The organism is Alteromonas marina (assembly GCF_000808575.1).
GTDB classification, from domain to species: Bacteria; Pseudomonadota; Gammaproteobacteria; order Enterobacterales; family Alteromonadaceae; genus Alteromonas; species Alteromonas marina_A.
Map to the genome: position 1 here is coordinate 1 of NZ_JWLW01000005.1, position 57671 is coordinate 57671.

51 protein-coding genes and 8 tRNA genes (1 of these 59 running past the window's edge) are annotated in these 57671 nt (G+C 44.6%); 41 read left to right on the forward strand and 18 right to left on the reverse strand.

The features are described from left to right. Positions 1 to 188 precede the first annotated feature (188 nt). Complete coding sequence (locus RJ41_RS03260) at positions 189 to 1811, forward strand: methyl-accepting chemotaxis protein (protein ID WP_039216886.1); 1623 nt, start codon at positions 189 to 191, stop codon at positions 1809 to 1811. 175 nt (positions 1812 to 1986) lie between these two features. Further along, a complete protein-coding gene (locus RJ41_RS03265; protein ID WP_039216888.1) occupies positions 1987 to 2889 on the forward strand; it encodes a histone deacetylase family protein in 903 nt (300 codons plus the stop codon). An 85-nt stretch (positions 2890 to 2974) separates the two neighbouring features. Here RJ41_RS03265 and RJ41_RS03270 read toward each other — a convergent pair whose 3' ends face one another. The 6 genes from RJ41_RS03270 to folD all read right to left on the reverse strand — a co-directional run bounded on the left by RJ41_RS03270 (position 2975) and on the right by folD (position 9305). Further along, positions 2975 to 3991, reverse strand: a complete 1017-nt coding sequence (locus RJ41_RS03270) for a phospholipase A (protein ID WP_039216891.1) — start codon at positions 3989 to 3991, stop codon at positions 2975 to 2977. Between the two features lie 29 nt (positions 3992 to 4020). Then, positions 4021 to 4869 (reverse strand): MBL fold metallo-hydrolase, encoded by an 849-nt coding sequence (locus tag RJ41_RS03275; RefSeq protein WP_039216894.1) that lies wholly within the window; start codon positions 4867 to 4869, stop codon positions 4021 to 4023. Positions 4870 to 4907: 38 nt separating this feature from the next. Continuing rightward, positions 4908 to 6626: a proline--tRNA ligase gene (locus RJ41_RS03280; protein ID WP_039216896.1), complete on the reverse strand. Its 1719-nt coding sequence runs from the start codon at positions 6624 to 6626 to the stop codon at positions 4908 to 4910. Between the two features lie 182 nt (positions 6627 to 6808). Continuing rightward, the gene (tsaA, locus tag RJ41_RS03285) at positions 6809 to 7528 is read right to left on the reverse strand and encodes a tRNA (N6-threonylcarbamoyladenosine(37)-N6)-methyltransferase TrmO (RefSeq protein WP_039216899.1); all 720 of its coding nucleotides are present in this window, start codon (positions 7526 to 7528) and stop codon (positions 6809 to 6811) included. A gap of 238 nt (positions 7529 to 7766) precedes the next feature. Next, positions 7767 to 8345: a DUF1415 domain-containing protein gene (locus tag RJ41_RS03290; RefSeq protein WP_039216901.1), complete on the reverse strand. Its 579-nt coding sequence runs from the start codon at positions 8343 to 8345 to the stop codon at positions 7767 to 7769. 105 nt (positions 8346 to 8450) lie between these two features. Next, positions 8451 to 9305: a bifunctional methylenetetrahydrofolate dehydrogenase/methenyltetrahydrofolate cyclohydrolase FolD gene (gene folD, locus RJ41_RS03295; RefSeq protein ID WP_014950149.1), complete on the reverse strand. Its 855-nt coding sequence runs from the start codon at positions 9303 to 9305 to the stop codon at positions 8451 to 8453. A 345-nt stretch (positions 9306 to 9650) separates the two neighbouring features. Here folD and RJ41_RS03300 point away from each other — a divergent pair. The 15 genes from RJ41_RS03300 to dapE all read left to right on the forward strand — a co-directional run bounded on the left by RJ41_RS03300 (position 9651) and on the right by dapE (position 21581). After that, positions 9651 to 9727 (forward strand) — tRNA-Pro (locus RJ41_RS03300). Between the two features lie 24 nt (positions 9728 to 9751). Then, a tRNA-Arg gene (locus tag RJ41_RS03305) sits at positions 9752 to 9828 on the forward strand. An 88-nt stretch (positions 9829 to 9916) separates the two neighbouring features. Beyond that, positions 9917 to 9992 (forward strand) — tRNA-His (locus RJ41_RS03310). 7 nt (positions 9993 to 9999) lie between these two features. Continuing rightward, a tRNA-Leu gene (locus RJ41_RS03315) sits at positions 10000 to 10084 on the forward strand. Between the two features lie 42 nt (positions 10085 to 10126). After that, positions 10127 to 10203 (forward strand) — tRNA-Pro (locus tag RJ41_RS03320). A 169-nt stretch (positions 10204 to 10372) separates the two neighbouring features. Further along, a tRNA-His gene (locus tag RJ41_RS03325) sits at positions 10373 to 10448 on the forward strand. A gap of 7 nt (positions 10449 to 10455) precedes the next feature. Beyond that, positions 10456 to 10540 (forward strand) — tRNA-Leu (locus RJ41_RS03330). 42 nt (positions 10541 to 10582) lie between these two features. After that, a tRNA-Pro gene (locus tag RJ41_RS03335) sits at positions 10583 to 10659 on the forward strand. A 346-nt stretch (positions 10660 to 11005) separates the two neighbouring features. Beyond that, positions 11006 to 12310, forward strand: coding sequence for a trigger factor (gene tig / locus RJ41_RS03340; RefSeq protein ID WP_039216909.1), 1305 nt, complete (start codon positions 11006 to 11008; stop codon positions 12308 to 12310). Positions 12311 to 12408: 98 nt separating this feature from the next. Further along, positions 12409 to 13038, forward strand: a complete 630-nt coding sequence (clpP, locus tag RJ41_RS03345) for an ATP-dependent Clp endopeptidase proteolytic subunit ClpP (RefSeq protein ID WP_014950147.1) — start codon at positions 12409 to 12411, stop codon at positions 13036 to 13038. A 74-nt stretch (positions 13039 to 13112) separates the two neighbouring features. Then, a complete protein-coding gene (gene clpX / locus RJ41_RS03350) occupies positions 13113 to 14387 on the forward strand; it encodes an ATP-dependent protease ATP-binding subunit ClpX (protein WP_014950146.1) in 1275 nt (424 codons plus the stop codon). Positions 14388 to 14721: 334 nt separating this feature from the next. Then, on the forward strand, positions 14722 to 17073 hold the full coding sequence (gene lon / locus RJ41_RS03355; protein ID WP_039216913.1) for an endopeptidase La: 2352 nt from the start codon (positions 14722 to 14724) through the stop codon (positions 17071 to 17073). 320 nt (positions 17074 to 17393) lie between these two features. Next, positions 17394 to 17666 (forward strand): nucleoid-associated protein HU-beta, encoded by a 273-nt coding sequence (gene hupB / locus RJ41_RS03360; protein WP_012518978.1) that lies wholly within the window; start codon positions 17394 to 17396, stop codon positions 17664 to 17666. A 312-nt stretch (positions 17667 to 17978) separates the two neighbouring features. Then, positions 17979 to 19871, forward strand: coding sequence for a SurA N-terminal domain-containing protein (locus tag RJ41_RS03365; RefSeq protein WP_039216929.1), 1893 nt, complete (start codon positions 17979 to 17981; stop codon positions 19869 to 19871). Positions 19872 to 20405: 534 nt separating this feature from the next. Continuing rightward, positions 20406 to 21581, forward strand: coding sequence for a succinyl-diaminopimelate desuccinylase (gene dapE / locus RJ41_RS03375; RefSeq protein WP_039216932.1), 1176 nt, complete (start codon positions 20406 to 20408; stop codon positions 21579 to 21581). A 105-nt stretch (positions 21582 to 21686) separates the two neighbouring features. Here dapE and olsF read toward each other — a convergent pair whose 3' ends face one another. The 3 genes from olsF to RJ41_RS03390 all read right to left on the reverse strand — a co-directional run bounded on the left by olsF (position 21687) and on the right by RJ41_RS03390 (position 25447). Continuing rightward, on the reverse strand, positions 21687 to 23405 hold the full coding sequence (gene olsF / locus RJ41_RS03380; protein WP_039217112.1) for a bifunctional ornithine lipid synthase OlsF: 1719 nt from the start codon (positions 23403 to 23405) through the stop codon (positions 21687 to 21689). Between the two features lie 235 nt (positions 23406 to 23640). Continuing rightward, positions 23641 to 24438, reverse strand: coding sequence for a UDP-2,3-diacylglucosamine diphosphatase (locus RJ41_RS03385; RefSeq protein ID WP_039216933.1), 798 nt, complete (start codon positions 24436 to 24438; stop codon positions 23641 to 23643). Between the two features lie 103 nt (positions 24439 to 24541). Beyond that, positions 24542 to 25447, reverse strand: coding sequence for a LysR family transcriptional regulator (locus RJ41_RS03390; RefSeq protein WP_039216936.1), 906 nt, complete (start codon positions 25445 to 25447; stop codon positions 24542 to 24544). 119 nt (positions 25448 to 25566) lie between these two features. On the opposite strand from RJ41_RS03390, the gene RJ41_RS03395 reads away from it, so the two are divergent. The 4 genes from RJ41_RS03395 (at position 25567) to RJ41_RS03410 (ending at position 29470) form a co-directional block, all read left to right on the forward strand. After that, entirely contained in the window at positions 25567 to 26466 is a 900-nt protein-coding gene (locus RJ41_RS03395) for a bile acid:sodium symporter family protein (RefSeq protein WP_039216939.1), read from the forward strand. 122 nt (positions 26467 to 26588) lie between these two features. Then, a complete protein-coding gene (locus tag RJ41_RS03400) occupies positions 26589 to 27419 on the forward strand; it encodes an SDR family oxidoreductase (protein ID WP_039216942.1) in 831 nt (276 codons plus the stop codon). A gap of 168 nt (positions 27420 to 27587) precedes the next feature. Further along, positions 27588 to 28718 (forward strand): phosphotransferase family protein, encoded by a 1131-nt coding sequence (locus RJ41_RS03405; protein WP_039216945.1) that lies wholly within the window; start codon positions 27588 to 27590, stop codon positions 28716 to 28718. Next, a complete protein-coding gene (locus RJ41_RS03410; RefSeq protein ID WP_039216949.1) occupies positions 28718 to 29470 on the forward strand; it encodes an SDR family oxidoreductase in 753 nt (250 codons plus the stop codon). Before RJ41_RS03405 ends, RJ41_RS03410 begins: the two co-directional genes overlap by 1 nt. Positions 29471 to 29651: 181 nt before the next feature. Here RJ41_RS03410 and rpsT read toward each other — a convergent pair whose 3' ends face one another. Further along, positions 29652 to 29915 carry a 30S ribosomal protein S20 gene (rpsT, locus tag RJ41_RS03415; protein WP_014950134.1) on the reverse strand — a complete coding sequence of 88 codons (264 nt, stop codon included), beginning with the start codon at positions 29913 to 29915 and terminating at the stop codon, positions 29652 to 29654. A gap of 450 nt (positions 29916 to 30365) precedes the next feature. Between rpsT and murJ the strand changes: the two genes are divergently transcribed. The 11 genes from murJ to RJ41_RS03470 all read left to right on the forward strand — a co-directional run bounded on the left by murJ (position 30366) and on the right by RJ41_RS03470 (position 45068). Beyond that, positions 30366 to 31925: a murein biosynthesis integral membrane protein MurJ gene (gene murJ / locus RJ41_RS03420; protein WP_039216951.1), complete on the forward strand. Its 1560-nt coding sequence runs from the start codon at positions 30366 to 30368 to the stop codon at positions 31923 to 31925. A gap of 120 nt (positions 31926 to 32045) precedes the next feature. After that, positions 32046 to 32966: a bifunctional riboflavin kinase/FAD synthetase gene (gene ribF / locus RJ41_RS03425; protein WP_014950132.1), complete on the forward strand. Its 921-nt coding sequence runs from the start codon at positions 32046 to 32048 to the stop codon at positions 32964 to 32966. Positions 32967 to 33235: 269 nt separating this feature from the next. Continuing rightward, positions 33236 to 36055 (forward strand): isoleucine--tRNA ligase, encoded by a 2820-nt coding sequence (ileS, locus tag RJ41_RS03430; RefSeq protein WP_039216954.1) that lies wholly within the window; start codon positions 33236 to 33238, stop codon positions 36053 to 36055. Next, a complete protein-coding gene (lspA, locus tag RJ41_RS03435; protein WP_039216955.1) occupies positions 36048 to 36596 on the forward strand; it encodes a signal peptidase II in 549 nt (182 codons plus the stop codon). Before ileS ends, lspA begins: the two co-directional genes overlap by 8 nt. Positions 36597 to 36610: 14 nt before the next feature. Beyond that, positions 36611 to 37078: an FKBP-type peptidyl-prolyl cis-trans isomerase gene (fkpB, locus tag RJ41_RS03440; protein WP_014999018.1), complete on the forward strand. Its 468-nt coding sequence runs from the start codon at positions 36611 to 36613 to the stop codon at positions 37076 to 37078. Positions 37079 to 37080: 2 nt separating this feature from the next. Beyond that, complete coding sequence (gene ispH, locus RJ41_RS03445; RefSeq protein WP_039216958.1) at positions 37081 to 38025, forward strand: 4-hydroxy-3-methylbut-2-enyl diphosphate reductase; 945 nt, start codon at positions 37081 to 37083, stop codon at positions 38023 to 38025. A gap of 435 nt (positions 38026 to 38460) precedes the next feature. Then, on the forward strand, positions 38461 to 39111 hold the full coding sequence (gene pilV / locus RJ41_RS03450; protein ID WP_052235388.1) for a type IV pilus modification protein PilV: 651 nt from the start codon (positions 38461 to 38463) through the stop codon (positions 39109 to 39111). Continuing rightward, a complete protein-coding gene (locus RJ41_RS03455) occupies positions 39108 to 39965 on the forward strand; it encodes a PilW family protein (protein ID WP_039216962.1) in 858 nt (285 codons plus the stop codon). Before pilV ends, RJ41_RS03455 begins: the two co-directional genes overlap by 4 nt. Continuing rightward, positions 39962 to 40525, forward strand: a complete 564-nt coding sequence (locus tag RJ41_RS03460) for a pilus assembly PilX family protein (protein WP_039216966.1) — start codon at positions 39962 to 39964, stop codon at positions 40523 to 40525. The genes RJ41_RS03455 and RJ41_RS03460 overlap by 4 nt, the downstream gene beginning before the upstream one ends. Positions 40526 to 40533: 8 nt before the next feature. Further along, complete coding sequence (locus RJ41_RS03465; protein ID WP_039216968.1) at positions 40534 to 44601, forward strand: PilC/PilY family type IV pilus protein; 4068 nt, start codon at positions 40534 to 40536, stop codon at positions 44599 to 44601. Positions 44602 to 44603: 2 nt separating this feature from the next. After that, positions 44604 to 45068 (forward strand): type IV pilin protein, encoded by a 465-nt coding sequence (locus RJ41_RS03470; RefSeq protein WP_039216971.1) that lies wholly within the window; start codon positions 44604 to 44606, stop codon positions 45066 to 45068. Positions 45069 to 45116: 48 nt separating this feature from the next. Here RJ41_RS03470 and RJ41_RS03475 read toward each other — a convergent pair whose 3' ends face one another. The 4 genes from RJ41_RS03475 to RJ41_RS03490 are packed head-to-tail and all read right to left on the reverse strand — an operon-like array spanning position 45117 to position 47559. Beyond that, a complete protein-coding gene (locus tag RJ41_RS03475; RefSeq protein ID WP_240485720.1) occupies positions 45117 to 45458 on the reverse strand; it encodes a hypothetical protein in 342 nt (113 codons plus the stop codon). Then, entirely contained in the window at positions 45445 to 46377 is a 933-nt protein-coding gene (locus tag RJ41_RS03480) for a hypothetical protein (RefSeq protein WP_240485721.1), read from the reverse strand. The genes RJ41_RS03475 and RJ41_RS03480 overlap by 14 nt, the downstream gene beginning before the upstream one ends. Next, the gene (locus RJ41_RS03485) at positions 46367 to 47011 is read right to left on the reverse strand and encodes a potassium:proton antiporter (protein ID WP_240485722.1); all 645 of its coding nucleotides are present in this window, start codon (positions 47009 to 47011) and stop codon (positions 46367 to 46369) included. Before RJ41_RS03485 ends, RJ41_RS03480 begins: the two co-directional genes overlap by 11 nt. Further along, positions 47005 to 47559, reverse strand: a complete 555-nt coding sequence (locus RJ41_RS03490) for a pilus assembly FimT family protein (protein ID WP_039216974.1) — start codon at positions 47557 to 47559, stop codon at positions 47005 to 47007. The genes RJ41_RS03485 and RJ41_RS03490 overlap by 7 nt, the downstream gene beginning before the upstream one ends. A 78-nt stretch (positions 47560 to 47637) precedes the next feature. On the opposite strand from RJ41_RS03490, the gene RJ41_RS03495 reads away from it, so the two are divergent. Further along, positions 47638 to 48030, forward strand: coding sequence for a prepilin-type N-terminal cleavage/methylation domain-containing protein (locus tag RJ41_RS03495; RefSeq protein WP_039216976.1), 393 nt, complete (start codon positions 47638 to 47640; stop codon positions 48028 to 48030). A 73-nt stretch (positions 48031 to 48103) separates the two neighbouring features. Here the strand turns inward: RJ41_RS03495 and RJ41_RS03500 are convergent, their stop codons facing one another. Then, positions 48104 to 48685, reverse strand: coding sequence for a GspH/FimT family pseudopilin (locus RJ41_RS03500; RefSeq protein ID WP_084081753.1), 582 nt, complete (start codon positions 48683 to 48685; stop codon positions 48104 to 48106). Positions 48686 to 49141: 456 nt separating this feature from the next. Here RJ41_RS03500 and nadE point away from each other — a divergent pair, with 456 nt between their 5' ends. Further along, positions 49142 to 49978 (forward strand): ammonia-dependent NAD(+) synthetase, encoded by an 837-nt coding sequence (nadE, locus tag RJ41_RS03505; RefSeq protein ID WP_039216980.1) that lies wholly within the window; start codon positions 49142 to 49144, stop codon positions 49976 to 49978. Between the two features lie 2 nt (positions 49979 to 49980). Then, positions 49981 to 50319, forward strand: coding sequence for a P-II family nitrogen regulator (locus tag RJ41_RS03510; protein WP_039216983.1), 339 nt, complete (start codon positions 49981 to 49983; stop codon positions 50317 to 50319). A gap of 172 nt (positions 50320 to 50491) precedes the next feature. Here the strand turns inward: RJ41_RS03510 and RJ41_RS03515 are convergent, their stop codons facing one another. Further along, entirely contained in the window at positions 50492 to 50977 is a 486-nt protein-coding gene (locus tag RJ41_RS03515) for an FKBP-type peptidyl-prolyl cis-trans isomerase (protein ID WP_039216984.1), read from the reverse strand. Positions 50978 to 51039: 62 nt separating this feature from the next. Next, on the reverse strand, positions 51040 to 52086 hold the full coding sequence (ygfZ, locus tag RJ41_RS03520; RefSeq protein ID WP_039216986.1) for a CAF17-like 4Fe-4S cluster assembly/insertion protein YgfZ: 1047 nt from the start codon (positions 52084 to 52086) through the stop codon (positions 51040 to 51042). 187 nt (positions 52087 to 52273) lie between these two features. Here ygfZ and RJ41_RS03525 point away from each other — a divergent pair, with 187 nt between their 5' ends. The 3 genes from RJ41_RS03525 (at position 52274) to RJ41_RS03535 (ending at position 53928) form a co-directional block, all read left to right on the forward strand. Then, positions 52274 to 52525 carry an FAD assembly factor SdhE gene (locus RJ41_RS03525; RefSeq protein ID WP_014950112.1) on the forward strand — a complete coding sequence of 84 codons (252 nt, stop codon included), beginning with the start codon at positions 52274 to 52276 and terminating at the stop codon, positions 52523 to 52525. 121 nt (positions 52526 to 52646) lie between these two features. Further along, positions 52647 to 53042 carry a hypothetical protein gene (locus RJ41_RS03530; protein WP_039216989.1) on the forward strand — a complete coding sequence of 132 codons (396 nt, stop codon included), beginning with the start codon at positions 52647 to 52649 and terminating at the stop codon, positions 53040 to 53042. 13 nt (positions 53043 to 53055) lie between these two features. Beyond that, entirely contained in the window at positions 53056 to 53928 is an 873-nt protein-coding gene (locus RJ41_RS03535; RefSeq protein WP_039216990.1) for a MaoC family dehydratase, read from the forward strand. A 265-nt stretch (positions 53929 to 54193) separates the two neighbouring features. On the opposite strand, the gene nadB is transcribed toward RJ41_RS03535, so the two are convergent. After that, positions 54194 to 55879 carry an L-aspartate oxidase gene (gene nadB / locus RJ41_RS03540; protein ID WP_052235389.1) on the reverse strand — a complete coding sequence of 562 codons (1686 nt, stop codon included), beginning with the start codon at positions 55877 to 55879 and terminating at the stop codon, positions 54194 to 54196. 197 nt (positions 55880 to 56076) lie between these two features. Between nadB and rpoE the strand changes: the two genes are divergently transcribed. The 3 genes from rpoE to RJ41_RS03555 form a co-directional block, all read left to right on the forward strand. Beyond that, positions 56077 to 56655 carry an RNA polymerase sigma factor RpoE gene (rpoE, locus tag RJ41_RS03545; RefSeq protein ID WP_012518957.1) on the forward strand — a complete coding sequence of 193 codons (579 nt, stop codon included), beginning with the start codon at positions 56077 to 56079 and terminating at the stop codon, positions 56653 to 56655. Positions 56656 to 56754: 99 nt separating this feature from the next. Continuing rightward, on the forward strand, positions 56755 to 57336 hold the full coding sequence (locus tag RJ41_RS03550) for a sigma-E factor negative regulatory protein (protein ID WP_039216996.1): 582 nt from the start codon (positions 56755 to 56757) through the stop codon (positions 57334 to 57336). 124 nt (positions 57337 to 57460) lie between these two features. Then, positions 57461 to 57671 carry the 5' portion of a MucB/RseB C-terminal domain-containing protein gene (locus tag RJ41_RS03555; RefSeq protein ID WP_039216999.1) on the forward strand. 974 nt of this gene lie beyond the right edge of the window, so only the first 211 of its 1185 coding nucleotides appear in the window; the start codon lies at positions 57461 to 57463; its stop codon lies off the right edge, out of view.

The window sequence follows — 57671 nt, forward strand, 5'->3', positions numbered from 1 at the left end:
GGCATTAGCCTTCGGGCTCTTTTTTTGTATCTACTTAAAAAAGAGCAAGTTAATAAGCCTGTTACTATAAGGGTGTATATTTTCGAATATATTGGTATGTTGATTCATACCAAATTTGTAACCATACCGTCATAAAAATATCATTTAATGGCGACGTCCTTCTTTAAATTTATACTAAAGGTTAAGCCGTGTTCAATTACACAAGCATCAGCCGTTTGGTGATGACCCCTGTTCTCGCCAGCTTTTTCATTCTTGTACTATTAAATGGTGCCTCAATTCTAAAGTCTTTCTCGTTACTTAATTCGTTCGATGAGTTAGAAAACACCCTTGTTCAGTCTGAGCGAGACGTCAATACCACGCTAAGTACATTCAAAACCCAGGTTCAAGAGTGGAAAAACGTGTTGTTGCGTGGCCACAAAAAAGAAGACAGAGAAAAATACTGGGAGCGATTCAAGCAGAGAGAGGCCGACATCACTCGCCAGTTTGACCTGATGCTATCAAGTAGTGTGATAAGTGAAAGCGTGAAGTCAGATATCAGGCAATTTCAAAAAGCGCATGCACTAATGGCCGAGAAATATCGGGAAGGGTACAAGGCGTTTATAGATTCAGGGTTTGACCCCAATGTGGGAGATAGCTATGTCCGCGGTATTGATAGAGAGCCAGCTAAGCTTCTTTCAGGTATCGCGTCGGAAATTGCAGCAGACTCAGCGAATGCGATTACTCAGCTTAAAGCCAATACGCGCACTATGCTTTGGATAATTCTATTGGCAGCTATCGCACTGTCGGTACTTTCAGTTGTGTATGTTATTGCTCGACTGCGCTCACAGGTCATTAAGCCAACTAAGCAAGTTGTAGCGTGTATATCCAACTTGGCTAACAGCCGTTATGAATACGAACTAACCTATTCAAGCGGTCATGAATTAGGCATGCTGGCCGACTCTGCCCGCGCATTGCAATACAAGCTGAAAGAGTCGGTTGCACAACTGCAACAGGCAGAACGAGAAATGGAAAAAGCGTTCGGCACCCTTGGTAACGTCAGCCAATCCATTATGGAGGGGGCCAATGGACAACGGGATGCGTCGCGCTCACTTGATAGCAGCACAGATAAACTGAAAGAGATTGTACAGAATTTAGTGGCTATTACTGATCAAGTTGCTGTTGCGACAAATAACTCTGAAAAGAATGTGGCGAGTTGTTATGCCACGTTTGAAAGTGCCAATGCAGGCTTTAAACAGCTAGCTAAGACGGTAACGGAATCGAGTAACATTGTGTCTGAACTGCAAAGCCGCAGTACCAATATTCTCAAAGTGGTAAATGTAATTAATGAAATAGCTGACCAGACAAATCTGTTAGCTTTGAATGCTGCAATCGAAGCCGCTAGGGCAGGTGAACACGGGCGAGGCTTCGCAGTAGTAGCCGATGAAGTTCGGGCTCTTGCGGCTAAAACCCAGCAGTCGACTAGAGAAATTAACGATATCTTGAGCAGCTTTGAAGCGGAAGCAAAGGGTGCAGTGGCGGCTATGTCTTCTGGAAAGCAGTTGTCCGAAACTAACGCTGCTGAAGCTGCAACAGCACTAGAAACATTAAACAACGTGGTCAGGGATATTCAAGAAACGGCCAGTGTAGTAGTGGCGCTTAACGAGGCGGCAGATGAACAAGAGGCTGTGCTTCAGCAGGTGGAAGCCATTATAAGTAACGTAGTGACATCGTCAGAAAAGTATCATCAGCTAGCGCAGCGTGATGATATGTCGCGCTCCATGAAGAGTATGTCAGAAAACGTTGAAAAGGTAGTGAACAGTTTGACCCGTTAACTGTGCTTTGTCAGTATTAATCCTAGTCCGCAAAGATAACATCCTACTCAGCGAGCAATTATCTATCCGGGCTGGTGTAACGTGAAACACGAACAAAAGAGTGCATAAATAAATCGCGCTCCTTTCATTTTTTCTGTTACCGATTTCATGCGCCCATAAACTAGTACTGATAATAATGACTACACCACTCGTATTTCACCCTATTTATAGCCAATTAGACCTGCCTGAGCGACACCGATTTCCTATTGAAAAATACGTAGGTATTCGTGACGAATTGCTTAGTCGCGGTGTAGAAGCATCGCGTTTTGTCACTCCAACGCCGGTCAATTTATCTTTTCTCTCAGCCTATTACGATCCGGGTTATGTTGATGCACTCAGTACTGGTACATTAGATAAAAAAGCCATGCGCCGCATAGGGTTTCCTTGGTCGCAGCAGCTGATTGAGCGTACCCGTACTGCCGTTGCTGGAACCTGTTTAACAGCCAACTTAGCTCTAGAACATGGAAAAGCCTTGAATTTAACGGGCGGGTATCATCACGCGTTTGCTGATTTTGGTTCAGGTTTTTGCTTGTTCAATGATTTATATCTGGCCGCGAAAACCATGCAGCAAACCCCGTCTGTTGAAAATGTGCTCATTGTTGATTTAGACGTACACCAGGGTGATGGTACCGCTAAACTGGCTGAAAACGATCGGGATATCTTCACTTTATCAATCCATGGTGAAAAAAACTTCCCGCACAGAAAGCAGCGTTCCGATATTGATATAGGGCTCGATAAGGGCACCGAAGACGACGAGTATTTAACCACGCTAGAACAAGCGCTAACGATGGTGATGAGACAGTTTCAGCCCGATGCCATCATCTATGACGCAGGGGTTGATGTGCATGTAAACGACGACCTTGGTCATTTACATATTTCTACGCAAGGCGTGTACGAGAGAGATACGCAAGTCTTTGCGTTAGCCGAGCGTTTAGGCGTTCCGATTGCTGCGGTCATTGGTGGAGGCTACCAAAGAGATATTGCAGCGCTGGTAGATGTGCATATTCAGCTTTATCGCGCGGCTGGTGTGATTGATTAGCTATGCGGCGAGTGGCGTTTTAGAAAAGCGCGCTTAAATGGGATGTTTGTAGCGCGCATTTTGATATTAAGTATGAATACTTGTTTTATAAAAAGTGCAGCTGAAAACCAATACCAATACGCTCTTGCGAGCGGTTATAGTCGATGAGCGAATCGCCGTAACCGTTAAAGTATTGAAGGAGTACTTCATAGCGGTCGGAAATAGGGTAGGTGAAATCTAGCTGAATACTGCCTCTGTTTTCGTCAAAATCCAGATTGTTTCTCAACAACGCCAGTACCTTGAAAGCACCAATTTTTCTGCCATAACCAAATTCCATTCGGCCGTAGTAATCCTGAATGTCCGGGTTATCATCACCCGTTGGGTCCAGTGGGTCAGCTTTTTCATCTTCAGGAATACGGTACCAGGTCTTAAAGTAGTATATATCGTCGTTGTCACTGAATACTATGGACGCAAAAAGACGGTTCCAGCTTCTAGAGCGCAAGCCGCTTTGGCCATTCGACATATGATTGAAACCGACCTGGAAGGTATTGAACTTGTAGCCTAGTACGGAGTAATCGGCTGTTTCTTGCCAAAAGACTTCCGGTTCATAATTGGTTTCTCGGAAAGGCTTCGATGCTTCACTGTTATAAAGCTGCCAGAATGAGGTTAACGTAAAGCCGAAATAGAGTCCGTCGAAGCCAGTATCTTCGAGATATAGTGGTAGCTTGGCACTTACCTGAAACTTAGCTTCTTTATTGTCTATGTTTTCTTCCGTTAACTCTTCATTACCGAATGTATTAGGATTAGAGACATAGGTGATAGGAAGTAAATAGTTTTGTCTGTGCTGGGTAATGGCAAAAACATTGTCTAGCGCTTCTTTATCACCTTCTAAGCGATTATCTAGCGCGCTCTCTGTAGTCGTATCACGTTTAATGATATCAATAACTTCAATACCGCTTTCATTCTGTGATGTTTGACCGTCCTCGTCTTCAACAGTGTCTCGTTGTTCACTGTTATCGAGTTCTGACGTTTGTTCGCTCATCACTTCTTGTGATTGTTGTGCGAACACAGGTGTACAAGCAGCAAACGCTGCCAAAAATACAAAAGGCTTAAACACAGACACCTTTAATTCTCCGTAGCAAGGGGTTGTTATTATGCTTTACTGAAGTCCAGCGTTTGGCCTTCTGAAGATGCAAATACGTGTAAAGTAGACTCTGCCACTGTGACATAGTCATTACAGTGTTTCACGACATTATCTATATCGTCATCAGTGCGTTCTGGATCATGACTATATAATGCTAATTGTTTTGCATGGCTAGCCATCGCCAGTTTTACCGCTTCCTCTGCCACCGAGTGACCCCAACCGTTTTTTGTCGGCATGTCAGATAACATGTACTGTGCGTCGTGAATAAGCAAGTCTGCATTATCAGCAAACTTAGCAAAATCTAGAAAGTCTGTTTCTTTTTTATAAGGAGGGTAAAGCTCGTTATCGGTGATATAAGCAATTTTGACACCGTCGGCCTTAATACAATAGGCGCTTCCGCTGCCAGGATGATTCATGGCTAATCGGGTAATCGTAGCGCTTCCAATAGTAAACCTATTTTGTGCTGCCGGAAGCTCTATAAGGTTAATGGCCGATTTTAACGCGCTTTTGGGGACAGGAAATAAAGAACCTTCCATTTGGTTTAAAATTTGATCGGGCTCGTTAAGTTGGGTTAGCCCCGGGTAAATGTTTATTTCCCGTGATTCTTGGTAAATGGGTGCAAAGAAAGGGAAGCCTTGAATGTGGTCCCAATGGTTGTGGCTCAATAAGAGGTAGATTGGCGAATTTTTCTTAATCAAGCTGTCGCCAAGTAAGCGAATGCCTGTGCCTGAGTCGAGGATGATATCAGTACCATCCTCAAGCTCAATGTGAACGCATGCAGTGTTGCCACCATAACGAACGTAAGCGGCCCCCGGAGTGGGAATTGAGCCCCTTACGCCATAAAATGTTAACCGCATACGCCCTCTTTTTCTTATCTAATGGGCAAGTTCAGGTTTTAGAGAGCGGCTACAAAGTCTTTTGCTGCGCTAAGGTCTAATAACTGTTTCTCGCCAGTACGTCTATTCTTGTATTCAACCTGTTGATTATCCAAGTTTCTTTCACCAATGACAATGCTGTGAGGTATGCCAATTAATTCCATATCATTGAACATAACACCTGGGCGTTCTTTTCTATCGTCAAATAATACTTCTACGCCAAGGGAAACAAGTTCTTCGTAAAGCGCCTCTGCTGCTTCTTTAATACGGTGAGACTTGTGCATATTCATAGGTATTAATGCAATTTTAAACGGTGCAATAGGATCTGGCCACTTTATGCCAAACTTATCGTGATTTTGCTCGATAGCTGCCGCAACAATTCGAGACACCCCAATGCCGTAACAACCCATTGTTAAGGTTTGGTGTTTACCTGATTCGCTCAGTACACCGCAATTCATGGCTTCTGAATACTTGCTGCCAAGCTGGAATATATGACCCACTTCGATACCGCGCTTAATATCAAGGGTACCTTTTCCGTCAGGAGACGCATCGCCAGCTACAACGTTGCGAATATCAACGCCAGTGACATCTTCAGACCAGTTTACGTTGATGTTCATTTTACCACCTGCGCCAGCGCCTGTAGTAAAGTCCGCAAGGGCCGCTGCACTTGCATCGATGTAAGCTGGAATGGGAAGGTTAGTTGCATCTGCAAAGTAGGGGACTACACCAAGCACTTCCTTAGCTTTTTCGAATGACGCTTCAACCAGCGGAGCAGCCACTGCTTGTATTTTCTCTGCCTTAACGTCGTTAAGTTCGTGATCTGCACGTAGTACCAGAGCGACCCAATTGTCTTCTTGTACTTCTTCGCCTTTCTCATTTTTTGCGTTTGCTGCTTTTACTACTACAACTTTGACTGCATTGGTAGTTTCGGTATCAATGCTCTTGAGAATTTTTTCGAAATCTTTGCCCTTGGCATCTTTGGTTTCAACGGCCGCACCCGAAGCAGCTGCCTTTTCAGGCGCAACAGCTTCAGCCATTTCAACGTTTGCCGCATAATCACTTTCGCTTGAAAACGCAATATCGTCTTCACCTGATGCAGCCAACACGTGGAATTCATGAGAATGATTACCACCAATAGAGCCAGAGTCGGCAATAACTGCTCTGAAGTCTAAGTCCATACGCGAAAATATGTTGCAGTATGCGTCGTACATTTTTTGGTAGGTTTCTTCAAGGCAGCTGTCTTCTAAGTGGAAGCTATATGCATCTTTCATGGTGAATTCACGACCGCGCATAATGCCAAAACGAGGGCGCACCTCGTCACGGAATTTAGTCTGAATTTGGTACAGATTAAGTGGAAGCTGCTTGTAGCTACTAATTTCATTGCGAACTAGTGCTGTAATTACTTCTTCGTGCGTTGGTCCTAGCACGAAATCACGCTGGTGGCGGTCTTTAATACGAAGTAACTCAGGTCCATATTCTTCCCAGCGACCAGACTCTTCCCATAGGTCGGCTGGTTGAACAACGGGCATTAGCACTTCAATCGCGCCTGCTTTGTTCATTTCTTCACGAACAATATTGGCTACTTTATTAAGTACACGAAGACCAGAAGGCAGCCACGTATATAGACCCGAGGCAAGCTTTCTGATCATACCAGCTCTTAGCATTAGCTGGTGGCTGATAACCTCTGCATCTGCAGGTGTTTCTTTCTGCGTGGCAAGCAAATATTGACTAGTGCGCATGTAAAGCAGGTATCCTGTTATAAATGTATTTATGACGGTTAGTGTGATGTTCTTTCGCAAACGACAACTCGCAAAACAAAGCATTGCGAAGTGCTTGAACCGAGATAAGGTGTCACACGATTGGGCGTATTCTAATTAACTGTGAGCTATTTCGCCACAGACTGTTAACACTAATAGTGTAATTATCCTAAATGAACCAACTCGGTTACCTTAACGGCGGCATCTTTTACTTTAAAACCTACATCAATATCGTATAACGTCACGCGATAGGTTTTTTCGTCATTTTCAAGCTGCTGTTTATACGCGGGGCGAGGGTCTTGAGACAGAACCGAGGTCACCAAGGCAGAAAAATCAGGGTGCTTTTTCTCTATTTCAGCAAGTATGGGCTGGATTGTATCAGCGAATAAAACGTCGCGATTGGGTATGGGGTTAATGTCATCAAGATTATCGTTGGCGTTTGGCACACTATCAGCGTATGCAATATAGGGTTTGATATCGACAAGTGGTGTGCCGTCGACTAAATCTACCCCTTCAACCACTAACTGTGTCTGTCCGTTGCTGCTAACCACACCTTTGTTTTTCACCACAGACATGCCAATCCCATTAGGTCGGTGGGTACTGCGACTTGCCAGTACGCCCATAGTTGCATTACCACCTAGACGAGGGGCTTTCACCGTATTTTTCCAACCGCGTTCAATGTTTTGGTGAAAAATAAAAAGCAGCCACAGGTGACTGTAATTCTCTATCCCTTTGAGCATATTGATATCGTTAAAGCCTTCTTTGAAGGTGATAACACCTTGGGCGTTAGCCAAGTTGGGCTGTCTTGGAATAGCAAACTTTTGCTTGAAAGGCGTAGCGACGGTCGCTATCGCCTCGAGAGAAAATGAATTGTGGGTATTCACGTTTTAGCCTTAACGAAGTCAAAAATGTGTAACGTTGTCATATTACTCACATAATTTGTAGGTAAAGTAACGTTTCAAGTGAAAGCTTGAGCCAAATAAACATCCTGCTTGTTATAAGGAGCTGCTTATTTGGGTTCCCTGGAGTAATCCAATACTTTGGGCCTGCTCGCATCACGAGCTTATTCTCTTTTTAATGCGTGTTTTTTACATTGCACAAAAAAGGTAAGCTTCACGTGTTTTATCGAGCGGGCTTATCTTTTTTAAGCGTGTCTAACACACCCTCAAAGTAAGGGCACCCAAGCGTCCGTGCTTTTTCAATGTTATGGCTGAATATCTTTTCGGCATCTTCTTCTTTTTTCATGTAGCGTGTGATATCAGCTTCACGAATCAAATGGAAAAGCGGGTAGGGTGAACGATTGGTATAGTTTTCAGCATCGTCTACGTCGCTACCGTCGAATACATAATTGGGGTGGAAGCTGGCAAGTTGGTAAGTGCCGCTGTATCCCCAGTCGTGCAGCATATTATCGCTGATAGCCAAAACATCGAGATATTCGTTGAAATCAGCAAGGGTTGAATGCGTGAGTGCAATTAGTGTTGTTGCGGTGGTTTCGTTCTCTTCTAAATGCCGCAACTCATCGTATAGCGATTGAACGACATTTCCCGCATCGCCCTCAATTACCACGCACCGAATTTGGTGAGGTGTTCTTACATAGCGTGCAAAGGGACAAAAGTTGTGCTTTATCACAATGTCGTCAACCCATTTAAGCGTTGCATCAATTACGTGCTGTTCCCATAAAGGAGATGTTGGTTCTGCCATAAAAGGTGTAGGTCAGTTTGAGTCTGTGTTCAACGTGAGCGAAGTATAAAATAAAAAGGCAGAAATTTGATTTCTGCCTAGCATTTTGGTTGAACTATTTGTACTTTAAGAATGATATTTTACGTAAGCTTCCAGCGTATTCTCTATCAAACTGGCTACTGTCATCGGCCCAACACCGCCTGGAACGGGGGTTATCCAGCCTGCGCGCTCTTTCGCTTTTTCGAAATCAACATCGCCAACAAGTGAACCATCATTAACGCGATTAATACCCACATCAATGACAATCGCGCCCTGTTTTACCCAGTCACCTGGAATAAAGTTCGGTTTACCTACAGCGACTACCAGTAGGTCTGCACGTTGAACGTGACTTTTAAGGTCTTGAGTAAACTTGTGACAGGTAGTAACGGTGCAGCCTGCTAAAAGCAGTTCCAGGCTCATAGGGCGCCCCACAATATTCGACGCACCTACAATGACCGCGTCCAAGCCTTTTACAGGGCGCTTGGTTGACTCTATCATGGTCATGATGCCTTTTGGCGTGCAGGGACGTAGTGCAGGAATACGCTGTGCAAGGCGGCCAATATTGTATGGATGAAATCCGTCGACATCTTTATGAGGGTGAATACGTTCAAGTACCTTTTCTGCATTTAACCCTGCAGGTAAAGGAAGCTGTACCAGAATTCCGTCTATCTCTTTATCTTCGTTTAGCTCGTCCACTAAATTTAGCAAGGTCTCTTCTGTGGTATCAGAAGGAAGGTCGAAAGAGCGAGAAACGAACCCCACTTCTTCGCACGCTTTACGTTTATTGGAAACATAAACTTGAGAAGCTGCATCACTGCCAACAAGGACAACGGCTAGGCCTGGTTGTCTTTTACCTGCTTGCGTAAGCGATTCAACATAGGAGGTTACGTGTTGGCGAACTTGTTTGGCAATTAGTTTGCCGTCAATAAGATGGGCGGTCATAGTCTTGTACGATTCTTATATGGTTGGGTGGTCAACAAGTGCCCTATATTGTTTCATAAAATAGGACTAATACTCTAGTAGTTATTGCTCTGCAATTATTCGCCACAAATGTTCAACGTAAACATCCGTTAATGGAAAGCCTGATGCTTACCCTTAAAAGAAGCGCAAACCTAGGCTAAAAATAGGTAAATACAAGGGTAATTGTTCAAAAAAACGTGAGAATGGATGCTTTGTGAGCGGTTGATGATTTTATTTAAAAAAGTGTTTGACGAGGTGGGGGGATGTCAGTAATATTCGCACCCCGTAACGGCACAGAGGCTAACGCTTCAAGGTCGGTACGACAGTCGGTGAGTGGCGCAGCTTGGTAGCGCACTTGTTTTGGGTACAAGGGGTCGCAGGTTCAAATCCTGTCTCACCGACCACTTTTTGCAGCGAAGATTCGCCAAGCGCCCGTAGCTCAGCTGGATAGAGCAACGGCCTTCTAAGCCGTGGGTCGCAGGTTCGAATCCTGCCGGGCGCGCCATGCGAGTCAGGTAGGTCCTGATAGCAAGGCTGAATTTTCGTATTTACACTGCTAAAATAAAGCGTGTAGATTGCAAACACACCCTATGGTGGGCGTAGCTCAGTTGGTAGAGCCCCGGATTGTGATTCCGGTTGTCGTGGGTTCAAGTCCCATCGTCCACCCCACTTTTTTGCGGAAGTGGTGGAATTGGTAGACACGCTGGATTTAGGTTCCAGTGCTTCACGGCGTGAGAGTTCAAGTCTCTCCTTCCGCACCATATTTTCAAGCTTTATCAAAAGCTTAATGTAAGCATTCTAGTCGGTGAGTGGCGCAGCTTGGTAGCGCACTTGTTTTGGGTACAAGGGGTCGCAGGTTCAAATCCTGTCTCACCGACCATTTATGCTTTCTTCGATTCAGTAAATACTTCTAGCCAAGAGTGATAAATCATCTATGGGCTAGGGTATGAGTCGACATTAACTACCGAGTAGCTATGTAAGATCCTGACAGCTCGGTAGGCGCTTATGTGTTTCTCAATTTACACATAAGTCTGAACAGGATTACTGTGGTGGGCGTAGCTCAGTTGGTAGAGCCCCGGATTGTGATTCCGGTTGTCGTGGGTTCAAGTCCCATCGTCCACCCCACTTTTTCGCGGAAGTGGTGGAATTGGTAGACACGCTGGATTTAGGTTCCAGTGCTTCACGGCGTGAGAGTTCAAGTCTCTCCTTCCGCACCATATTTAAAGCTCTCGCAGGGCTTTTCAAAAAGATATATCTGTCGGTGAGTGGCGCAGCTTGGTAGCGCACTTGTTTTGGGTACAAGGGGTCGCAGGTTCAAATCCTGTCTCACCGACCATTATCTTTCTCTCCTCTTTATTCATTGCTCAATAAATTCGCATAAATTCCGTCTTTTTCGCTATTTAGGCTATTAGTTTCGCTATTTGGTCAAAATGCGTTCAAATGGTTGTTACAAACTTGTGTTTGCCTCTCGACTCTTGTGGTATGCGGCTGTATACTACCGCGTCTTTTTTTAACCAGTACGTTTGTTTCAGGTTGGCTTTTTGACACAACTTCGTGTCCTAACTTTGATTTTATAAACGTCGAATAACGACCTCTACCCCGGAGTGATATGCAATCAATGCATGACGGGAGAGGGGATTGAGAACAAAACGCCTATAGAGGCGTATAGTTGAGGTAACATAATGCAAGTTTCAGTCGAGACGACCCAGGGTTTAGAACGCCGTCTTACTATCACCGTTCCATCTGACACGGTTGATTCAGCAGTTAAGTCACGCCTACAGCAGTTGGCAAAAACACAACGCATCAACGGCTTCCGTCCAGGTAAAGTTCCTGTAAGCGTAATCAAAAAGCGTTTCGGCCAAGCTGTTCGCCAAGAAGTTGCTGGCGATGTTATGCAGCAAAACTTCTACCAAGCTGTGATTCAAGAAAAAATTCAGCCTGCTGGTATGCCGAAGTTTGAACTGACTAAAGACGAAGACGGTCAGGACCTAGAATTCACAGCATCTTTCGAAGTTTACCCAGAAGTAGAAGTGAAAGGTGTTAGCGATATCGAAATCGAAAAGCCAGTAGTAGAAATTACTGACGAAGATTTAGATAACATGATGGAAACACTTCAGAAGCAGCACGCAACTTGGAAAGAAGTTAAGCGTAAAGCGAAGAAAGACGACAAAGTTATCATCGACTTCGTTGGTTCTATCGACGGTGAAGAGTTTGAAGGTGGTAAAGCAGAAGACTTCGCTCTTGAGCTAGGTAAAGAGCGCATGATCCCAGGTTTCGAAAAGCCACTTGTTGGTGCGAAAGCGGGTGAAGAAGTGACTATCGAAGTAACTTTCCCTGAAGACTACCACGCAGAAAACCTAAAAGGTAAAGATGCAGTTTTCCAAACTACCGTTAAGAAAGTAGAAGGCCTAAACCTTCCAAAAGTTGACGAAGAGTTTGCTAAACTATTCGGTGTTGAAGAAGGCGGAGTTGACGCGCTTAAAGCAGAAGTTCGTAAGAACATGCAGCGTGAACTAAATCAAACGCTAAAAGCGCAAGTTAAAGAAGACGTTATTGCTAAGCTAGTTGAAGCTAACGAGATTGATATTCCTCAAGCGCTAATCGATCAAGAAGTGAACGCACTTCGCGAGCAAGCTAAACAACGTTTCAGCCAACAAGGCGGTGGTCAGAACCTTCCAGACCTACCTGCTGAATTGTTTACTGACAACGCTAAACGTCGTGTATCTATTGGTCTTCTTCTAGGTGAAGTGATCAAGCAGAACGAACTTAAAGCAGACGAAGCTAAAGTTAACGAGATGATCGAAACTGCTGCTTCAGCGTATGAAGATCCGCAAGAAGTTGTTGATTACTACAACAACAACCAAGAGCTTATGCAACAAATGCAGAACGTTGCACTAGAAGAACAAGCTATTGAGTGGGTTCTTGAGCAAGCAAAAGTTACCGAAGTAACTAAAGCTTTTGACGAGGTTATGAACAAACAGGCGTAATTTTTTACTGTCTGATTGACATTACTTGTCAGCAACTGCTTAAATGCTCGGAGCCTTCCGAGCATTTTTGTTTTTAACGCTAGATAATCAAGGTAGCTATGACTAATACCCCGTTTGACCCAATGAATGCACTTGTTCCTATGGTTGTTGAGCAAACCTCTAAAGGTGAGCGCTCATACGACATTTATTCTCGCCTATTGAAAGAAAACGTAATTTTCTTGGTAGGACAAGTTGAAGATCACATGGCCAACCTCATCGTTGCTCAAATGTTGTTCTTAGAAGCTGAAAACCCAGAGAAAGATATTTTCTTATACATTAACTCACCAGGCGGTTCGGTAACTGCTGGCATGGCAATTTACGATACGATGAAGTTTATAAAGCCAGACGTGAGTACAGTATGTATGGGCCAAGCTGCAAGCATGGGCGCCTTTCTACTATCTGCAGGAGCAAAAGGTAAGCGCTACTGTCTACCTAACTCGCGCGTAATGATTCACCAACCGCTTGGTGGCTTCCAAGGTCAGGCATCTGATTTTGAAATTCACGCGAAAGAAATTCTGTCTATTAAAGAGAAATTGAATCGCCTTATGGCGGACCATACTGGTCAAGACTATGAAAAAGTCGCGCGTGACACAGACCGTGATAACTTCTTGAGTGCAACTGAGGCAAAAGAATATGGCCTTGTTGACCAAGTTTTAGCAAATCGATCTGACGTAGCCGCAACTAAGTAGTATAGTTATAGTATACCTGAGCCAGTGCACAGCACGTTTTGGTTTTCGGCTCAGGCAAGGCAGAGGCAAAAGTAATGAGTGATAAGCAAAGCGGTGACGGTGATAACAAGCTACTGTACTGTTCGTTTTGTGGCAAAAGCCAACACGAAGTAAGAAAGTTAATAGCAGGCCCGTCGGTTTTCATTTGCGACGAGTGTGTTGAGTTATGTAACGATATCATTCGCGAAGAAATTAAGGAAATCGCGCCTAAGCAAAAGCAGGACGCTTTACCTAAACCAAGTGAAATTCATGCTCACCTAGACGATTACGTTATTGGGCAAGAACATGCAAAGAAGGTATTATCAGTAGCGGTGTATAACCACTACAAGCGCTTGCGCAATGGCGATGTTCACGAAGGCGTAGAACTTGGCAAAAGTAATATTTTGTTAATAGGACCTACTGGTAGTGGTAAAACGCTGCTAGCGGAAACCCTAGCGCGTTTACTCGACGTTCCATTTACCATGGCTGACGCAACCACGCTAACTGAAGCTGGCTACGTGGGCGAAGATGTTGAGAACATCATCCAAAAGTTACTGCAGAAGTGCGACTATGACGTTGAGAAAGCGCAGCGCGGAATTGTTTACATAGATGAAATCGATAAGATTTCTCGTAAGTCAGACAATCCATCTATTACTCGAGATGTATCGGGTGAAGGTGTTCAGCAAGCACTGCTTAAGTTAATCGAAGGTACGGTTGCGTCTGTTCCTCCGCAGGGTGGGCGTAAACATCCACAGCAGGAATTCTTGCAGGTTGATACCTCTAAGATATTGTTCATCTGTGGTGGTGCGTTTGCTGGTCTTGATAAAGTTATTGAGCAACGCGCACAAAAAGACACGGGTATTGGATTTGGTGCTACGGTTAAGTCGAAAGACAATAGCAAACAAATCAGTGAACTGTTTAAGCAAGTTGAGCCTGAAGACTTAGTGAAATATGGTTTGATACCAGAGTTCATTGGTCGTCTACCGGTTGTAACAAGCCTCGAAGAGTTGAATGAAGAAGCATTAATTCAAATTTTACGCGAGCCAAAGAATGCAATCACCAAGCAATATGGTGCACTGTTCTCAATGGAAGATGTAGAGCTAGAGTTCCGTGACGATGCACTTAATGCTATTGCTAAAAAGGCAATGGATCGTAAGACAGGTGCACGTGGTCTTCGCTCAATCGTTGAAGCGGTTTTGCTTGATACTATGTACGACCTTCCTTCAATGGAAGACGTGAGCAAAGTTGTTATTGATGAAACCGTTATTCGCGGTGAATCAAAACCTATCTTGATTTACGACAGCAATGAAAAGAAAGCCGCCTCTGAATAGTCGCTGTTTTCTATAAAAAAAGGTCCTCCGGGACCTTTTTTGTTTTTAGCGTGAAATACATATAATTTTTTGATTATCGAGTTGCTTGCCCGTTCGCTTACCTTGAAGCGGACGATATTTAAGCAATTAATGCGTCTCATGCTATCCTTTCTACTAGATTTTTGAGTTTACTGTTGCCATTCAAAGCAAAATCGATAATGGTTATATTAAGGTCAATAGGCCCTAGAGCAGGGAAGGTAAGGTTAAGGAATTAACGCACTTTAATAAGTTTCGATTGAACTTTGCTCTTGCATCCCCATATAAAAATGACATTTCAAACTAATTGAGAACAAGTATGACAGTTGAGCGTGAAAATCGCATTGAAATTCCTGTGCTTGCCTTGCGGGACGTGGTTGTTTACCCGCATATGGTCATACCCCTATTTGTTGGGCGTGAGAAATCAATTCGTTGTCTAGAAGCGGCAATGGATAATGACAAACAAATTTTTCTAGTAGCACAAAAAGACGCTGGCGTAGATGAGCCTGAAGCGGACGACATCTATACCGTCGGTACTATTGCTACTATTCTTCAACTTCTGAAACTACCTGACGGTACGGTGAAAGTGCTGGTAGAAGGTAGTGTACGCGGCGAAATTGAAAGCTATAAGCAATCAGAGCCGTTCTTTGTTGCTAATGTAGACAAACTAACTGATGAAGAGATTGATGAGAGCGAACAAGAAGTCTTGATTCGCTCAGCAGTTTCGCAGTTTGAAGGTTACGTGAAACTGAATAAGAAAATTCCACCAGAAGTGCTTACGTCACTAAATGGTATTGAAGACGCGGCCCGCTTGGCAGACACCATGGCTGCCCATATGCCACTTAAGCTTACTGAAAAGCAAAAAGTGTTAGAGATGCAGGGCGTTAATGAGCGTCTTGAATATCTGATGGCGCTGATGGAAGGCGAAATTGATTTGCTGCAGGTCGAAAAGAAAATTCGTACCCGCGTTAAAAAGCAAATGGAAAAGAGCCAGCGCGAGTACTACTTGAATGAGCAGATGAAGGCTATTCAGAAAGAGTTGGGTGAACTGGATGACGCACCTGACGAATTTGAAGCGTTATCTAAAAAGATAGCAGACGCTAAAATGCCTAAAGAAGCGGAAGATAAAGCGAAAGCTGAACTTCAAAAGCTTAAGATGATGTCACCAATGTCTGCAGAAGCTACCGTACTTCGAAGCTACATTGAATGGCTGACTAACGTGCCGTGGAACAAGCGCTCGCCGGTGAAGAAAGATCTTTCCCGCGCAGAAGGTGTGCTTAACGAAGACCACTACGGCCTTGAGAAAGTGAAAGAGCGCATTCTTGAGTATTTAGCCGTTCAGCAGCGTGTTAAGAAGCTAAAAGGCCCAATTCTGTGTCTTGTTGGCCCTCCAGGTGTAGGTAAAACTTCACTAGGCCAGTCAATTGCTAAAGCGACAGGTCGCAAATATGTGCGTATGGCACTAGGTGGCGTGCGTGACGAAGCTGAAATCCGTGGTCACCGTCGTACTTACATTGGTTCATTGCCAGGTAAGCTAGTTCAAAAAATGGCGAAAGTAGGGGTTAAAAACCCGCTCTTCCTACTTGATGAAATCGATAAGATGTCATCAGATATGCGAGGCGACCCAGCGTCAGCGCTGCTTGAAGTACTAGATCCAGAGCAAAACAATAGCTTTAGTGATCATTATCTGGAAGTCGACTACGACCTGTCCGACGTTATGTTCGTAGCCACCTCTAACAGCATGAATATTCCAGGCCCGTTACTTGACCGTATGGAAGTGATTCGTCTATCTGGCTACACAGAAGATGAAAAACTCAACATTGCAAAGAACCATTTAATTGGTAAGCAAATGGAACGCAATGGGCTTAAAGCGAAGGAGTTGGAAATTACCGATTCTGCCGTTATCGGTATGATTCGATACTATACCCGTGAAGCCGGGGTTCGTAGCTTAGAGCGCGAAGTATCGAAGGTATGCCGTAAAGCCGTGAAAGATATTTTGCTTAAGAAAAGCAAAGACAAAGTAGTCGTAACACAGGATAACCTTAAGGACTATCTTGGCGTTCAACGCTTTGACTACGGTAAAGCCGATAAAGACAATCAAATTGGCCAAGTTACAGGACTTGCTTGGACGCAGGTAGGTGGTGACTTACTGACCATTGAAACAACGTCGGTTCCGGGCAAAGGCAAAATGACATCAACGGGTTCGTTAGGTGATGTCATGCAAGAGTCTATTAAGGCTGCTATGACGGTGGTAAGAAGTCGTGCAGAAAAGCTTCGCATAAACGATGACTTCTATGAGAAACGTGATATTCACGTGCACGTACCTGAAGGTGCTACGCCGAAAGATGGCCCTAGCGCAGGTATTGCAATGTGCACTGCACTTGTCTCGTCACTTACGGGTAACCCTGTGAAGTGCGATGTAGCCATGACCGGTGAAATCACCCTACGTGGTGAGGTGCTTGCTATTGGTGGACTTAAAGAAAAGCTACTAGCAGCACATCGAGGCGGCATTAAAACTGTCGTTATTCCAAAAGATAACGAACGTGATCTGGAAGAAATACCAGATAACGTGAAAAAAGATTTATCAATTCACCCAGTTAAATGGATTGATGAAGTGCTTGATATTGCGCTTCAAGAGCCTGTTGAAAGCTTTGAAGTGGTTAAAAAATAACAGAATGTCTAAGCTGTACCCCTTTATTTTAAAGGCGTACAGCCACATTTTTTCTATAAATTTGCAATAATTGATTAAAAAGTGCGCATTAGGCAAAAGAAAAGCCCATTTTTTTAAAAATAGGGCTTTCATGTCGCAAAAGTTGTGTTACCTTTAAGTGGTATTCGCTTGAAGCCTTGCCACAAAAGGGATTGCAGCGATTCATTTAAAAAGTTAATTATTTGTGACTGAAGCTTGATGTTAACAATCAAGCTTGCTATAACGTCCAAGCAAAATCGTTTTGGACAAACAGTATAATAACAATCGAAGGGGATCTAATTGTGAACAAGTCTCAACTTATCGACCAAATCGCTGCTGGTGCAGACATTTCTAAAGCAGCTGCTGGCCGCGCTCTTGATGCATTCACTGACTCAGTAACTGCGGCGCTTAAAGACGGCGACCAAGTTGCACTAGTAGGCTTTGGTACTTTCTCAGTTCGCGAACGTTCAGCTCGCAGTGGCCGTAACCCACAAACTGGTGAGACTATTCAGATTTCAGCAGCGAAAGTTCCATCTTTCAAAGCTGGTAAAGCACTGAAAGACGCTTGTAACTAAGCAAAAAAATTATAGAAAAAGGCGATGGCTAGTCCATCGCCTTTTTTATTTCTAAAACAAAGAATTCAATATTGGGGTCAGAGTAATGACTCTGACCCCAATATTTTAAGAGTGGAAATAACCCGTTGAGGCATGCCGAGTTTTTTTCATGCCTACGCAGTATCTGGACTTAACGAAAGACAACACAAATAGTGTGTTTTGGCGTTTATATTCGGCGGCATTGGGTTATAATCAGCGCTTATTTTACCTCGCATTCACTAATTTGTGTTGTTTTGAGGTAACGGTAGTAAGCAACGGAGTTGAAGAACAATCATGCTAGAAAGAATCAGAGAAGGTTCTCAAGGCCCATGGGCGATGGCGATTATCGCGCTTATCGTTTTAAGTTTCGTATTCGCAGGTGTAGGTAGCTACCTAACATCATCAGGTACTACTGCAGTAGCTACTGTAAACGGCGAAGAAATTTCGGCACAAGAACTAGAGCGTGCATATCAAAATCAGCGTGCACAAATGGAGTCACAATACGGCGAAAGCATCGCACAGCTTTTCTCTAGTGAGCAATATCTTGCAGATTTTAGAAGAAATGTATTGGACAGGCTGATTGCTGAAAAACTAATTCAGCAACAAGCGGCAGACATGGGTTTACGTGTAAGTGACGAGCAAATTCGCGAAACCATAGTACAAATGCCTGAGTTCCAGTTTGGTGGTCAGTTTGATAACGAACGTTTTCAAGCCATTCTTCGTCAAAACGGTTTTCAAGTAGCCGATTTCCGTGACTATCTGCGCGTTCAAATGACACAAAACCAGTTGGCTGCAGCGCTAACGAATTCTTCATTTGCGTTGGACGGTGAAGTACAGCAAGCGAATGCGCTACAGCGCCAAACTCGTGATGCGAAATACGTGCTAGTGAGCTCTGATGAATTTGCCGGCTCAATAGAAGTGACAGATGCGGATATAGAAGCTTTTTACAACAACAATATTGCCTCTTTCGATACGGACGAACAGGTCAAGCTTGCTTATGTGAAACTAAGTGTTGAAGACTTAAAAGGTCGCGTTTCTGTCGAAGAAGAAGCGGTTCGCACGTATTACGAAAATAACCTAGGAAGCTACGGCAAAGAAGAAGAGCGCCGTGTTTCTCATATTCTTATCGAAGCAGGTGATGATAAGGATGCTGCGAAAGCAAAAGCAGAATCATTAAAAGCAGAACTCGACAACGGTGCAGACTTTGCGGCCCTTGCTGAAGCAAATTCTGATGATACGTTCTCTGCTGAAAATGGCGGTGATCTAGATTTCATTACGCCAGAAATGATGGACCCAGCGTTTGATGAAGCAGCTTTTGCTTTACAAAATGTTGGCGATGTATCCGACGTAGTTGAAACCGAGTTTGGTTTTCACATCATCAAGTTGACAGACTTAAAAGAAGCACAAGTTAAATCTTTCGATGAAGTAGCGGGTGAGATACGCGATACGCTACTTTATGACGCGGCAATGGAAAAGTACTTTGAGCTTCAAAATACGTTAGCTGAAATTGCCTTTGAAGTACCTGACACGCTTGAAGACGCGGCTAATGCTGTAGATCTTCCTATACAAGAGTCTGTTCTTTTCAGTCGTAATACGGCACCTGCCGAACTAAGCTTCCCTGGCTTGCTAGATGTTGCTTTCTCTTCAGAGCTAGTTGAAGAAGGCCTAAACAGCGATATCATTGAGCTAGATGATGAAACGGTAGTAGTTGCGCGCGTTATTGAGCATGAACCTCAACGTACTCAGTCGCTAGATGAAGTTCGCGAAGGAATTGAAGCATCAGTAAAAGCGGAAAAAGCGAAAGAAGCTGCAGAAGCTTGGGCGTTTGATATCGCACAAAAAGTACGTGCCGGAGAAAGCGTTGAAAGTGAGCTAGCTGAAAAGTCTGTGTCTTGGGAAACAGCAGCTGCTGTTCCAAGAGCTGGCGGTACACTTGCACGTGCATTAGTTGACACGCTTTTCTCTCTTGCCCTTGAAGGCGAAGATAAAGTTGATGTTGCAACAACGGTAAACGGTGACGTTGCTGTTGTTATGCTTGAAAACGTTAACGCAGCACCAGAGCTTGAGAATGAGTTGGGTGAAAGCCTGAAGCAGCGTCTTGCTCAGGTACAAGGCCAGCGCGTTTATCAACAATATATTGATGCGCTTCGCGCAAATGCAGAAGTGACTATCTCACAGACCTTATAAGCACTGCTGCGTAAAAGCTGTCGCTGTAACTAGCAGTGACACCGGTAAATACTAAAAAGCCAGCCTCTTTCATAGATGCTGGCTTTTTTTATACAACACAGTGGTTGAGTGCTTGTTTGAAGTGCGTTAGTTCGTTAAGAACAGCATTAGTGTATAAAATGCCGCAATAACACCCGATAACACGAAAATGTACAGAAACCCTTGCTTGCCTTGCTCCAGAGTGTATTTATTGGCTTGTAAATAGCCAAACCAGAGTAGTGACAAAATAAGGGGTATTAAAACAATGATTTTTAACACAGTAATGCCTTTCTTTAAGTTATGTTCTAGTTATAACAACGCGCGTTGATTTAGACAAATCTTAACGAGCCAGTCCTAGTCGCCAGCTCACCCATTGTCGCCTTCCTTGTTGTCATCCTTTATTATTTTTAGCTTTAGGTTACCTTGTCCGCTGTCATGGCATTGTCGTAAATCTGTTATTGCCGTGTCACTTTACATTTGTGTAATAGACTCACGTTTCATAAAGGTTTCTTATGCATGTCAATTCAGCCTTTACCTTCCATAGCGCCAGCTCGCAGTATTTATTTTGCCGAAGTGCTTATGGCAAGAGCGTCGATTACCCCACAGGACGCTGGTTGCCAAAGTTACCTGATATACAAGCTCGAAAAGCTCGGTTTCGTATGTGAGAAACATTCAATAAATGGTGTAAGTAACCTTGTCGCTAGGTGGGGGCAGGGCCCTGTTCAATTTGCATTTAGCGGTCATACTGATGTTGTGCCCCCAGGTCCTCTTGATAAGTGGAAGTCACCGCCTTTTAGTCCTGTAATTAGCAAAAATAAATTATATGGACGTGGTGCTGCCGATATGAAAACAGGCATCGCAGCCATGCTAGCGGCAACAGAGCGAACCATTGCCTCGTTAGATAAGGAAAAGGTCTCTTTCTGGTGGCTAATTACCAGTGATGAAGAAGGGGAGGCAGAGTGGGGCTCTAAATGGATAGCTGAATATTTGGCATCTAAAAATGTCCAGCTTGATATGTGCCTAGTAGGTGAACCTTCTGCATCTGCATCAACCGGCGATACGATTAAGATTGGACGCAGAGGCTCACTTTCCGGCACTATCCATATTGCAGGAAAGCAAGGTCACGTGGCCTATCCAAAGGCAGCGGTAAATGCTATCCACAAAGCGAGTAACGTGATTAACGCGTTAACAAAGTACCCGTTTGATAAGGGGAGTGATGACTTTCCTGGTACTACACTTCAAATAACACATATGGACACGGGAAGCTTCACCGATAACATAGTGCCTAGTGCCGTTCGTGTAGAGTTTAATGTCAGATATTCGTGGCAGTTTGACCAAAATGGTTTAGCAACATTGCTACGCAGTATTATCAAAAGCGTTGATACAGAAGCCGAAGTTAGCTTTTCAAGACCCTGTGAAGCTTACTTGAGCAAGCCTAACAGTAATGCGGAGCACTGCTTAATTGCCTGCGTAGAAAAAGCGATAAGGGGCGCTACAGGTCGTTACCCTGTTATCAGTACATCTGGCGGTACTTCTGACGGGCGTTTCTTTGCTAGTGAGCACACACAAGTGGTTGAAGTGGGTGTGCCAAACACTACCATTCACCAAATAAACGAACACATTCATGTGTCTGATTTGCTTACTCTTGAAGATATCTATACCGATATTCTCAAATTTGTTGGCGGTCGATAATAACTTCTGATATTCCCTTTTTTCGGAAAGAAGCAGATTAGAAAAAAGAAGATTGAAAAGTACTAGCGTTGAAGAAGGGAGCGTTTATCAGACGCTCCCTCTTGCTTAGGCTGTGGCTTTAAGCTGAATATCGGTTAAATAGCGTTTGCGCTTTTTCTCAGTAAGCGTTTGCATATCAACCACCACCAGTCCGTCGATACAGTCGTTAAAATCTGGGTCGACATTAAAACCTAAAAATGCCACCCCGCCGTCTTTAGCTACTTCAGAATACTGCTTATACAGCGTTGGTACGTTTACGCCCATGTTAGCCAGTAAATGCTTTAGCTGCGTAAATTCTGTCTTGTAATCGTTACCTGTAAATTGATGTAACGCGTCGTTCGCCATTTGATAAGGTCGCTTGCAGGTCGCTTCGCCAAACTTGGCAGGAAAATAGGTAGAATAGAATTGTACCAATAAATCTTTAGCGGGTTCAGGATAGGCGTTACTGAGTGACACCGCACCGAAAAGGTAGCGATACTTTGGATAGCGGCTTAAAAATGCCCCGATACCAAACCACAAATAATCTAAACTACGCTTTCCCCAGTAGCGAGGCTGGACAAAGCTTCGCCCAAGCTCTAAGCCTTCTTTGAAGAGTTTATCGTTGTCCTTACCGTAATTAAATAAGGTCGCAGAGTAGAGCCCGGTAGGGTGGTCTGGCGCTGTCAAAAGCTCAGCATCGCCAAAGCGGTAGGCACCCACAATTTCTAAATCGTTGTCATCCCAAAGTACAAGGTGATAATAGTGGGAGTCGTACTGATCGATGTCTCTACGCTTGTTGGTACCTTCGCCCACGGCTCGAAACGCCACTTCGCGCAGGCGGCCAATCTCTCGCATAATCGGTGAACAGCTTTTGTGTTGGTATAGGTAAATAGATTTTCCGTCGCCAGTTTCACCTAAATGTTCGCAGTCTCGCATAGCGCGGGCCAGTTCTTTTCTGTCTTCTGGCATGGCAATGGAAGCCTGTGTTTCAAATACGCCCTTCTTGTTACTGCCAATGCGATACAAGTGGCGCTTAAACAGCTTTACCTGTTCTTTTAGCGGTATATTGGTTTGCTGGTACGCTTCAAACGGAATAGGTTCACCAATGCGCATAGGTAAATGCTTCTTACGCTGTTTGAACATCTCTTTCACGAGCAGCGCGGTGGCTAATGGCTTGTATACCATGGACACGCCGTAAAAGAGTGGGCTATTTTTCGCGTCTATATAAACCGGCAATATCGGCGACTTTGCCTGCCTTGCAATGCGTAAAAAACCTGTGTGCCATCTGGTGTCGCGAACACCTTGTGGGCGTAATCGAGAAACTTCACCGGCAGGAAAAATCAGTATGGCGCCGTCGCTGTTAAGGTGTTTTTGAATTGCCGATAAATGCTGTTTTGGTGTGCCTCCCTGCATATTGTTTACAGGTAACAGCATATCGTGAAGCGGTTCAATGGCCATAAGCATTTCATTGGCGACCACTTTCAAGTCGTGACGTACTTCACTAACCAGCTTTATAAGCGCAAGTGCGTCGAGTGAGCCAATCGGATGGTTAGCAATAATCACCACTCTACCTTCACTTGGAATGCGCTCTTTTTCTACATCGCGCGTGGAGTAGCTGATATTAAAATATTCCAGCACTTGCTCTACGAAATCGATATCTTCGTAATGCGGATAGGCTTCACCAAATTCAGTAATTTCACGTTCGTGAAGAAGGTGCCTTAAGACGAATGACAGCGACTTAAATAGAATGGGGTTGTTCGCTACTTGAGGATAATGCTTGTTCAGTACGTCATTTACAGTAAACATAGAACCTGTTTCTCTTCCGGTTTTGGCGAACAATAGCAGGGCAATGTGACGCTTTTCACACAGTTTCATGGCAGTTATTTGACAGTGTTAAAAAGTTGTAACTATGACCTGTTAACCTATGATATGAGGCACAGGTCAGCAGCCCCTAACCTTGATGGATGGGTTTGGAATTCACCTGTTGCTTGGTGAATTGCAAGAGTCAGGGGCCGTTACAGCCCCATTTGTGTAATGCCAGCTATGCCGCTTCTGAGCGAGAGGTTTTGGTTGTAATTGGTGTTACGGTGGCTGACTCTAGTGAATCAAGGTAATGAATAAGAGATAAGTTACCGTTCACGTCTTCTGACAGTGCACTGCAGTTTTCTATCCAGTCCCCATCATTAATGTAGTGAATGCCGTTTTCAAAGCTGCTTTCAGGGTGATGAATATGGCCACACACAACACCGTCGAGCCCCATTTCATCGGCGCGCCTGCAGCATGCTTCTCGATAACGGGCGATGGCTTCATTCGCTCCCTTAATGTGTTTTTTAATATAGCCCGCAAGTGACCAATATTCTCGCTTGCGCCACGCGCGTAGGCGATTGAACTCTCTATTTAGAAAAAGCAAAAGGTCGTAACCTTTATCGCCAATCCACGCATGGAATTTGCCCATAGTTACATCGCCATCGAACTGATCGCCATGTAAGACTAAATAACGCTTCCCTTTTGCTGTGGTGTGAACCAACTCTCGCTCTATTTCTATATCACCGAAGGCCATACCAGAATAAGACTGAATTGGTTCATCGTGGTTGCCGGGTAGGTACACCACACGGGTGCCGTCTTGGCTCATTTGCATGAATTTGTGCATGACTTGATTGTGCGCCTGTGGCCAGCGAAATTGCTTGGTCATTTGCCACATGTCAACGATATCTCCCACCAAATAGAGGGTGTCTACAGTGATGCTATTAAGAAAGGAAAGTAAGTATTCAGCTTTGCAGTCGCGATTTCCTAAATGGATATCAGAAAGCCAAAGTGTTCGATAGTGTGTCTTTTTCATAGCGGTTTCCCAAAGCGATGCCTTGGATCGTCACTATAGGTTTGCAAATTGACACTACCGTGACGCTTGCTTGACCATTGTGTTACAGCAACATAAATACGCGCTATAACTCCAACTTGTTCGACACTTCTAAAAGCTTATTCCGCATCCATACATTCACTAAATCCTCATCGGCGTGTTTGTGCCAGTACATGTGTACGGGGAGTGGGGGGACGTCAAATGGAAGGGGCAGAATTTCGATATCGAATTTATTACTGAATTGTTGGGCGAATCGCGTTGGCATGGTCAGCAAAAGATCGCATTGGCTCACTACGTTAACAGCGGCAAAGTAGTGTTCGCACTGCAACGCGATGTTGCGATGCAAATTGTGCTGAGCAAGGGCTAGATCTACTGTATCCAATTTAGAGTCTTTTAAAGACACAAGCGCATGCTGTGCAACTGAGTAGCTTTTGATACTCGGGTTATCTACGTAGCTATTGCTAGGCGCGCATACCACGACAAACGTTTCTTCGCAGATAAAATGAGAGCGAATGTCACGGCTGGTGGGAACTAACGCGTCAATTACGATATCAAGCTCTTTAGCGGCTAACGCGGGAGCAAGCTCGGGCCAGGTAACCTGTCTGCTATTCACCGTGATATTGGGAGTATGTTTAACAAGCTCAGGAATAAGCTCGGGAAAAAATATAGATTCTAAAATATCTCGTAAACCAAGGTTTATCTGACGAGATTTATCACTTATATCAAAGCTCACTTCGCCTTTTAACGTGCTTTCAAGGGTTTCTATTGATTTCACAACCGATGCAATAATGCCTTGGCAAAATGGGGTAGGCACGACTTGTCGTCCATGACGAATAAACAGCGGGTCATCAAATTTCTCTCGCAGACGACCTAAGGCGTGACTCACCGCAGGCTGAGTAATATGCAGTGCGTTGGCGGCTTTCGTAATACTGCCATGATCGTAGACCGCGCGCAGCACAACAAACAAATTTAGGTCTAATTTTCCATGCATATCATTTATGGGTTTCCATAATAAGGCATCATTTTTATTTATTATTAAACAGGGTACACTGGCTTAAATGTTAATAAAAGGTTTCTTTTATAGAGGCTTCTTTTGTAAGGGGCGTGTGCATGCAGGCATCTGTACTTACCGAGGTGTTGTTACCTCTAGCGTTGGCATTTGTTATGTTTGGTATGGGGCTAACGCTAACCCTTGCTGATTTTGCCCGACTACTTAAAGCACCTAAAGCCGTAATAACGGGTTTTATAGGGCAAATTATATTGCTGCCTCTGTTAGCGCTAGGACTGTGCTTTGTTTTTGGTCTACCCGATTATATTGCGGTTGGAGTCATGGTTTTAGCGGCATGCCCAGGCGGCACGACCAGTAATTTAATCAGCCACATCGCAAAAGCAAATCTGGCCCTTTCAGTAAGCTTAACCGCTATTTCTACCATCGCTTGTGTTTTCTCAACGCCCTTTATCATTCAATTTGCTCTTGATTACTTTGTAAAAGAAAACGCGCCAGACTTTTCTATTATTCAAACAGTGATCGGGCTGGTTGGTATATCAATTGTACCGGTTATTTTAGGCATGACCATTCGTCGCGTTAACAGCAGGTTTGCTACTAAAACTGAAAGCTTCTTCCGGCAGTTTTCCATGTACTTCATGTTGCTCATGATTGTGGGCGTGCTGGTTTCAGAAAGAAACAATTTAGCCGCGTCCTTTGAAAGCGCGTTTTTGGCTTGCTTAACGTTAAATTTATTATCGGTATTGTTAGGGCTCGGGCTTGCAAAGCTTTCAAACCTAGCATTTAAAGACTCGCTCACGCTGGCCATTGAAATAGGCGTGCAAAACGCGGCGCTTGCAATGCTGATATGTATTACCTTTTTAGATTCGCCTGATTACGCGATTGCACCTGGTGTATATGGCGTAGCAATGTACATCGGGCCAACACTATTGGCCCTGTGGGCAAAACGAAAAATGCGTAACGAACAGCCTTCAGCGCCGCTGCATAAGACGGGATCAGTTTGACTGATAAGGCGGTCAATTAGAGAGAATAGTGAAGTACTGATTAGCGCTTAGCACAATAAAGCGCAACTCAACATAAACGCCGATACGAGAATAATGAAACAAGAACAGTTAGGAAACACATCATGCGCGTATTGATTACCGGTGGCGCGACCGGCTTAGGTCAGGCCATTGCCCTTAAGTGGGCGGGAAAGTGGGCAGGCAAAGACGAGGGATTAGATATTTGCATTGCCGACATTAACCAAGAAAGAGGCGATGAAACGGTAAATGCGCTATCCGCCCAAGGTGCTAATGCGTTTTACATCCATTGCGATATAACCTCTGAAAATGATGTTCAAACGTTGGCGAACACCTTAGAAAATCGCTGGGGCGGTGTTGACACTGTGTTTAACAATGCGGGTGTTGCTTCTGGTGGCAGCCTTTTAGATGAGAGCATTGAGCAGTGGCAGTGGGTGTTTGATATTAATGTGTTAGGCATGGTGAGAGTCAGTCGCGCTCTCTTACCGTTAATGCGAGAGCAAGGCGGTGGCTATTTCATTAATATTGCATCGCAAGCAGGGCTAACGCCTATTCCTTATATGGGAAGCTATAACGCGGTTAAAGCCGCAGTCGTGTCGTTTTCTGAAACCATGAAGTTGGAATTAGCACCTGACAATATTGACGTTAGTGTAGTTTGTCCAAGCTTCTTCAAAACGAATTTAGATGAGTCGATGCGCAGCACCAACCCTGCGTCGCACAAAATGCTCAATAAATTCTTCGCTAAGGCAGACATGACGAAAGAAGAAGTGGCCGAGTCTATTTATCAACAAGTCAATAAAAAGCAATTTCTTATTCTTACCCATAAACTGGGCAAACGCGCTTTCCTGTTAAAGAAGCTGCTGCCAACCCAGCGTTATATCAAAAATATGCTTAATCAAACGAAGATGATGAAGCGTGCAATGGAAAAACAGAGTTAGGCAAAACGGAAACGGGCTCACGTATGTTTGTCGCCAAGCTGTCCGAAGATAGTTGTCGAGCTGCACTTGTGCTGGCACAAACCGAAAGCAGGGGTGTCGTTGAGCAAAAGATTGTGAGTAAGCACTTTGAATAACTCCTTTGTAACAGAATTAAAAGAAGAATGAGATATGCAACAACAGGTCGTAGATAGAGCCGACAGCGTGCGTGCGGGCGAAGAGCTAGACGTCAGCGCTGTGCACAATTGGCTTAAGGGAAATATTAGTGCCTCGAATCCATCATTGGAGGCCACGATACAAAGTAGCGATAAGTTGCCTCAAGTCACCCAGTATTCTGGGGGCGCGTCTAATTGGACGTACTGCTTGGACTATCAAGGCAGTAAACAAAACCAGAGCGAACAAACGTCGTTAATTTTGCGTCGGGCACCAGCAGGTACTAAAGCTAAAGGTGCTCACGATATGGGGCGGGAGTACCGGTTGCAGCATGCGTTAAAGCCTGTTTATCGCTATGTGCCAGAGATGCTTGGACTTTGTGAAGACAAGAGCGTTATAGGCACAGAGTTTTACGTAATGGAGAAGTTTACCGGCGTGATACCACGTAAGAACTTACCCAAAGGCCTAAACACGTCTGAGCAGCAAACCAAACAACTCTGCACTAATGTACTTGATAGCTTAATCGAGCTTCATAAAGTGGATTATAAGAAAGCGGGGCTTGAGCACTTAGGTAAAGGTGCTGGCTACATAGAACGCCAAATAAGCGGGTGGAGCGAACGCTATAGTAAAGCAAAAACCTGGAATGTCCCCTCGGGTAAAAAAATAATGCGCTGGCTAGAAAACCACATGCCCACTAATGAACGCATTTGTATTACCCACAATGACTTCCGATTCGACAACGTGGTGTTAAAGCCAAATAACTATACGCAAATTATCGGTGTGTTGGACTGGGAACTGGCGACCTTGGGCGACCCGCTTATGGACTTGGGTAATACCTTGGCGTATTGGGTACAAGCGGATGATGACTTTTTGGCCCAATCAACACGCCGCCAGCCTACTCATTTACCCGGTATGCTAACTCGAAAGCAGGTGGTTGCGTACTACTGCAAAGAGATGGAAATAGATGTAGATGATTTTACCTTTTACGAGGTATACGGGCTTTTCCGTTTAGCCGGTATTGCCCAGCAAATTTACTATCGATACCACCACAAGCAAACCAATAATCCAGCGTTTAAAAACTTTTGGATCTTCATTCATTACTTAATGTGGCGTTGTAATAAGGCCATAAAAGCATCAGGAAAACGATAATGACAACAAGACGCAATATTCTGATCACAGGCGCGAGTTCAGGTCTAGGCAAGGGAATGGCGATTGAGTTTGCCAAACAGGGGTGTAACTTAGCCCTATGCGCAAGACGCTTTGAGAATTTAGAAAAATTGAAAGACGAATTGCATTCAATTAACCCAAACATTGATGTGTATATTCGCTCGCTGGATGTCAATGATCACGATGCGGTTTTTGAAGTATTCGACGCATTCAAAGCCGACATGGGGACCCTTGATAGAGTCATTGTGAACGCAGGAATGGGCAAGGGTGCGTCTATTGGAACAGGGTATTTCCACGCTAATAAGCAAACGGCGGTGACTAACTTTGTGTCGGCGCTAGCACAATGTGAAGCGGCAATGGCTATCTTTAGGGCGCAAAATAGTGGTCATCTTGTGACGATTTCATCTATAAGCGCGGTGCGCGGCTTTAGGCGCGCCATGACTGTATACGCAGCAACAAAAGCAGGGCTTACATCAATGACCGAAGGCATTCGAATGGATGTAATGAATACGCCGATTAACGTCACCTGTATTCACCCCGGTTTTATTCGCAGCGAAATAAACGAAAAGGTGGAAAAAGTACCGTTTATTGTTGATACAGATGTGGGCTGTCGCGCGATGGTCAATGCAATCAACAAGGAAAAAGCGAATGCGTTTGTACCAAGCTGGCCGTGGGCCATCCTTCACTGGATCATGCGTATTGCACCGGCAAGCTCAATAAGAAAAATGAGCTGATAAGCGGATAGCTGAGGTGTGAACACACAGCAAAGACTTTTTATTTTGTGGCAGAGCTCGCCTGATGGTGGGCTTTGTGCCTTTAAGTCTAAATTTGAAATCAGTAACCCATGCTAATTAGCGTCGATTACAGATACAAAAAAAGCGCCGAAGGGCGCTTTTTTACTACTAATCGTAAAGATTAACCTAGTGCTTTGATTTGTGCAGCTAGACGGCTCTTATGACGAGCAGCTTTGTTCTTGTGAATCAAGCCTTTAGTAGCCATTCTGTCAAGTACTGGAGTAGCAGCAGTAAGTGCAGCTTGTGCCGCTTCTTTGTCACCGCTTGCAATTGCAGCGATAACTTTCTTGATGCTTGTACGAGTCATTGAACGACGGCTAGCGTTGTGCTGACGACGCTTTTCGGCTTGGATTGCACGCTTCTTAGCAGACTTAATGTTAGCCAAGGTGTAACTCCCAAAATAAATTCATGTCAAAAACGAGGGTGCGGATTGTGCCTACCAAACGCCCAAATGTCAAACGATTTAAAACCTAAATCATTTCGCATTAAAACGCGCAAGCTATTGAACACAAAGTATGCTCAACACGTTGCACATTCTTTGCGACATTTCTCTGCGACATTTTTTGAAAGAGATTCGTAATGATATTCTTTCAGGACATTTAAGCGATAGACGTGCATAAACGATAGCACCCCATATCGGGCGCGGATTATAGCAAGAAAGTTCATAAAGGTGCACAACTATTTTGAAGAAATCGTTTCGCCTGCGATAGCCTTTAGTTATTATGGCTCGCTTGCAACCCAGCGTTGCCACTTTGCGGTTAGCAGACGCCTTTGACTATCTTTCAATTGGCTGATGCTATTCAGCCTATTCTTTATCTCTTATTGGAAGTGTGACGTGTCACGGAAGTTAATAAAATCTGGTCTTATCGTCAGTATTATGACCTTGGTCTCGCGAGTATTAGGCTTGGTACGTGATGTTGTTGTTGCCAAGCTTATGGGCGATGGGGCAGCCGCTGACGTATTTTTCTTTGCTAACAAAATTCCTAATTTTCTTCGTCGTCTATTCGCTGAAGGCGCATTTGCGCAAGCGTTTATTCCGGTACTAACCGAAGTCCACGAGAATAACGATAAAAAGCAACTCAGAGAGTTCGTTGCAAAAGTCAGCGGTACATTAGGCGCTATTGTTTTTGTAGTTTCTATTATAGGGGTAATAGCATCTCCTGTTTTGGCGGCTTTATTCGGAACAGGGTGGTTCGTTGCGTGGCTCGAAGGCGATGAGGCCGGAGATAAGTTTGTGCTCGCCTCGACCATGTTAAAAATTACCTTTCCTTATTTGGCGTTTATCTCTCTGACTGGGTTGGCAGGTGCGATACTCAATACGCTAAATAAGTTTGCGGTTGCTGCCTTCACCCCCGTTTTACTTAACGTGTGCATTATTGCATGCGCTATATACTTAGCTCCTACGCTTAATCAACCCGCTTACGCCCTAGCGTGGGGTGTGTTTATCGGCGGTATTGTACAGTTCTTGTTTCAACTACCATTTTTGTTCAGGGCAGGGCTCTTGGTAAAGCCAAAGTGGGGCTGGCATGACGAAAACGTGGTAAAAGTACGCACCCTGATGATCCCTGCCTTGTTCGGTGTGTCAGTAGGGCAAATCAATTTGTTGTTTGATACCTTCATCGCCAGCTTTTTAGTTACCGGCTCAATAAGCTGGTTGTACTATTCTGACAGGCTGCTTGAATTTCCCTTAGGACTGTTCGGTATCGCTATCGCTACGGTCATTTTACCTACGCTTTCCCGCAACCACGTCAGTAATAACCCCAAAGCGTTTGCTGCGAATATCGATTGGGCGTTTCGCATGGTGTGTTTATTGGGCATTCCTGCGGCAGTGGGACTTGGCGTGATGGCAAGGCCTATTCTGACCGTTATTTTTCAGCGCGGCGCGTTTACCGCAGAAACCGCCATTATGGCGTCTTACTCGCTTACCGCGTACTCGTTTGGTTTGCTCAGCTTTATGCTGGTAAAAATTCTCGCTCCAGGATTTTACTCCCGCCAAGACACCAAGACGCCAGTGAAATTTGGTATTTGGTGTATGGTCGCAAACATGGTGTTTAACCTTATTTTAGCGATTCCGTTTGGTTATGTAGGGCTTGCTGTCGCTACCAGTATGTCAGCTACGCTTAACGCCGCGTTGCTTTATATTACGCTACATAGACAAGGTGTATTTGCGTTAAGCCGCACGTCGGTTCTGTTTATTGCCCGTGTGGTTATTGCAAGTGCAGCCATGGGCGGGCTTATTTATTATCGCGATAAAGGCTTAGGTTTCTTTGAATTGTCTCTTTCCGCCCAAATGTTAGAGGTAGGAATAACCATTTCGCTGTCGGTTATACTGTTTGTGACCACCATGGTGGTGCTGGGCATGCGACCCAGGCATTTCAGAAGCGGCGGCGATTAGTATTCAATAGATGCGAAATAGAGCATGGAGTCAGAATGGCCCGTGTGCTTGGTATTGTGCTCGCGGTCGGCTATAATCGCGAGCTTTGATTTTCTAGCAGTTAAAAGGTAGTGGCTAACAGTGGAATTTATCCGCGGGCTAAACAATGTAAAACCGCACCATAAAGGGTGTGTGCTCACTATTGGCAAGTTCGACGGCGTACACCGTGGTCATCAAGCTGTGTTGGCTAACGTGCTTGAAAAAGCGAAATCGCTATCACTTCCTGCCACCGTAATGGTGTTCGAACCGCAGCCTGAAGAAGTCTTTATGCCTGATAAAGCACCAGCGCGTATAAGCCCTCTTCGCGAAAAGTACGAGTTGCTGCGCCAACAAGGTGTCGACAGGCTGCTTGCTGTGCGATTTAACGCGGAGTTTGCTAAGCAAAGTGCCGATACCTTCGTCCACGATTTACTGGTGGACAAACTGGGTGTTAAATTTCTTGTTGTTGGCGACGATTTCCGTTTTGGCAATGGCCGCAAAGGGGATTTCGAAATGCTTGAGGCGGCAGGTCGCCAATACGGTTTCGAAGTAGTAAGCACCCATAGCTTTACCATGCATGCCCATCGAATAAGCTCTACCGCGGTGCGAGAAGCGTTGGCTGACAGCGACTTTGGTCTGTCTACTGAAATGCTAGGGCGCCCGTTTGCTATTCACGGTAGGGTGGTTCACGGCGAGAAAAAAGGTCGCACCATTGGTTTTCCCACCGCGAATGTCATGCTAAAACGCCAAAAAACGCCAATTCACGGCGTGTTCGCAGTGCGTGTCGACGTAGATGGAAAACACTATAACGGCGTTGCGAACATTGGTACCCGTCCTACTGTTAACGGGGTAAGAAACCAGTTAGAAGTCCATATTTTTGATTTGTCATCTGACCTTTACGGCAAGCCCATTACGGTGTTTCCGATGGCAAAAATAAGAGATGAAATTAAATTTGATTCTTTTGAGGCGTTGAAAGATCAAATTCAAGCAGATGCAGCACAAGCGCGTCTGTTATTAGCATAGTTAAACGTGATAAAGTCACGAAAAGTTTCTGCGCGTATTAATTTTATTGAGCTTGATTTTTTAAACGTGGCTCCTTGTTCGCGAAACGCGTAAGTAAGTCACTGTGCTAGAACATATAACGTCAGCCTTGCGCTAGTAAGAACGACACACAGTTTTACGTTGAACCTTTTACATTCAGCGTTTTAATTTGAACATCGCAAAATGAATATCGCCTTCACAATGTGTTAGTGCATTGGGTGAAAATTAAGGTAACCGGATAATACAATTTTATGAGTGATTACAAAGCCACACTGAACCTTCCAGAAACTGCGTTCCCGATGCGCGGTAACCTTGCTCAGCGCGAGCCGAAAATGCTTAAAGACTGGCAGGAAAAAGGGGTATACAGCAAAATTCGTGAAGCGAAAAAAGGCAAAAAGCCATTTATTCTTCACGATGGCCCTCCTTATGCGAATGGCGATATTCACATTGGTCACGCGGTTAACAAAATTCTTAAAGACATTATTGTAAAGTCGAAAAACCTTTCTGATTTCGATTCTCCGTACGTTCCTGGGTGGGACTGTCACGGTTTGCCAATTGAATTGATGGTAGAAAAGAAAGTTGGTAAGCCAGGTAAGAAAGTTACTGCTGCCGAATTTCGTCAAAAGTGTCGCGAGTATGCGCAAAAGCAAATTGACGGCCAAATGGCTGACTTTAAACGCTTAGGTGTGTTTGGTGAATGGGATAACCCATACAAAACCATGGACTTCAAATCTGAAGCCGACATCATTCGCGCGCTAAGTAAAATTGTAGACTCGGGTCACTTAGAAAAGGGCTTCAAGCCTGTTCACTGGTGTACAGATTGTGGTTCGGCACTTGCTGAAGCAGAAGTTGAATACAAAGACAAAGTATCACCTGCTATCGACGTTAAGTTCCCAGTAGCTGATGTGGCTGCTATCGCAGAAGCGTTTGGTGTGTCTGAAGGTGATTTAACCACACACAAAGCAGGTGTAGTTATTTGGACTACCACACCGTGGACACTGCCGGCCAACCGTGCAATCAGCTTACACCCAGAGCTTACCTATGCGATTGTTGAAGTTCAACCTTCAAATGAATGGCTAGTGGTAGCGCAGGACCTGCTTGAAAGCTGCATGAACCGTTACGGCGTTGAAGATTTCCGTGAAGTGGCAACCTGTACTGGTGCCGCGCTTGATAAGCTTAAGGTTAATCACCCATTCTTAGACCTGGAAGTACCGCTAATTCTAGGCGACCACGTTACGACTGAATCTGGTACAGGTTGTGTACACACAGCGCCAGCTCATGGTGTTGACGACTTTAACGTGGGCAAGCAATACGATATCGAAGTGTACAATCCTGTAGGCAACAATGGCGTGTACCTTGAAAACACACCGCTGTTTGCAGGTCAGTTTGTATTTAAAGCTAACGATGAAATTATCGAAACGGTTAAAGAGAAGGGTAACCTTGTCCTAAACGTAAAATACGAGCACAGCTACCCGCATTGCTGGCGCCATAAAACCCCAATTATTTTCCGCGCTACGCCTCAGTGGTTTGTAAGCATGGATAAAAAAGGTCTTCGCGCTGAATCACTTGAACAAATTAAGCAAACCAAATGGATCCCAGACTGGGGCCAAAACCGCATTGAAAAAATGGTTGAAGGTCGTCCAGACTGGTGTATCTCACGTCAACGTACGTGGGGCGTGCCTATTCCTTTGTATGTGAACAAACTTACCGGTGAAATCCACCCAGAGTCTGCGGCGTTAATGGAAAAAGTGGCACAAGAAGTTGAAGCTAAAGGCATTCAAGCGTGGTGGGATCTCGACGATGCAGCCCTGCTTGGTAGCGAATTAGACAACTATGAAAAAGTGACCGATACGCTAGACGTTTGGTTTGACTCGGGTGTAACGCATTACTTCGTTGTCGACCGTCGTGATGATATCCCGGCCTCTGCCGATTTATATCTTGAAGGTTCAGACCAGCACCGCGGTTGGTTTATGTCTTCGCTTATGTCATCAACTGCCATGCACGGTCACGCGCCTTATAAAGAAGTGCTAACACACGGCTTTACGGTAGATGCCCACGGCAGAAAAATGTCGAAGTCGGTAGGTAATGTTGTGGCGCCTCAGGAAGTGACTAACAAATTAGGCGCAGACATCCTTCGTCTATGGGTAGCATCTACTGACTATCGAGGTGAAATTGCGGTATCAGATGAGATCTTGAAGCGCGCTGCAGATGGCTACCGCCGAGTTCGTAACACCGCGCGATTCTTGCTTGCTAACCTTAACGGCTTCAACGTTGAAGATGCGGTAGCAGAAGACGATATGGTCGCACTTGACCGCTGGATTGTTGCGCGCGCCAAGGCACTTCAAGAAGAACTTATCGAAGCATATAACAACTACGACCTGTTAGTAGTGTCGCAGAAGCTTACGCATTTCTGCTCAATTGAGTTAGGTTCGTTCTATTTAGACGTGATTAAAGACCGTCAGTACACGGCAAAAGCAGATGGCCTTGCCCGTCGCTCATGCCAAACGGCCATGTACCACATCATCGAAGCTTTGGTTCGCTGGATGGCGCCTATTACCAGCTTTACTGCACAAGAAATCTGGGAAACCTTACCTGGCGAGCGCAGTGAGTTTGTATTTACTGAAACCTGGTACGAAGGTTTTAACAACTTTACGCAAAGCGATACGTTTAACGATGCCCTTTGGCATCAAGTGTTAAGCGTAAAAGACGCGGCCAACCAAGCAATGGAGCAGGCGCGTAAAGATGGCGAGCTAGGTGGCTCACTAGAAGCGAGCATTTCGCTTTATGCTACCGAGTCGTTGTACAACGTACTTGCAAAGCTTGAAGACGAACTACGTTTCGTACTCATTACATCAGGGGTTTCGCTAACTAAGGTTGACAGTGCACCGTCTGAAGCAAAAGCCACAGACGTTGAAGGTCTATGGTTGAGCGTTAATAAAGCAAGCGGTGAAAAGTGCGTACGCTGCTGGCATCACCGTGAAGATGTAGGCTCACATGAAGGTCACGAAGAACTGTGTGGTCGCTGTGTGACAAACATTGACGGTGATGGAGAAGAACGCCACTATGCTTAAGCTTTTTCGCGAAACTGGCTTGCGTTTCTTATGGATAAGCGCGATTGCGTTTATCCTCGACCAATGGAGTAAGTATACGGTTATCGATAGCATGTCACTGTATCAGTCGATACAGGTACTGCCGTTTTTTAACTTTACTTACGTGCACAATTACGGCGCCGCATTTAGCTTTCTAGAAAGCGCAGGTGGCTGGCAGCGCTGGTTCTTCACTGCCATTGCTGTCGTGGTAAGTGTAGTGATTTTGTGGTGGCTGAAGCAGTCACCCCGTTCGCAAAAAATGCTGCCGATTGCATTTTCCTTTATTCTAGGCGGCGCCTTGGGTAACGTTTACGACCGATTAGTCCACGGTTATGTCATCGACTTTTTAGATTTTTACGTAAACAATTACCACTGGCCTGCGTTTAACATTGCTGACAGCGCAATATTTATCGGCGCGGCTTTGCTGATTATCGACATGTTTAAGAATGGCGATAAAAAAAGTGAAGGGAACGGTGCAGATGCGAACGCAAGTGCCGCAGGCAATAGCGAAACCATTAAGTAGTATTCGGAAAAGTTATGACAGATTCATTAGTAATTGGCGCTGATAGCGAAGTTATTCTTCATTTTGATTTAAAGCTAGAAGATGGCTCTGCCGCCGACAGCACTCGCGTAAACAATAAGCCTGCTAAAATGGTAATGGGTGACGGTAGCTTAACGCCTAACTTTGAAGCGTGTTTACTTGGGCTTAAAAAAGGTGATAAAAAAGCGTTTACGTTAGCGGCGAATGACGCATTCGGTGAGCCTAATCCGAACAATATTCACTATATGGATAGAAGTCGTTTTGGCGCTGATTTAAAGATTGAAGAAGGCATGATTTTAGCGTTTGCTCAACCAGACGGTTCGGAAATTCCGGGTATTATTCGAAGCGCTGCTGGAGACTCTGTAACGGTAGACTTCAACCATCCGCTAGCAGGGCAAACGGTTATCTTTGACGTTGAAATTATTGATGTTAAACCTGGCGTGTCAGCACAAGGTGGAAACTAGTTATGCAAATTCATTTAGCTAACCCTCGTGGCTTCTGTGCCGGCGTTGATAGAGCTATCACCATAGTTGAGCGAGCGCTTGAAATGTTCGAGCCGCCCATTTATGTGCGCCACGAAGTGGTACACAATAAATTTGTGGTAGATGGGCTACGTGAGCGTGGGGCGTTATTTGTGGATGAACTTCACGAAGTACCAGACGACAGCATAGTAATATTTTCTGCCCATGGTGTATCGCAAGCGGTAAGAAAAGAAGCAGAAAGTCGAGGTCTTAAGGTGTTTGACGCCACGTGCCCCTTAGTGACGAAAGTACATATGGAAGTTACCCGCGCTAGCAAAACAGGTACTGAATGTATCTTGATTGGTCATGCTGGTCACCCAGAAGTTGAGGGTACCATGGGCCAGTACAGCAATGCAGAAGGCGGAATTTATCTGGTTGAATCTGAAGCGGATGTGGCAACGCTTGAAGTTAAAGATCCGACCAACCTTTATTACTGTAGCCAAACTACGCTGTCTGTTGATGATACCGCCGATGTTATTGATGCACTTCGCGCTAAGTTCCCCAAAATCAATGGTCCGAGAAAAGACGACATTTGCTATGCCACGCAGAATCGCCAAGACGCGGTGCGCGACCTAGCCCAAGATTGTCAGGTTTTACTGGTTGTTGGTGCACAGAATAGCTCGAACTCGAACCGTCTTCGCGAGTTGGCCGAAAAAATTGGCGCAAAAGCGTATTTGATTGCTGACGCTAATTGCATTCAAGAGGAATGGCTAGAAGGTGTAGAGCATATTGGCGTTACTGCAGGCGCGTCTGCACCGGAAGTGTTAGTGCAAGGTGTGGTAAACAAGCTTAAAGCGTGGGGCGCTGTTTCAGCGTCTGAGCGTGCTGGACGCGAAGAGAACGTGGAATTTGCTGTTCCAAAAGAGCTGCGCGTTAAACAAGTCGGTTAATTTAGCCACAATATTACAATACATAAACACCGCACTTCGTTGCGGTGTTTTTTTATGCTTTTGTCTACTGGAAATTCAACGGCTTACGAATAGATAATAATACCTTAAATCAAAAGAGCTTTTAGCCAATTGCAAATTTAGTGCGAGGGAAGCGGCGTCATCTTAGTAATAGTTTTCGCGGACGCGAAGCCTCAAAATCCTTATAGGGTAACCGGCGGTTTCGCAAGACAGATTGTTTTAAATACGCTACTGAACGGTTATTCCTGTGCTATGTTTGATCAAGTTACGCTTAGGTTCACAACCAATTTGCCAAACAAAATATAGCTAAAAATTATACGTTTTGATAACCAATGATACCCAGTGTAATACGCTTTTGTCTTACTATACTAAATTGGTGATAGCACCCATTCTTATATTTTGAATTTGGCAAAGGCGATGAAAGTTAAAAAGGTGGCGGTAAACCAAGTGAAAGGAAGCACGCTTTGCACGCAACACGGTGTGGGTCTCATAGAGATCTTAATTACTCTGTTTATATTAGCGGTAGGTTTGCTAGGTGTCGCTGCGCTTCAATTTACCGGCTCTTTTGCTAACAAAGACGCTATCAGCAGGACGCAGGCTGAAATGGTCGCTGCACAAGTGGCAGAGCGATTAAGGGCTGCTGCTCGTCCAGCAACCGTTGGTGACGGCATGGTAGCGAATAACGACTACTTTTCGAACACTACTTACAATTTCTCAGGTCTTAGTTGTGCTAGCGCTGCTCAACCTTATTACGGCTGCTGTCTAACAAGACCCGCTGATATCCCCAATTGTGAAGGGCAATCTTGTACCGAAATTCAAATGGCCAAATACGACGGCTGGGCATTATCATGCTCTGCGGTACAAACCAATCCACAAACCACAGTGTCTGTATCTTGTGCTGATAATAATACCGCTGATACGTACAGCTGCAGTCCAGGCTCCCGAGTGGAGGTTTTGCTTATGTGGCCAGTATCGTCGTCTGGTAATCAGCAATATCAGCTGAACTCTCGCTGCAATAAAGCCGAAGGCGACAGCAATGCTTGTGTTTTTAAGGACATCACGCTATGAAGGCCCTAAATCAACGTAAACAGGTTGGTTTTTCCCTTGTAGAATTAATGATTACTTTGACGTTAGGTCTAATTATCTCTGGGGCAGTGATTCAGGTATTGGTTAGCTCAAGTGTAACAAACAAGCTGAACCAAGCTGTGGCGCAAGTTCAAGAGTCTGGGCGTTTTATTATGGCGCGTTTGTCTGCAGAGTTTTACGAAGTCGGCCGCTATGACCAAATTGTTGCAAATGTTGATACCTCTGTTGATATTGTCGCTGAAGCTGCTTATGTCGAAAATCATCCTATTGCCATAGCTGGTGACTTCCCCACGAAAACTACATTAGGAAGCGTACAAACGGGAAGCGGAGGCAGCGACAAACTCGTTGTCAGCCTATTAAATAACGAAGATTGTACAGGAAACTCGCATGGCTATGCAGGCCGAGAGTTTCACGTAGTTAATCATTATTTTGTCAGTGGCAACACGCTTAAATGTACGGGATACGATGGGCGTGTCCTTCTTGGCCTTAAATCGCAATCCGCTGCTCCCATCACTATCACTTTGTTAGACAATGTAGAAAGCTTTCAAGTGCAATTTGGAGTGTCAGACGTAATCACGAGTTCAAATGGTCAAGCCGTGACTTATGTAACAGCTGACGATATCGATAATTTAAGAGCCCTTAATCAACAAGTGGTGTCGTTACGCTGGGCTATTATGCTTAAAAGTTATCAGAATGAAGTGAGACAGAGTCAGACGCAAAAGTATGCGCTCTTAAATGAAGCATCGGTAACAATGGGAACCGCTCATTATTATCAAGTGTTTACAAAGACTTTAGCGCTGAGAAATATGAAAAATTTTGTCAGGAGTTCGCGATGAAACAGCAAGGCTTAGTTATGGTGTTTGCATTGCTTGTTTTACTGTCGATAACGGTTTTAGGCGTCAGTGCGGTAACAAGTAGTTTGTCCCAATCGAAAATGGCCGTGTCTATGCAGCAAAGCGGTTTAGCATTTGACGCCGCTGAGTCGGCAATTGCAGGCGTATTCTTCGAGTCAGAAGATGAGTCCTTGCTGACTGATCCGGCAAAAACTGACCCCCTCTCTGAAGCCAGACAAGGCAATATATTTGACCCTGACGTGGATACTATGAGCTGTTTCGACGATGACCAGTGGACTGATAGGTTCATGACAGAAGGGGGGTTAGTGGTGGGAAACAGGCATATTACGGATGGCACTTACCAAAGTGCGGCTTCTTCAAAAAGCTGGTCGCGGACGGCGTTTATTCGTGAACAAGCTTGCCGGGGTTCAAGCAACGTGATTGGTGGAAGTAATATTAACTGCCACGTATTTATTATTAGAGGCTGCGGAAAAGTTTCGGGTAAGTCCACAGTGGTTGCTAACAGCTTGGCTGCATCTGTTTTTGGCCCGGCTTCACAATAGGTATTATGATGAAAAAAATAACACATTACCTTGCTTCTATTACGTTGTTTAGCTGTATTGGCTTTTCTGCCTTTGGCGATGATCTCGATATCTATCTAGGGAATGCTAGCAATGCGGTTACTTATAACCCCAATGTGCTCTTCATTATGGACTCATCGGGTAGTATGGGATCTTATGATAACACCAGCCAGACCAGAATGCTCCGGGTGCAAAATGCGCTAAAAGACGCGCTGCGCTCTGCCACAAACATTAATGCCGGACTGATGCGCTTCTCTGATTATGGCGGGCCAATCCTTTATCCGATCCGTAATATTGACGAGGCGGTGCGTCCTGAAATTATTATTTCAACTAACGACGATAACCATGATGCCCATGAAATAAATGGTAGTGTGACTACTGACAGCAACGATCTGATATTAAGTAGTGGCACACAAACCGTAACTTCTGGTTTACGCTTTACTGATTTAAACATACCGCAAGGGGCCACTATTTTAAGTGCTAATATCCGCCTCACCTCTGAGAGGTTTAATGTTGCAGGAACTTCTCTTGTCATTTCAGCTGAAGCATCTGCTTCCAGTACCGCGTTTTCTTCTACCAGCAATAATCTAAGCGAAAGAGCCAAGACAGCCGCCAATGTCGAATGGTCGACTGATAACAGCTTTCCCGCCTCTGGAGAGGTTATTACCACGCCAGATATTAGTGCAGTAATACAAGAAGTTGTGGATTTGTCTGCGTGGTGTGGCGGAAAAAACTTAAATATTCTGATCGAAGGATCAAGTACTGATGCCGCTAGTGGTCGAGAGGCAAGGGCGAGTGATGTGGGGCAAAGCGGCGCGCCTCAATTAGTCGTATCATATGACGATTCTACGGCGACGGGGTGCGTGCAAGGCGAGGGTATTTACCAGGTTGGTAACGCTAAAGATAACTCTGAAGAGGATTATAATGGCTACCCTAACACCGGTGGCGAGCTTACTTTTAGTTCTTATTACAATGACTACATCGGCGTGCGCTTTAGAAATGTCAATATTCCACAGGGCGCAGAGGTTACAGAAGCATATTTAGAGTTTACGGCATACAGTACTAGAACTTATGGAAATGCGAGTATGCGAATTCGAGGTGTGGCCGATGATGATGCATCCGATTTTCATCCCAATAGGCGCTACCGCTTACGGAATCTTCCAAAGACCTCTGGCATTACGTGGTCAATGCCCAACTTCTACAACAATAACGATTATCGAACGCCCGATATAAGCAGTATTGTTAAGCAAATCGTTGACCGTTCTGGTTGGCAGTCAGGCAATGATATGGCTTTTGTAATGGACGATTTCGTGTCGTATAGAGGAGCGCATACCTACAATTCGCCATCTAAAGCGCCAAGACTAGTTGTTAAGTTTAATGGCGCCGCTACGCCTGGCGCTACAGCCTCGGTACGCGAACACTTAGTCAGTAAGATTGATGAGTTGAGCGCGAACGGATTTACACCAATCGTAGATACGCTTTTAGAAGCAACAAATTACTATGGCGGACGAAATGTCGATTATGGTCGAAAGCGTGGAGAAAGCGATGTAAATTCATCAGTAAGACGGAGTACGCGGGTAAGTCATCGAAGCTCCTACATTGGTGCAGATTCCATTTTACCGTCTGGATGCACAGAAGATAATTTATCCGACAGTGATTGCGTGACCGAACAAATTCCTACGCCAGCGACTTATATATCCCCTGTTTCTGACTTACAGTGCCAAACCAACAATCACATAGTACTGCTGTCTGACGGTGAAGCGAATAACAATCATAGTGTGTCTAAAATCCAGACGTTGTTGGGTAAAAGCTGTACCGGTAGTGGCGGTGAAAAGTGCGGCCTTGATTTGGTTAAAAACATCAGCGACACCTCTACATCGGTTATTGGGCCAAGAGTTATAACGCACACGATAGGTTTCGCAGCGAATAATACCGCTAATAACTTCCTTAACCAACTTGCGCTGCAAAGTGGCGGAGGTTTCTACCAAGCAGACAACAGCACTGATTTGCTTGAAGCGTTCAACACTATTCTACGTTCTGTGAAAGACGTGAACGCAACATTTGTTTCTCCTGGTGTTGCGGTGAACCAACTGAACCGCCTCACCCACAGAGATGAGCTGTATTTCGCACTATTTAAGCCCAGCGAAGGCGCAATTTGGCCGGGTAATTTGAAACGCTACAGATTGAGCGGAGACGAAATTCTGGATAAGAACAGCCACAGTGCGGTAGATAGCGAAACGGGGTTCTTCGCCGAAAATTCACATAGCTACTGGTCAACACTTGCCGACGGTAGCGAGGTGAGTGAAGGTGGTGCAGCTAGTCGTTTGGGAATAAATCGTAACATTTATGTGTTTGATAGTGTGGGCGCTATCGTGGATGAGGACAATGCGCTTCATGAGGACAACTCTTCTATTACAACCGCAGATCTCGCCATTCAAAGTGAAGCCGACGCGAATGAGTTGAGAGATGCGATATTAAAGTGGGCGCGCGGTGTCGATGTTAAAGACAGCAATGGCAATGGCAGTACAAGCGACTATAGAACGCAAATGGGTGACCCTATTCATTCACAGCCAATTATTGTGAATTACGGCACTAACGATTCGGCCATTTTCGTTGCAACTAACCAAGGAATGCTTCACTCGTTTGACACTGCTACCGGCGAAGAAAACTTTGCCATTATGCCAAAAGAACTGCTGCAAAACTTGCATCACTTCTATAAAGATACTCCATCGTTAGACCATGAATATGGAATAGATGGTGATATGGTTCTTCGAACTGTTGAAGACAAGAAGTATCTTTATGTAGGCATGCGTAGAGGCGGCCGTAACTATTATGTCTTTGACGTTACAGCGAAAGACTCACCTAAGCTAAAATTCAAACTGAGTGGCGGAGACGGAGCCCTCACTAAGCTTGGTCAAACATGGTCAAAACCAACCATAACCAAAGTAAATATGGGGGGCGTGGTAAAAAATGTGATGATTGTTGGGGGCGGTTATGACGATGCTCAAGATGACCGCTCGTTAAGAGCTAACGATGTAGTTGGCAACGCCGTCTACATGTTTGATGCTGATACCGGAAGTCTGCTCTGGCATGCCAGTAACGAGAATTCTGACCTTGATTTAGCTAACATGACTTACAGCATTCCTGGGCGTATTTCTGTCATCGACAGGGATAATGACGGGGAAGCCGATCATATGTATATCGCTGATACAGGCGGCCAGCTGTTTCGCCTAGACATCTATAACGGTGAGTCTGGCGCTAACTTTATTAAAGGCGCACGCATTGCTGACTTCGGTGGCGATACCGAAGAAACCAATCGCCGTTTTTACTATGGTCCGGATGTAACGGAAATCGCGTTAGGTGATGAATTGTATTATGCCGTCGCGCTGGGGAGCGGATGGCGCGCATCTCCACTTGATACAATAGTAGAAGACAACTTCTATATGCTAAAAGATAGCGGCGTTTTTAAACGCGATGAAAACGGCAGATATACTTACATGGAAACGGTCACCGAAAGTAAAATGTATAATGCAACTAGCCATGCATTAAACAGTAGCGATGAAAATGAACGTGCATTAGCAGCCGCAGCTTTTGCCAATAAAGACGGGTGGTATTTGAACTTAACAACGAATGGCGAGAAAGTACTGTCTTCTCCCCTTATTATTGACTACAAAGTGTTTTTTACTACTTATGTTCCGGCTGTAAGTAGCACAAGCGCCTGTGCACCGCCTACTGGAAGTAGTCGCGCCTACTTGGTTAGTATGTTCAACGGCAATGCTGTCACAGATGTGAACAATGACGGTGAGGTAAATGGCGATGATCGCGTTGCTGACCTGAAGCAAACCGGTATTGCACCTGAAACCAAAATACTCATCGAAGATATTGTTAGCCCGGTTGTCTGCCTAGGCACCGAGTGCGTGTCTGCAGTAATCGAGGTTGATGAAGACGGTAACGACGAAGACTGTGCCAGCGCATTTGAATGTTTAGCTGAAAACATCTACGGACGGTTTGAACGTATTCAGCGCGGTAGCTGGCATTCGGAAACAGAAAGGGAATAATCATGAAGTTCAAAAAACAGTCGCGCGGATTTTCACTTATTGAATTGATGATAGTGGTGGCTATTGTCGGCATAATCGCTGCCATTGCCTATCCGTCGTATCAGGGGGTGATCGCTGACGGATATCGTGGTACGGGTCAGGCCGACCTATTAGGCTTAGCGTCTGCGATGGAGCGGCATCACAGTGGTTCTTTTAGTTACAAAGGCGCAGGAGCTAGTGGGAGTGACACGGGGGCCCCTTCAATTTTCGCAACGCATTCGCCTTCCTCCGAGCCGGCGGCAAGCCGTAGGTATAATTTAACTATCCAATCTGCAAGCGCAACTGATTTTGAGTTAAGAGCAACCCCTGTCTCGGGCTCGGGTCAAGCTTCAGATGGTACCCTTTACTATTTTAGCGATGGTAGAAAAGGGTGGGACAAAAACAATAATGGCTCCCTTGAAGCTAGTGAATATTGCTGGTCTTGCTAAAGCTTAACTGATGCACCACATTATTACACCTTAGCAAATCATAATGGGCTAGGGTGTGATTGTCGGAATACCAAACACTGCAATATCCTCCCAGCGTTGATCTACATCATCTTGCGTGTGGGCCAATCTCGCAGTATTTAACTGTTGTGTCTGTTCGACTTGTGACTTTAATGTTGCCAGCCAAAGCCCCCGCGTTTTAATTTCGCTAGTAAGTAGATAAGCACTGGAGCTCATAAAAATAAAAAGCACTATGAGTATTTCTATTAATACTCCGCCGTTGCATGCATTGCATGGGGGAGAAAATAAGCTATCACTTCCAGGTGCAGCCAAGGGTTTAGCTGACAATACGCTTATGAATTCTTTTTGATTTGGTTTTTTAATCGATATCATACCAAGTTCCCGGAACAGGGATTATTTTCCCCATCTCAGTGCCAGCCTGTAGATTTCTAAGAACTTGCGCTGAGGGCGTCAACAGGCCACTAATCTGCATTTGCAACTGAACATTAGACACGAATGCCCCTTCAATGGAGCTTGAAGGGGCGAGGTGAAGTTTATGGGTAGCTGCAGTTGTCGAAAGCATGACGATTAGCCCAAAGAAATGCGTATTCGCACTTATAGTAAGATCGCCATTTACCACGATTAGCAGGGTAGGCGCGGAACTCGATGTATGTGATAGGTCACTATAAGTTAACGCGCAATCTCCATTTATCCAATAGACGGTGGCATCCACCAAGTTCTGGCAATGAGAAGCTGTCACGCTATTTGGAAAAAATGCTGAAGTTAGCTCGGCCATATTGCGATTGAATAACCAATGAGTCAGTTGGTTATCCCATGAAAATAGCTGAGCTGCGGTTGGCAGTCTTAGAAGAGCAGGGTAACGAAGGAAATTAGCTTTATACTTAATGCTTTCTGTACTGTGAGAAACGCTTACTTCGTAGTGGGTTAGCAGCTGCTGTTCATCACCCTTTAGGCTTTGTTCGTGTACTGTAGTTGATAAATTAGGCTTGTTTGTAGTGCTTAGTACCGTTGAAATGCTTTTTGTCCTAAGCGCCATCGCTACACGCTTAAGTTGTTTCTTTAATATCGCGCGAGAGCTTGCGCTATCTTGTCTAATTTTCTGTATGGCATAGTACTGTTGAACGTTTTGCGATGTAGTTATGGTAGAAAACGTTACTACACTTAGAAGTATGGCGACAATTGCGAGGACCGCCATACCTTGTTGTTTCCCCGTTGAAAAGTAAGGCTTGCACATCAAGCCTTTTCTGTACGTGGTGATATTCTTCCTTTCTACTAATGCTTTATCTCTCATTAACCACCTCAACCACGAATGTTTTGTTTGCTGCTATGTTTGGGTTCATCAAACTCTGTATGCTTATATTAATTTCATAAGCCGCGCCCCAACTGCTTTTGTGCAATACATTTGCAGCGAATTGAGTCACTTCGATAGTCTTCGGGTCGGTCAAATCAAACCATCCCCCTTGCGCACAGGTTTTACCTCCCACTCTGTATTCAATTGACTTATCGTGCAGTCGATACCCAAACATTTCGTCCTGCGCGGCGGAAATAGCGCCGCTGCGATTTTTGTCATAGGAAAACGTAATGCAGCTATTTGGCGCTTCACCAGCGCGGTGATCAAGAGTCACGTTTGGTAGTGAACGACTGGTACTTGCAAGAGTTAAAAACGGCGTAAGTAAAGTGTTATTTTCAATAAATCCAGCCCTGCTTAGATGCCGTGAAATAGTATCCTGTAGTGCTCGCGCGTCTTCTTCTATAGAAGTGGCGTGCTGAAGCGACGATAAGCTCACGTTGGACTGAACACTGTATGTCGTTATCGCTGTTATTATTATGCCTGACAGAGCGCAAGCCACCATAACCTCTGTAATACTATGGCCGCGACTTTTATTTATATTTGAGCGGTTTAACATCTTTGAGAAAATTAGCATGGCGGAATGCCTGTTATGTGCTGCTCACTACATAACTTCACGCGCCCCAGGGGACTAACGGTTACTTTAGCTGCAAAATGGTTACTGGATAGCTTAAATGTAGTGGCGCTGCCGAAATTAAGTGTACCGTGTCGATTGAAAGCTATGGTTTTGTCTTTTGCATTCAGTGTTGTTAGCTTTGAATTCCATTTGGTGGGAAGCTCCCAATACGCGGCATCATTTTGCGCGCAGAGCCGGTATGTTGAACAAGTACAGTTTTCATCGTCACTGATTATTACGCAACTCGCATTTTCAAATTTTGTGATTAGGTAAAAAGGCTTTTTACTGGTAAGTGCATAGATACGCGCTTGCTTGGCAGAGCTAGCTAATTGCGACCCGAAATGTTTGAAATCATTGCGTTCAAGCCACGCTTGAAATGAAGGAACCGTGCTTACCGACAATATACTTGTAATACATAAGGCGATAAGTAATTCGGTAAGCGACATGCCTATTGCGCGCCTGTCCCCACTATTTTCTCTTTTTATATTTTTTCTGTCAGAAAAAGCCATGCGCGAGTCCAGTAATAGTGCTAGCGATAAATTGATAGGCTTAATGTACTGAAAAACTTACTGAGAGAAAGCTGTACTATGGAAGGGAATGGCATTGGGTTAGACAGGCAAAATTTTAGGGCTGGATTTACACTAGTTGAGGCACTAGCTGTGCTGGCGATTGTCAGTGTATTGAGTTTGGCAACGACTAGAGCGATTATTTCAACTTGGCAATTAAGTCAAGTAAATCAAGTTAAAGCGTACTTGTTATCAGTACAGTCGATGCAGTCGAGAAGTTGGTTAGAAACTGGCGTTTACCTACCGTTAACCGCACTCCCTCAAGCCAATATAGACAAGGTCAGCATTGCGCAAACAATGAGTCAAAACGGTGAGTATGAAGTGGCAGCTACGCTCTTATTTAAGAAGCAGGGTGAAAATTGTAGGACTATAAAAATCAGTGAAACGTCGTTGGCTCCAAGAGAATGCTGGTAACCTCGTAATAGGTATGGTCTATCTTCTGCACATACAAGTCACGACTGGAAATTGTGAGGATTTACTGCGACTATTAACTACAAGACAACGCAGTGCCATCTAAGTCTTCTTTTTTACCATCGCCGTCACTGTCTACAGCTACTGAAATTCTTCCATACAAAGAAAGTAAAAGAGCAGACGCATAGTCGTCATCATTATCCTTTGGGCACAACGTAATTGTTGCTGCCGTACTGATTGCACCTTGCTCATCAAAAGCTAAGCTCCCTGTTACACCGTAGATAGCGTTTGCGGAGTTAAGCGGATCGCTGGCTGTAATAAGCGCCTCGTTATTGTCACGACTACCATTTCCGTTTGTATCTACAAATACCATTTTCGCTTTTTTCCAACTGCTGGTGCAGGCCTCGTAATTTTCTGTTGGGCATAAAACAACACTGGCTTGTTCGTCTACTGCGGTAAACCTGGCTCGCTGCACCACGGCACTTAAATTATTAATATCTGAAGTAATTCTATTTTTGATAAGAACGCTTTGTATACTTGGCGCGACAGTAGTAAGAATAATCGTCAACACAGCAACGGCGACAAGCATCTCCAGCAGCGTAAGGCCTCTTTGATTAATAAAGGCTTGTGAATGTTGTTTTAATTTTGTTCTTATCATTGTGAGGTTGCTACTTTCCAAACTTTACTAAATCTTAGCTTATAAATTGCGCCGAACAAACGGCAGGTAAAGCTAATGCTCGTTGAGTGTCTAAGCCACTAGTACTGACCTTGAGCTAAAAACATCGCCACTTTAAATCTACTTTTTTATTCTATCTTTGATGTAATGAAACTACGCGATAAATATGCATTACTCGCCTATATTTTAGGGTAAACTAAACTCCGACAATAAAGGTATGTTTTACCGTGATATCGCATCGTTGACCATACGCCTTACGGTTAACTATCTCACACGGCTTATGCTTACGCTTTAAAATAATTACATCAAGAAAAGCTGTGCTTACCATTGCGAATAAGTACAGGGTTATTCAAATGATACGGGGATACCACTAACATCTAACGTGATATTGTCGTAGAATCGGGTTCCAGGACGCCTCAAAAATACGTGGATATTATAATGCAAAAACAAGCAGTTATTGATGAAATGAAAGTGCTGCCTGAAATCGATGTGGAATATGAAGTTGCACGTCGAGTATCGTTTATCAAAAAGCAGTTGCTTACCTCTGGTTTGAATTCACTGGTGCTGGGTATTAGTGGCGGCATTGATTCATGTACGTTGGGTCGTTTGGCTCAATTGGCTGTAAATGAATTAAATGACGAACATCACGAAAACTACCAGTTTATTGCAGTCCGCTTGCCTTATGATACACAAGCTGATGAAGAAGATGCGCAGAAATCTATCGATTTTATTCAGCCCTCTCACTCTCTTTCCGTGAATGTAAAACCTGGTGCAGATGCTATTCATGCCTCAACTTCACAAGCGCTTGCCAGTGCTAATCTTCTTCCTGACAATGAAGCGAAACAAGACTTTGTGAAAGGGAATGTTAAAGCACGTACTCGTATGGTTATACAGTATGAAATTGCGGGAATGGTTGACGGGCTGGTTTTAGGTACAGATCATTCGGCTGAAAATATTACAGGGTTTTACACCAAATACGGTGATGGAGCGTGTGATTTAGCTCCGTTATTCGGACTTAGTAAGCGCCAAGTACGTGCAGTGGCTGCCCATTTGGGTGCACCGCATAATGTGATCACCAAAGCGCCAACCGCTGATTTAGAAAGCCTGTCGCCACAAAAAGCTGATGAGCAAGCGCTAGGCATGTCTTACGACCAAATCGATGACTTTTTGGAAGGCAAGCCTGTTTCTGCAGAAGTGGAAGAGAAATTGCTCTATATTTATGAGCGTACACAGCATAAGCGTGTGCCAATTCCAACAATTTACGATGAGTTGTAGTCATGAAAAAAATTGAAGCTATCATTAAACCGTTCAAAATGGACGATGTTAGGGAAGCGCTAGCTGAAGTCGGTATCGCAGGGATGACAGTGTCTGAAGTGAAGGGGTTCGGTCGCCAGAAAGGTCACACTGAACTCTATCGCGGTGCAGAGTATCAAGTAGACTTCCTACCTAAAATCAAAATTGAGCTTGTGTTAGATGATGACCGCGTTGAACAAGCAGTTGAAGCTATTCAAACGTCAGCTAAGACAGGTAAAATCGGCGACGGTAAGATCTTCGTTTACAGCGTCGAAAGTGCAGTACGTATTCGTACTGGTGAGCAAAACGAAGACGCGATTTAACGTGTATTATACCATTCCTGCATTCCCATGCCTTGCTAGGAAGCTTGCCAGCGCCTTCCGAGTGGGCAATTATCTATGCAAAATGGTATTGCTTAACAAATGAAAAAGGAGCCGATGGCTCCTTTTTGTTTATACAGATTCAATATTTATTGAAAAATAAGTGGGGAATAGCTTAGTGGTCGTGGCCACAACCGCCTTCGCTGTGCACATGACCGTGCTCAAGCTCTTCTTGCGTAGCTTCACGCACGTCAACAACCGATACGTCGAAAGTTAACGGAATACCGGCAAGTGGGTGGTTACCATCAACAACAACCTCTTCGTCAGTTGTTTCAATAATAATTACCGATTGCTCGCCCTGAGGTGTAGTTGCGCGGAAAGACATACCCACTTCAACATCCATACCATCAAACATTGAGCGTGGTACGGTTTGCACAAGTTCGTCAGCACGTTCACCGTATGCTTTTTCAGGGGTTACTGAAACGTTGAAGCTATCTTCCTTCGATTTACCAATAAGTGCATCTTCTAGTCCTTCAATTAAGAAGCGACGGCCTAGTAGTACTACTAGTGGCGATTTCCCTTCTGAAGAGTCTAGCGTTGTGCCGTCTTCGGTAGATACGGTGTAATGTAGCGTTACAACGCTGTCAGAAGTAATTGTCATAACAAATCCTATCTTGGCCCTTTCAGAGTTCAGGGCAATAAATGTAATGCAGTAAACACTGCTTATCGACGTTTTTTCACAATATTGCTAGCTTTCTGCTCAATACTGTACGGCAAAGCATTAGGGTAACAGGTAATGGCGTTATTTTCAGCCAATCTATGCAAATCTTCACTGGTGGTGTCGTTGTTTAACACGGCAATAAACCAGGTTTCATCATCAAGCAACGCTACATTGAGTATTTTGCCTGCTATACGCCAATTTTCACCCAACTGCTTTTCTAATGCATCGCCAGGTTTAATATCTAGGTTACCTTCAAGCTTAAAGCTGTAGGCGGCGCGTTTGTTTTTACCTAAGAAGCGGGTTCGCGCAACCACCTCTTGCCCCATATAGCAGCCTTTATCAAAGTCGATACCGTTGAGCGCCTGCACATTAATCATCTGGGGCACGTATTCCGCCACTGCGTCGCCTTGCACTGAAGCGTGTACGCTTTGAATTTGTATAGCGTCAAACACGGTTTGGGGATAGCAAGAAAGGGTATGCGTTTCTATTAACGAATTTATTTGCTTTGCGCCATTTTCATCTAAAAGAACAATAATTCCTTTGCAGCTAGTATTTGCAACATAAGAAACGCCGTGTTCGCTCTCGACCTTTTCAAGTGAGCCATTGTCAGGAGTATCGCTCTCTAGAAGGCGTTCCACGTCGTTTTCTGAGAAAAGCTGGCTTAACGCTGCCTTTACTTCGTTAGTTTTCACCGCATCAAACGAAATAAAGTAAGCGCTGTATGTTTGTGTGTCGTCGAGAATATCAACCTTAGAGAATACACCGTACTTATTAAGCTGCGCTAATGAATGGCTACCCGCATCTTCATTGGTAACCAACAATAATTTATTTAAATGACGAGTTACGTACCCGGTAGACCAGGTTTTGCCTTTATTATCACAATGGGCGAAGTGTCTGGCAGTATTTTCGTCTAGCTTATTAATGTTGACCGTAATTTGCCCTTGCAGGTAACTGTCGGCCTGTTCTCCTTCCAAAGAAATTATCATGGCATTTGAAAGCTCGACCACAAATTCACTTGGAAGACTTTGTAATGATGCGATAGATGTCATATTCACCACTGTAAAATTCGCTGTATGTACTCAAGGTATGGTAAAACCATCAATATTCAAGGGCAATACATGGGAATGTGCGCAGATTAAGTTCTATTTAGTTTGCCTATCTGACCAAAAGAGCAGTGATCCCCACGCATAGGGCATGGTATTATTGTTAGCGAATAAAAAACGGTATGAAAGACATATGTTTGAACCAAAAAGATTAGCGCGATTAAAGTGGGCGTGTCGCAGAGGCATGCTAGAATTAGACGTACTTTTACTTCCTTTTGTGGAAGAAGCCTTCGATTCTTTAAGTTATGAAGATCAAGAAACATTTGAACGTTTACTTACCAGTGATGACCCTGATTTGTTTGCATGGATCATGGGACACCAGAAGTGCGAAGACCCTGAACTAGCCGCCATGGTGGCGACTATCGTCAACCGTGTCAAAGTATAGAATTTGCATTACACACAATAGGTTTAGAAGGTTATTTGGGGAAGTATGCGTTGCTGTTTGTCTTTTCGCAGCATTGTGCAGCTTTCCTCAATACTTGTGGTCTTGGCTGTGCTTCTCAAAATTGATAGCGCTTGTTGCTGTTGCAACTACGTTAGTTATTTTCTGGCGTCTTTATGACGCGTTTAGTAACAAAGTTTCTGCTACCCAATACGCTATCTCATTGACCAGCGATGGTATTATCCGGGTTGTTAACGACAGCACGCTCCCACTGGATTTGCAAAGTACGCCAAAGGGGAGCGTGTTAGTTGATGCTCAGGTCGACGGCACATCAATGAACATTCATCATTCTTCCCAGCTTTTTACTTGGGGGCTGTGTATCAATGTGCCGCGCCAAAAACGCAGATGGTTTGAAAAAGATCATTGCCATCTCGCTTGGATCTTAAAAGGTGAGTGCTGCGAAGCAGACTATCGCCGGTTGGCTAGAGCCATTATCTTGGCCCGAAAAGCAATGCCTTAAAGGAATTTAAAAGATGTTTCGTGAGTATATAAAAGCGTTATTTAAACGCGTTGACGCCAGGCAGCTTATGCAGTTTAAACCGCCTACGTTGCCTCAGCGCATCTATACCAAAACGCTCAATGTCGACAATGTGCACTACGCTTCTTTTTGTCAGGAAGTTGACTGGCCGGCAAATGAGCATGCCCATCCACTTTATTTACAAATGCTTTCCTTACCATTGCAAATGCAGTGCTTGCTGGACAAACAAAGCCCATTTCCTTTGCTTGGCCTTATCCACGCCGCTAACAAAGTATCGGTAATAGACCATTGCGACTTAAGCGAACCCTTTGAATGTCGGGTGCGCTTTCACGAAGTGAGACCGCATAACCGAGGTTGGGAAGTGGATGTGATGTTAGAAGCGCTGCAGGCAGGGAACCTGGTTTACAGGGCGGTAAGTAGTTACTTAGTGAAGGTTAAAGCCGTTCATGTTGCGCCACTGGGTGCTAAAAATGACTTTCATGACGATTGTGAACTAGAGAATAGGGCGCTCATCGGTGAAATTGGTGCTTCGGCTAATACAGGTCGCCGCTATGCAAAGCTTTCTGGTGACTATAACCCTATTCACTTGTCTGCAATATCTGCCAAAGTATTTGGGTTTAAACAGCCTATAGCACACGGCATGTGGACATTGTCACGCGCTGTGTCGGCGTTTGTAAGTCATCAAGACTCTAGACAGTCTATGAGCGTAAAAGAAGTAAACTGCCGCTTTAGAAAGCCCGTGTTTTTGCCTTGTGACATTCACATTCAACAACACTGTAAAACAGATAATAGTGTGCTTATAGACGTTACCGATAGTAATGACAGCCTTGTGCACTTATCCGCTAGTCTAGCGTTTAATCAGGCTTAGCTTGACGTTTAATTAGGCTTGAAAAGGTAAGGTAAAAGCAGTCAATTAGTTGAGATTGATGTTTACTGAATAGTGAAAAGAGAGCATGCGATTTTAGCTCTCTTTTTATTTGATGCTTTCTATTGAGCGCTAATTAGAACTTTAGGTCTTCATCCATTTTGGTTTAGCGGCCATGTTCCGCAGTTTCATTTAACACAGCGCGCTAAATGAAACTGCGTGAATGCTCAAATTCTTCTTCAATCCGATATAGACCATTATCTTTATACTAGTCGGCATCAGCGAAGCTGTCTTGAGTAATTAGCGAGCCAACGTCAGCACCAGAGAGTTGTTTTTTTGGAATAAGAACTGTTGGCGTCGGGTTGTTTACTTGCTCAGGGTGATCCAAATTAAAGTGTAACCCTCTGCTTTCTTTTCGCTCCATCGCGCATCGTACTATGAGTTCTGCAACCGTAACCAGGTTTCGAAGCTCTAGCAGGTTATTACTCACTCTGAAGTGTGAGTAATATTCAGTAATCTCTTGCTCTAGTAACTTAATTCGACGCATGGCACGTTCAAGTCGCTTATCTGTTCGCACAATGCCCACGTAGTCCCACATGAACAGCCTAAGTTCATGCCAGTTATGTTGAATGATGACTTCCTCATCCGAGTTAGAAACCTGGCTCTCATCCCAAGGCGCAATAGGCTCTTCACAGTCTGCACTGGGAAGATTTTTTATAATATCTTCGGCTGCAGCGCTCGCAAACACCACGCATTCAAGTAAAGAGTTAGACGCCATACGGTTAGCACCATGTAGACCTGTGTAAGCTACTTCACCGATTGCATACACGTTATTCAGATCGGTTTTGGCATTAAAGTCGGTCATTACGCCGCCGCAGCTGTAGTGCGCCGCGGGCACGACAGGGATAGGTTCACGGGTTATATCGATACCAAGCGAGCGGCACTTACGATAAATATTAGGGAAGTGCTTAACAATAAAGTCAGCGGGCTTATGACTGATATCCAAATACATGCAGTCAGCGCCCAATCGCTTCATTTCATAGTCGATTGCGCGGGCAACGACGTCGCGCGGCGCGAGATCGCCACGCTCATCGAATTTGTGCATAAAGCGGGTGCCGTCGGCGTGGCAGAGGTTGGCACCTTCGCCGCGCAGCGCTTCTGTAATCAAAAAGTTACGTGCCTGCGGGTGGAATAAGCAAGTAGGGTGGAACTGATTGAATTCCATGTTTGCTACACGGCAGCCTGCGCGCCATGCCATGGCAATGCCGTCACCGCTCGACACATCGGGGTTCGATGTATACTGATAGACCTTACTGCCACCGCCGGTCGCCAATGCAACGAAAGGAGAGCGAATTACTTCAACGTGCTCTTGTTGCCTATTCCAAACATAGGCACCCACCACGCTGTTCTTTTCTTCTTTTGACGGAATAAGGTCTATAGCGTTATAACGCTCAAACACGTGAATGTTTGGGTGAGTCGATACTGCGTCATTTAACGTAATTTGAAGCGCTTCGCCTGTGGCGTCGGCGGCGTGAAGAATGCGACGATGACTGTGTCCTCCCTCGCGGGTAAGGTGAAAGCGTTCCTCACCAGATTCACTTTTCTCTGTATCAAACGGCACACCGTAGCCGATAAGCCACTCAAGTGACGCCTTTGCTCGTTCTGCGGTAAATCTTACAGCAGGCTCTTCGCATAGCCCTGCGCCTGCGGCAAGCGTATCTTTTACGTGTGCGTCTATAGAGTCTTGTTCATCGAATACTGCGGCAATACCACCTTGTGCATAGCGGGTAGAGCCCTCATTGCGGTCACTTTTACTAAGTACAATAACCTGACAATGGTCAGCAAGCTTAAGCGCTAAGCTCAATCCTGCTGCGCCACTCCCAATAATCAATACGTCACAACGATGTTCTATTGCATTTGATGTGGAAGTTAGTGAAGACGATACAGATTTCATGTATTTTTATATCAATTCAAACGAGCAAAGGTTCGGCAAGTCTAAAGGATGAGTAGCAAAACACAATCATTCTTGCCCTCTGACTTAAGCATTTTTTAAAATATTTAATGCTTTTACAGAACTTTTGTAAAAAGAACGCGTCTACACACATGCTTGTTAGAGCTATGGTGTAGTTGAAGTAGGGAGTAATGGCTCGAATGAGCGAGCAGATAACCGACCAACAACTGGTCGAAAAAGTACAGCGTGGCGATAAAAATGCGTTCAACTTATTGGTAACTCGTTATCAACACAAAGTAATGCACCTTGTTTCTCGCTATGTAAAAAATACCGGTGACGTTGCTGATGTAACGCAAGAAGCGTTTATTAAAGCATATCGTGCCTTACCTAATTTTCGCGGCGACAGTGCATTTTACACTTGGTTGTATCGGATTGCGGTAAACAGCGCCAAAAACTATCTTGTATCTCAGGGGCGTAAACCGCCTGCAAGCGATGTCGATGCTGATGAAGCTGACTTTTACGAAGGTAGCGATGCTTTAAAAGAGCAATCAACACCTGAGCGAAGCTTGTTATCTGAGGAAATCGAAGAAACTCTGTTTAAGGTAGTTGAGAAGCTGCCGGACGATTTACGCATGGCGATTACGCTGCGCGAAATTGAAGGGTTGAGCTATGAAGAAATCGCGAATGTAATGTCGTGTCCTGTGGGTACGGTGAGATCCCGTATTTTTAGGGCTCGCGAGGCGATTGATAAAGTTATTCAACCGTTGTTAGAAAATTAAAAAGAAATAAAATCAAAAAAAGATGAACTTTCTTTTTTCCACGATGACTAACAGCTGTGTTAGGGTAGTTAACGATCACTTTGATCTGGAAATGAATATATGACGCAACAGCAAGAAAAATTGTCCGCATTCATGGATGGTGAGATAGAAGGCAATGACATTATCGATGCAATTAAGCACGATGAAGCGCTTCAAGCCAAATGGCAACGTTACCATGTATATCGCGGTGCAATGCGTAAAGAAGCAAGTGTTGCCCCACAGTTGGACATCACCGCAAGCGTAGCTGCTGCGCTTGAAAACGAGCCAGCGATAGTTGCACCTAAACGCTCGCGCTGGAAGTCGATGCCATTGATTGGCAATGTCGTTCCTTTTGCGAAGCAGTCAGGCCAGTTTGCAGTAGCCGCATCGGTGGCAGTGGCAGTTATCTTTGGTGTTCAATACACCAATCAAGAAGCGCCTACCGAGCCATTTATGACAGCGCCAACGATTGCTCCTCAAGGTGGATTGTCTCCAGTGAGTTTGGAACAAACCAGAACGTTACCGCGTAACGACATGAATGAAATGCTTGAGAAAAAGCGCAAAATTAATGCATTGATTGCTGATCATGAGCAGCAAATAAAGCTTAAGCAAGCGCAAGAGGACGAGGGTGAAAGCGAAACAAGTGGACCAAAGCGCCCATAAGTTATCGCAGCCAGTCAACATTAGTTGGAATGTGCTTTCGCAAGTGAATTGTGACTGACATACATTTCATATTTTAATCATACCAGCATATACTGCTGGTATGTTTGTTTTAAGGCGGGAAAAAATGCGCTGTAGTTCTATCCTTGCACTTTTTTTCATTTCGGGCACGGCTATTCAGCCCACTGTTGCCCAAACTGCTTCGCTGAGCGAAGAAACGAAAGCTCCTATTGCTCCAGTCGAAAACGTGAATGATGGCGACGTTGAATTAGACGCTAGCTCAGAATCAAACACAAGGGCTGGCCGACTAGATGAAGCTGATCAAGAGGAAGCAGTGC

Coding starts and splice junctions, on each gene's coding strand:
- RJ41_RS03515 (WP_039216984.1), bottom strand. CDS start 50,977: ATGACAATTACTTCTGACAGCGTTGTAACGCTACATTACACCGTATCT.
- lon (WP_039216913.1), top strand. CDS start 14,722: ATGACAGTTGAGCGTGAAAATCGCATTGAAATTCCTGTGCTTGCCTTG.
- RJ41_RS03400 (WP_039216942.1), top strand. CDS start 26,589: ATGCGCGTATTGATTACCGGTGGCGCGACCGGCTTAGGTCAGGCCATT.
- RJ41_RS03535 (WP_039216990.1), top strand. CDS start 53,056: ATGTTTCGTGAGTATATAAAAGCGTTATTTAAACGCGTTGACGCCAGG.
- fkpB (WP_014999018.1), top strand. CDS start 36,611: ATGACAGATTCATTAGTAATTGGCGCTGATAGCGAAGTTATTCTTCAT.
- clpX (WP_014950146.1), top strand. CDS start 13,113: ATGAGTGATAAGCAAAGCGGTGACGGTGATAACAAGCTACTGTACTGT.
- RJ41_RS03280 (WP_039216896.1), bottom strand. CDS start 6,626: ATGCGCACTAGTCAATATTTGCTTGCCACGCAGAAAGAAACACCTGCA.
- RJ41_RS03455 (WP_039216962.1), top strand. CDS start 39,108: ATGAAGGCCCTAAATCAACGTAAACAGGTTGGTTTTTCCCTTGTAGAA.
- clpP (WP_014950147.1), top strand. CDS start 12,409: ATGACTAATACCCCGTTTGACCCAATGAATGCACTTGTTCCTATGGTT.
- RJ41_RS03290 (WP_039216901.1), bottom strand. CDS start 8,345: ATGGCAGAACCAACATCTCCTTTATGGGAACAGCACGTAATTGATGCA.
- RJ41_RS03390 (WP_039216936.1), bottom strand. CDS start 25,447: ATGCATGGAAAATTAGACCTAAATTTGTTTGTTGTGCTGCGCGCGGTC.
- nadB (WP_052235389.1), bottom strand. CDS start 55,879: ATGAAATCTGTATCGTCTTCACTAACTTCCACATCAAATGCAATAGAA.
- pilV (WP_052235388.1), top strand. CDS start 38,461: ATGAAAGTTAAAAAGGTGGCGGTAAACCAAGTGAAAGGAAGCACGCTT.
- RJ41_RS03410 (WP_039216949.1), top strand. CDS start 28,718: ATGACAACAAGACGCAATATTCTGATCACAGGCGCGAGTTCAGGTCTA.
- lspA (WP_039216955.1), top strand. CDS start 36,048: ATGCTTAAGCTTTTTCGCGAAACTGGCTTGCGTTTCTTATGGATAAGC.
- dapE (WP_039216932.1), top strand. CDS start 20,406: ATGTCAATTCAGCCTTTACCTTCCATAGCGCCAGCTCGCAGTATTTAT.
- RJ41_RS03485 (WP_240485722.1), bottom strand. CDS start 47,011: ATGCTAATTTTCTCAAAGATGTTAAACCGCTCAAATATAAATAAAAGT.
- RJ41_RS03550 (WP_039216996.1), top strand. CDS start 56,755: ATGACGCAACAGCAAGAAAAATTGTCCGCATTCATGGATGGTGAGATA.
- tig (WP_039216909.1), top strand. CDS start 11,006: ATGCAAGTTTCAGTCGAGACGACCCAGGGTTTAGAACGCCGTCTTACT.
- RJ41_RS03465 (WP_039216968.1), top strand. CDS start 40,534: ATGAAAAAAATAACACATTACCTTGCTTCTATTACGTTGTTTAGCTGT.
- RJ41_RS03460 (WP_039216966.1), top strand. CDS start 39,962: ATGAAACAGCAAGGCTTAGTTATGGTGTTTGCATTGCTTGTTTTACTG.
- olsF (WP_039217112.1), bottom strand. CDS start 23,405: ATGTTTACTGTAAATGACGTACTGAACAAGCATTATCCTCAAGTAGCG.
- RJ41_RS03365 (WP_039216929.1), top strand. CDS start 17,979: ATGCTAGAAAGAATCAGAGAAGGTTCTCAAGGCCCATGGGCGATGGCG.
- RJ41_RS03510 (WP_039216983.1), top strand. CDS start 49,981: ATGAAAAAAATTGAAGCTATCATTAAACCGTTCAAAATGGACGATGTT.
- RJ41_RS03525 (WP_014950112.1), top strand. CDS start 52,274: ATGTTTGAACCAAAAAGATTAGCGCGATTAAAGTGGGCGTGTCGCAGA.
- RJ41_RS03480 (WP_240485721.1), bottom strand. CDS start 46,377: ATGAGAGATAAAGCATTAGTAGAAAGGAAGAATATCACCACGTACAGA.
- RJ41_RS03265 (WP_039216888.1), top strand. CDS start 1,987: ATGACTACACCACTCGTATTTCACCCTATTTATAGCCAATTAGACCTG.
- RJ41_RS03470 (WP_039216971.1), top strand. CDS start 44,604: ATGAAGTTCAAAAAACAGTCGCGCGGATTTTCACTTATTGAATTGATG.
- rpoE (WP_012518957.1), top strand. CDS start 56,077: ATGAGCGAGCAGATAACCGACCAACAACTGGTCGAAAAAGTACAGCGT.
- RJ41_RS03395 (WP_039216939.1), top strand. CDS start 25,567: ATGCAGGCATCTGTACTTACCGAGGTGTTGTTACCTCTAGCGTTGGCA.
- RJ41_RS03275 (WP_039216894.1), bottom strand. CDS start 4,869: ATGCGGTTAACATTTTATGGCGTAAGGGGCTCAATTCCCACTCCGGGG.
- ispH (WP_039216958.1), top strand. CDS start 37,081: ATGCAAATTCATTTAGCTAACCCTCGTGGCTTCTGTGCCGGCGTTGAT.
- RJ41_RS03405 (WP_039216945.1), top strand. CDS start 27,588: ATGCAACAACAGGTCGTAGATAGAGCCGACAGCGTGCGTGCGGGCGAA.
- RJ41_RS03475 (WP_240485720.1), bottom strand. CDS start 45,458: ATGATATCGATTAAAAAACCAAATCAAAAAGAATTCATAAGCGTATTG.
- RJ41_RS03500 (WP_084081753.1), bottom strand. CDS start 48,685: ATGATAAGAACAAAATTAAAACAACATTCACAAGCCTTTATTAATCAA.
- nadE (WP_039216980.1), top strand. CDS start 49,142: ATGCAAAAACAAGCAGTTATTGATGAAATGAAAGTGCTGCCTGAAATC.
- RJ41_RS03490 (WP_039216974.1), bottom strand. CDS start 47,559: ATGGCTTTTTCTGACAGAAAAAATATAAAAAGAGAAAATAGTGGGGAC.
- folD (WP_014950149.1), bottom strand. CDS start 9,305: ATGACCGCCCATCTTATTGACGGCAAACTAATTGCCAAACAAGTTCGC.
- ygfZ (WP_039216986.1), bottom strand. CDS start 52,086: ATGACATCTATCGCATCATTACAAAGTCTTCCAAGTGAATTTGTGGTC.
- RJ41_RS03385 (WP_039216933.1), bottom strand. CDS start 24,438: ATGAAAAAGACACACTATCGAACACTTTGGCTTTCTGATATCCATTTA.
- ileS (WP_039216954.1), top strand. CDS start 33,236: ATGAGTGATTACAAAGCCACACTGAACCTTCCAGAAACTGCGTTCCCG.
- RJ41_RS03495 (WP_039216976.1), top strand. CDS start 47,638: ATGGAAGGGAATGGCATTGGGTTAGACAGGCAAAATTTTAGGGCTGGA.